We start from the raw sequence: 53,041 nt of genomic DNA, 5'->3' as shown, positions 1-53,041 counted from the left end.
GACGCCCGCCTGCATTTCGTCAGCGTCGAGAAGTACCCCCTGGGCCATGCCGACATGGCCAGGGCTATGCGCCTGTGGCCGGAGCTGGCTGCGTTCACCGAACCCTTTTTGCGCCAGTACGTCGCGGTGCACCAGGGCTTCCAGCAGTTCACCTTCGACCAGGGCCGAATCACCCTTACCCTGTTGATCGGCGATGTGCTGGAGCAGCTGCCGCAGCTGGACGCGCGTATCGACGTGTGGTTCCTCGACGGTTTTGCCCCGGCGAAGAACCCCGACATGTGGACACCCGAGCTGTTCACGCAACTGGCCAGGCTGTCCCATGCCGGCACCGCACTTGGCACCTTCACCACCACCGGCTGGGTTCGCCGCAGCTTGATCGAAGCCGGCTTCACCATGAAGAAGGTGCCTGGCATCGGCAAGAAGTGGGAGGTGATGAGCGGTGAGTACACCGGCCCGCCCAACGCCCCCATGTCGGCGCCCTGGTACGCGCGGCCAACTGCGCCTGAAGGCCCGCGCGAGGCCTTGGTGATCGGCGCAGGGCTCGCCGGCAGTGCCAGCGCTGCCAGCCTGGCCGCACGCGGCTGGCAGGTAACGGTACTGGAGCGCCACGACGCAGCGGCCCGCGAAGCCTCCGGTAACCCCCAGGGCGTGCTGTACCTCAAGCTGTCCGCGCACGGCACGGCTTTGTCGCAGATGATTCTGTCCGGTTTCGGCTATACACGGCGCCAGCTTGAACTACTGCAGCGCGGCCAGGACTGGGATGCGTGCGGGGTTTTGCAACTGGCCTTCGACAGCAAGGAAGCCGAACGCCAGGGCAGGCTCGCTGATGCCTTCGAGGGCAGCTTGCTGCGTGCCGTGCAGCGCAATGAAGCCGAAGCGATTGCCGGGGTCGGGCTGCCTGCCGGCGGGTTGTTCTACACCGAAGGCGGCTGGGTGCACCCACCGGCACTGTGCAAGGCTCAACTGCAGCACCCGAACATTCGCCTGCTGGCTCATCACGATGTGCTCGCACTGCGCAAGGCCGATGGCCTGTGGCAAGCCTGGGCCGGCGACCGGCTGCTGGCCAGCGCGCCAATGGTGGTGCTGGCCGGGGCAGCTGATGTGAAGCGTTTCGAGCCTTGTGCGCAGCTGCCGCTCAAGCGCATTCGCGGGCAGATCACCCGCCTGCCGGTGACTGACGCCAGCCGGGCGCTGGCTACCGTGGTCTGCGCCGAGGGCTATGTGGCACCGCCCAGGGGTGAGGAGCACACGCTGGGGGCCAGCTTTGACTTCCATAGTGATGACCTGACGCCGACCGTGGCCGAGCACCAGGGCAACCTGGCCATGCTGGATGAAATCTCCACCGACCTGGCCCGGCGCCTGGGTACCGCAGCGCTTGCCCCTGAGCAGTTGCAGGGGCGCGCAGCATTTCGCTGCACCAGCCCGGATTATTTGCCGATTGTGGGGCCGGTTGCCGACCCTGCAGCCTTTGCCGAGGCCTATGCCGTACTGGCCAAGGACGCGCGGCAGGTGCCCGAGGTGCCCTGCCCCTGGCTGGAGGGGCTGTATGTGAACAGCGGGCATGGGTCGCGGGGGCTGATCACGGCGCCGCTTTCGGGCGAGTTGATTGCGGCGTGGGTCAGTGGCGAGCCGTTGCCGCTGCCGCGGGCGGTGGCTGAGGCATGTCATCCGAACCGGTTTGGCTTGCGCAGGTTGATTCGGGGTAAATGAAAGGGGCTGCTGTGCAGCCCAATCGCCGGCAAGCCGGCCCACACGATCCGCAGCGCTGCTGAACCCTGTGGCAGCCGGCTTGCCGGCAATTGGCCGCATTACAAAGTGCTGCTTATAACGGATTGATCTAAAACTCTCACAAATCCACCAGGTCAGTTCCTTACAGGCGCCCTAATCCGGGGCGCTGATTCCCCAACGGAAAAACCGGTAAGGACCTATGTGCGGATTAGCAGGAGGATTGGGAAAGGGGGTTTTAAAGGGCTGCGGGGGCCATAAATCCCCCTGATTCCCCCATAAAAAACCTGTTTTGGTACAAAAAATGGTACGAGATATCCGCTCATCAAATCGTTCTTTACCCCACCTATACCAAGGCGCCGATGACAACTGGGCACGGCACTAAGTATTCCCAAAACGGCTGCGCGTCTGGGTGAGGTAGGCCCTGCCAATACCGGTTCGCGTGCCAGACCTTCCTGACCTCCGAGTACCTGGCGTCGAGCAACCCCATGTCAGCTCGAAATGCTCCTGGAGAGTTCAGCTGATAGATATTGCATGGGTAGTTCCCATATGTGCCAGCAAACAACCGAGCTGCATCAATGGTGTCAACTGCGAAGATGGATTGATATCTGGATGGCCTGTCTGGATATTTGGCTTGCCTTACTAACTCGAACAGCATTTCAGTATTCGCGTCAGTAACACTGTCGCCACTTGGCATGCTAGCAAGATACCGATCACCATGACGCGATATCCCTCCCGGACAAAACTCCTTGATTAGATCCGCAATTGCTTGTGGGTTTATGTCCTGGTGCTCGACGAGGCCACACTCCATTCCTGATGCCAAAGCGCCCAGGCGATCAACTGTGTACAGGTCCATCTGATTACTCCGATCCCAAAGCTGTCAATGGTAAACAGCGAGTTAGCCTTTGGCCATCATCGTGCATGATTTCGGCTATAGCCTACCCTTTCGGACTCCATCGTACTCCTGCTCGCATTGATGTCCGGCTATTCGGGCTTGGTCATACGCTTTCGCCAACTCTCGATTCGTGTCGACAGACCGCTCGAGCAATTCGGAGAGCACCATTGCGGCGCGGGTGGCTGCCTGGCCTCTGGTGACAGCGGCGGTATCCGTGCCGGGGCAACTGACGGCGGCGGCGAGCTTGGCGCTTTCATCGCGCAGCCGCTGACCAGCAGCATCGGCGCCATCAGCGCCAGCATCAGCAATCGTTCTTTCTTCCTGAGCATGGGCTCTTGCCTCCTCCTGCGCGGTGGCGCGTCGTTGTTCTTCCTGGCGGGCGCTGCGCTCTCCGATCACCTCGGCCAGGCGGTCGCCGCTGTCTCGTTCTGCTGATGCCTGGGCAGCTTCGGCCCGCTCCATTGACCGGCCGTGCTGGTACACACCCCAGTAGGAAGCGAGCAGCGCCAGCAGCAGCGCTGACCTGATGACCCAAGACTTCATGCCAGCGCCCTCCGCACCCCTTCATCGATGATCGCCGGCGGGTATGGGTTGCCGCCGTTCTCGTGGATGATGATGCTGACCACCATCCCGCGCAGTGTGGCCGGGTCTTTGATGTTGATCGGGTCGGTAGGGCGCACCCCCACGCGCTTGGCCACGGCCGAGGCATAGGCCTGGGTATCGTTTTCGTTGCTCGGCGCCCAGCGGTTGATCGTCTCCAGCACCGTGTCGATGCCCTTCCCGCCCACCCCGGGCATGCCGTCCTTGCCCCGGTAGTTGATCAGCAGCTTGCCCAGGGCGCGGATGCCATTCTCGGGGGTGTCGAATAGAGCGAAGCGCCCGCCCGGCTCCTTGCCGATCTGGCCCTGCCAGTCGTTGCGGGGGTTGAAATCGATGTTTCCGGGCTTGCGGTTGCGGACGCCGCGGGGTGTGGTCATAGGTTCTCTCCAGAAAAAAAGAAGCCCGCACGAGGCGGGCCTGGGTGAACGATGGATGAACGTCAGGCGGTAGGCGCTTCAGGCGCCGGCTCTGGCTCAGCCGGGTCCTTCGCGGTCACGGTCACCTCGGCGCTGTAGTCTTTCAGCACCTGGGCGGTGAAGACTTGGGCGGCCGGGAACTGGCTCAGGATCTCCCGTGCCCGGACATCGGCTTCTTCTTGAGTGGCGTATCGTGTGTTGTTGGCAACGTCGTAGGCATTGCTCATGTTTACGGCGACATATGGCATAGGTGTTTTCTCGCTCATTTCAATTATCTAAATGGGAATGGATAGTCAGTCGCTCGAATTACAAGCGCCTGGGGTTGCCGATCCGTTGGAATATCGAACCAGATCGTACTGTTGTTGCTGAATATCGTGGATGTCGTTGCAACTGCGGGACTGAAGAAGAATCGGACGCCTCCAGATGAGCCGCCACACCCTTCACTTGCGCCCAGTTGGGTGCTGCCACTGAAGTCCCTTCCATGGATAACTCCGGCACTTCGCGAGAAAGTTAGGCAGGCGGCAAGTTCTCCAGCAACTACAGGAACATAGGCAGCACCCTTTACCTGCGCAAAATCGCCGGTCGACCACTCTCGACCAGACGCCTCATTAGCGCCACCAACATAGGGCGTCCAGCGCTGATCAGTGTTTCCAGCAATAGGCGCGCTAATGGCCGGAGGGTTGACTGTTGCGATGATATTGAGAGGCGGCATACCAGTGGTAAAGCTGATCCGTCCGGTGGCGTCGTAGCACTCCATTCCGCTCCGCTCACCAACATCACGCATCAGGTCGAACACGAACGCCTTGGTGTTTGGCGTGCAGCCCTGGAAAAACAATGTTCGAACGTTACCGCTCACCGATTCACCACAGGGCTTTCCGTCACCCACCAAGAACACAATGGGTGATACCGCGTCGGTGATAGTGATGCCGCAGATAGGGTCGAGCAGCTGCAGGTAGGAGTAGCTGCCCTCCTCGTTCGGGGGCAGGTTCGCCGAGCGGATGAAGTACCGGCCCCACCTGTCCACCAGGTTCAGGTAGCCGCTCTTGAGCAGACCGTAGCTGATACGATCGATGTCAAATAAGAGAGTGCCGTCCTCCTTGAAAGCTTGGAATCCAACAGGCATCACGCCTCCTAGTAATACCCGTAGTAGATCCGGCAGTTGGCAGAGAACTGCCCAAACCACGTTGAGTGTTGATATTGCCAAGTCAAGGTGTTGCTCGAGACTGTTACCCCTGGCTTCTTACCCTTCCATTGCTGAGTATCAACCAGAGTTACAATGATATAGAAACGCTGCTTTCCGGCCGGTAGAGCGGGCAAAGCAATAGCGCCGTTGGCAGCATTGGTAACTACATCCCCTTGGTGCTGACTTATGGACATGCTCATATCTACAAGCAATCTACCGTCAGCACCGAATACCTGAAGGCCTGCATTAGATGCCATTTATTTCACCACACCCCCATCCGAACTCGGCGGACACCGTCAACTACAACGTCGATGCCATCATTATTGATCTTGGTATAGGTAAGTTGCCGACTCCAGTTACGCATGATGATTTCTCCCGAATTGAAGTTCAGCGTCATAAGAGGCTCACCAAATTGCGAATAGGTAGATGAAGCGATGGTTGTACCGACGATGGCATTCTGCACGGACAGCTTTGAAATTAGAGCATCGTTAATAAATACCTGTCCGTTCTGGATCGCGAATGGACTAATAAACCCGTTCCCTGCAGGATTAAGGACTGCGAACCGATCCGCCATTACCGCGAACGTCGATTGCAGCACTCCCCCGCTGTTCTCAACGCCCAGACCGAAGCCAGTAGCAACGTACTGTCCACCAGCGGTGACCTGGAGCTTCACCGAGTAGGACGCGTTGATCTTCCCGTTGAGCGTGGATTGGGCATTGGCTACCTGCTGGATCGACGCCGAGTTGTTACCAACCGAGGTCTGCAGGCCGGTGAGCTGTTGCGCCTGGGCGCTAAGATCATCGCCTTGCTGAGTCACGGTCGAGGTCAACGACTCCACTGCACGACTGGAGGCCGATGGCGCAACCCTGCCGACGGCAACCCAGTCCACATCGAAAGCGCCGCCACTTGTAGCTCCCATGTCCAAGCGAAGCCGAGTGATAGTGCTGTCCACCCAGTCCGTTCCGCCTGCTGCCAGGTTGGCCATGTCCCACTCGACCACTGCCGATTCTCCTACTGCCAAGTTCGGGTTAGCCGCGATTGCTCGATAGCTACCCGAGAACCCGTGACCAGCGGTCTGGTAGAACAACTGGCCATCCCAGTCCGTAACGGCACCGGCCCGACGGGTGATGCGCGCCCGCACGCGGCTGTAGAGACTGCCTGTGATAGACAACGTCGCCGCCGTACCGCTGTGCAGCTGCGGATCCGAACCGGTCGAAGTGATTTTGACGAACCCAGCCCCCTGCGCCAGCGTTGCGCCCGAAGCCACCCAGCCTTCGGTAGTGCTATCAAATTGCCACAAACAGTTGGGTGCTGGATCGAGACCGGAGGCCCCCAGCGCATCTTGGATTGCGCCAACGTTGTTGTTGAGCTCGGTGATGCTGCTGGACTGACTGGTGTTGACCCCCTCCGCTGCCGAAACACGGTTGGTCAGCGCGTCCACCGCCGAGGCCGAGGCCTTGGTGGCGAGTCCATTAGTCGTGCTATTGACCGAGTTCTCCAGCGATGTGGTCCGGTTAGAGACGCTAGTGATGCTGTTGCCCTGCTGGGTCACTGTAGAGCCAAGGCTATCTACCGCTGTCGAAACCGCCGAAGTAGTCGCCGCATTGACCTGACCGTTATCGCGCCAACCTGTAGCACGTGTGCCGTACTCGAATTGGGGTCTGGCCATTTCGACATGGCCTGATGTGACGGCACCAGTAGCACTATAAATCCTGAGATAAACGTAGCAACTAACGGCACCGGCCGGTGCAACGCCGCTGTATTGAACGCGTTCACCTCCGGGTGTGACGGTGAGCATCAACGAGTTCGGTGCGCTTATCGAAGAACCCGCAGCGTTGATCCATTGGAGGAAGAACCTAAACCCCAAACCGGCAGTACCGCGAAGATAAACAGACGCCGTCAAGGTCTGGCCTTCCGCTACTTTGGGTCTTCGATCTGGCGTTCCACCAGTGGGGCGCACGGATTTGTAGGGGCCGGCATTCCCCACGCCTGCAACCTCAACTCGGATTGCTTTCTCCCCGGAGTTGAGCCAAGAAGTGACTCTGGAATCCACACTCACGGCCGAACCTTCCATGGCCCAGCCATCGGCGATATCTGATCCGGAGCCGTTAGCATTGAAAGTGGGGTTGTAGAACAGGTTCTCACCACCAACATCGCCAATTGTGTTGTTCAATTCGGTGATGCTGCCCGAAACGCTAGTGAGGCCTTGCTCCGTGAGGCCTACCCGGCCGGTCAGTGCTGTGGTGGCAGTGGCGTTGGCCGCAATAGCGGATGCATTGACCTGCCCATTGTCGCGCCAGCCCGTCACAACAGGACTATGTTCGTATTGTGCTTTATCCAGGTCAACAAAACCGGCCGTGATGCTAGACCCCGGAGCAGATCTGATCCGGTAGAGAATGTCTACTCGCACCGAACCCGCAGGTGCGGCTAGTCCGGTGAGTACGATGCGGTTGTACGACTCGACGGGAGAGGTGCTGACGTTGACGGGGCCGTGAGTACCTATCGTCACCCCGGCCGCATCCTTGTACTGCATGTAGATCTGCACCATCAACCCCGAGCTTCCACGGATATAGATAGATGCAGTGCCTACGACCCCCTCATAGACGGGGGGGCGGAAGTCAGCAGGAGCCGACTCGGGCACGAAATCAACGTAGTGAGTGCCGGTACCGGCTATCAGCCCCGATACTTCCAGTCTTTGCCGTTTGCCGCCAGCTCCCAAGGCCGATGGCAGAAGCGACGGCACTACAGCGACGGCGGTTTGCGTGCGCCAGTACCACCCATCAGCGACGTTAGCGCTAGCAGCCGATGCTTTATCAAACGACGGGTTGTAAAGCAGGTTCTCACCGCCCGCCTGGCTGAGCGACGTGCTGATGCTGGTGATGGCCTGACCGGCCGCCGTAATGTCCTGACCTTGCTGGGTCACGGTGTTGGTCAGCGCCTGCACCGTCGAGGCATCAGCCTTGGTAGCGACCTGGCTCAGTGCGCTGGCGGCAGCAGCTGCTGCGTCCGTCGCTACCTTGTCGGTCACGGCCACCCAAGCGCTGCCGCTCCAGCGTTTGGGCGTGTTGGCATTGCCGGTCGTGTCGATCCAGAGATTCTGCGCCAGGCGGTCCGCGACTGCCGGCGCGGTCGACTGGTACAGCACCTTGCCCTTGGCGCCAGCAGCATCGGCAGCGGCTTGGGCGGCCTGCTGAGCTGCGGTCACGTTCTGGTTGGTGGTGTTGAGGCTGTTCTGTACGCCGGTGAGGGCCTGGCCTTGGCTGGAAAGGCCCTGCTCGTTCTGCGTGACACGGTTCGACAGGCTGCTTACCGTCGAGGCGTCAGCCTTCCCGTCGATGCTGGTCCGTAAGCCATCGATCTGCTGGGCCTGGGCATCAACCTCGCCGTTCAACTCTGTGATGCTGGTCTCCACGGTACCGACGCGCGCGGCGAGACCGTTTGCCGTCTGCACCGCCTGGCCAATGTCGGTCCAGTAGGTCGCGTTGGGCGGCGGATTGCCGGCCGGGACGTTAACCTTGGCCTGGTACAGCTTGCCGTCTTCGCCCAACGTACCTTGGCCAGCTGTGTAGGCCTGGTCGGGCTTGTACGGCATCGAGTCGGCCAGATCGGCGATGCTGTCGATCTGCTGCTGCAACTCGGACTGCACTTGCCCCAGCGAGTTGTTGACGTCGACGATCTGCTGGTTCAGGTCGCTGCGAACCTCACCCAGGCGCTCGTTGACGGAGCCCGGGCCCTCTTTGTCGATCAGGTCGATGCGGTCGGTGAGCTCCTGACCCAACTCGCTCTCGGTGATCCTACCCGCAATGACTTCCAGCATCTGGGTTGGATCACTGGATGTTGCAGCAGGCACGAACAGGAAATCACTCTTCCCGTACGCATTTGCCGACCGCACGTAGTAGAAGTACTCCTTGGCGAATGCCAGTCCAGTGTGGGTGAAGGTCAACCCTTGGCCCAAGTACACGGCGTCCGCGATCGGTGCCGAAGGGTTGGTGGTATAGAAGTATTCATAGGTACCGCCATTAAGGCTGCTCTGCCGGTTGGCTGGCACCAGCGTGATGGTGTCCACCGACGCATAGAAGGCGCAGCTTTCGGGCACCGGAGGACCACCCACGTTGACATTGATGGTCGCCTCGCCCGAACGTGTGCCAGGGCCGAAGGCAATGACGCTCATGGTGTAGACACCCGACGTCAGGCCATTGATGTTGCAGCTGGCGGCCTCACCGCCGACCTTAAGGGACTGCACGACCTCAGTGCCCTTGCGGATCGTCACCGTGTAGCTCAGCACCGTCTGCAGCGGTGGCGTCCAGCTGAGTACGCCCTGAATGACCTCGGCCACGCCGCTCGGCGCCCAGGCCAATCCGGTGACAGCGGCCAGGCCGCCGACCGGCAGGTTGATAAACCCCAGCGGGTCGTAGGGCTGGCCCACAGCATCATCAAAGATGGCTTGCTCGTACGGTTTGAGGGTCACCTTGCATGCATCGGCCGCCCCCATGGTCCATTCGGTGACCATGAACTCGCCAAGAATGTTCAGCGATGGCAGATCGACTTTGACTGCGCGCCCCGGACGGCAGTTGTAACCATTGAAGTTCAGCGGCACGGAGAGGGAGCCACCCGAGCGACGGCGGCGGAGGCTGATGTTTGCAAGCCGCTGCGCCAGGTAAGCATCTGTCACATAGGCAAACGACTGCGACTCAGCGAGCTCACCACCGTCTTTGGTGATCCAGTCCTGTATCGCGACCTCCGGGTAGTCGGTCTCTGCCCAGGCTTGGGCCGGGTCAACAAAAGTCCCGCGCATGGTGTTAATGGCATCGCTGTTGCTGACCTCGGTCGTACCCTCGACGGTACCGATCACCATGTCTTCGTTCACGGTGAAGTCGGCCGGCCCGTAGTAGGCGCCAACTTGGAGTGACCACCGGCCACCTACCCTGATCAGCGTCCCGGCACATGCCGACAGCAGGTTGTCCAGAACGGTATTTCGCTTCTCATCGGCGCCAATGACCGCGCCAGCGAAGTAGCGAGGCGAAATTTTACCATCCGGGCCAAACACGGGCTCATCACAGACGTTGGCAGAGCTGGCGAAAGAATCGAATATGATTTCGTCGTCAGGAATCGCACAACGGTTGCGCAGATACCATAGGATCAGCAGCGCGGTGTTGGCCGAATAGCCCACTGCCCCGTTGCGTGGGTCATACACGTCGCTGCGCCCGCGCACTACGAAGCGCACATCAGGAATGCCGGACGGGAACTTCTCTGCGTCATATTTGAACGACAGACGCACAAACGAAAGCCCGCGGCCGATCTGCTCCTGGCGCCAGTCTGGGCACTTGCTCAGCAAGAAAGCATTTACCTGGCCCGGATTGATGATGACTTCGGAGGTGGCATTCTCGCCCAGATCGGACAGCGGCCGCTCGTCCACGTAGATTTCGTCGACGCCTGCGATGGCGCCTTCGGAGAGGACGTAGACGATATGCAACCACTCCCCACCGGTCTGGTCACCTGGTTCTTCCTGAACCCAAGCAAGCACACCGCCCGTGCTGGCCCGGCCAAGAATGAAGCGCACCGGTGCCTTGGACGAGCGTACGGTCTGGGAGCTGGGCTCAGAGCTGCTGGCACCTGAGACCTTGGCTGCGCCGGTGAGGCCCGCGAAAATGCCCTGCACACCACCGAACACATCCTTGAATGCGCCAACCGGGTCGTAAAGCGCCTTGATGGGCGCGGTGACGAGCTTGACGACTGACTTGATCGAGCTTCCCACTATTCAACTCTCCAGGCCACCAAAGGCTCACAATCAACAGCTGCTGCGCCGGACTCAGTGGCCGCCCAATACCGACCACTCCAAAGAACCGCCACGCATTTCCCCGACTCGTTCTCGAAACTGACGATGTCGCCCCGCTGGGCGAACCGCGCGTCGACTCTCTCGAAGTAGGTGTCGAGCACTGCCTCGACTGATCCGTGCGTCGAAGCCATCACGCGCTTGGCTCCGATCTCTGTCTTGTACCGCCCCCGGTATTCCTGAGCCGGATCGACACCGCAAATTGCGGCCGCGCAGTCCGCGACAAACAGGCAGCAGTCAAATTCGCCCCACAAAAAAGGCCGCTCGATGGCGGCCTGAATGGTGTCGTGTAGCCTCGTGGGCCAGTCTCGATAGCGCATGACAGCTACTCGTAGGTGAAGGACGGTGCGTCTTTCTTGGCGCCCCAGAAAATCGGCCATTCGGCCATCTGCGCGACGGCGTAGAAAAAGCGGTCACCATCATGGCGTGCACGGTGGTTTTCATCGGTCCAGCGCTCTGTGCCAATCCGGTTCCACTCGGCCATTCGGTCAATGATGGTGACCGTGATCGAGCTGTCGCCCGTTGAGCCGCCATAGGACAGCTTGGCGGCGTCCATTCGGCCACTGAAGAGAATGTCGGCGGCATAATGTCCGGCCTCGTCGTAGACAACGAACATCAAGCGGGCCGACCGGCCTCGGCAGCCCGCAACCGATGTCTGGGAGAGGATGTAGCTGTCCAGGCCATTCAGCATCAGGTCGATGGAGAGGGAAGAACCTGATTCAACACTTTCGCTGGCGGCGCCCACCTCTCCGAACGTGCCCACGCCGTCATAGGCATAGCCGTTGATAACCAGCTGGCCGGTACCTGTGTGCGCCCTGACCATGCCGTCCGCGAAGTCCAGCTCGCAGGCGAACACCGGCGTGAAGTTGCCGGCAGCAATGATGCTCAGCACTGACTGGGAAAATGGGAATACAGCAGCCATTAGAAGGCCTCCCGGCATTCGAAGGAAAGTTCTGCCACAACAGGCCGGACTGAAAGCGTGTAGCTGTCCTCGGACAGGCGCATTATCGAGTAAGGGTTTCGGTACTCCACCGCTGTGCCAACCACCAGAGCAGAACGCAGTCGTCTGTTCAGGGGCAACACTGCCGTACCACCGGAGCTGGACACCACATCCTCGACCACCTCATGCATCACGCCACCAACGGTGATGTAGTCGCCCTGGCTGAAGACCTGGAGACCGCCCTGCAATCCACTCAGGGTGATGGTGGAGGCCATCGCAGCCCCGGTCTGTATAACCGGGGCACCGATATTGTCGGTCCGCTTGCGCGTGAAAGCAGGCAGCTTGAACGTACCGAAGCGCCCCTGCAGGCGCCCCATGAATGCAGTCATAACCCGGTCACGTTCACGGGTCAGTGGTGGCAGCGACAGTGAGCACTTCCAGTACGACCCCGGGTAACCCACGATCTGCTGGCTGTTGTTCAGCGAGGAACTGAAATCACGGTTGTTGTAGACCATGCCCCAGCTCATCTCAGCAGGGCACACCTGAGTTGGCCATTCGATTGCCATCGTTCCACCTTAAAGTTTCTTGCGGATGCTCTGCATGATCTGGCCGTTTCGGCCCACGTCCTGCAGGATCGCGGACATCGTTTGGCGCATGCCTTGTTGAATCATGGCAACCGTCTGAGGGCTCACATCGCCGTTGACATGGTAGACCTGGTGCACCGCCACAGGCTGGCCGGCGCCTTCCGGCTGACCTCCTCTGCTGGCCTTGTTCACCTCGTCGAGAGTTTTGTCCAGCTTTGCGCTGGTCGATGCCGTGGTGACCCGCTCGCCCTTTTGAAGCAACCAAGTACCTTCGCGAGGAACGCTGTCGATACCGTCGTGTGCCATGCCCACCAGAGCGGAACTTGCTACACCGGCCACCAGGGGTGCGGTCGCCATCGCTGCTGCAATTGCTGCACCCGGTGCCAATGCAGGTCCAACGATGGGTATCGCGGCGGTACTGGCAAAGGCTGCAAGTTGCGCCTGAAAGGACGTTGCCTGGGCGTTGGCGATCATTGTCGGCGCTGCGCTGGCCTGGGTCGTCTTGCCCACCATAAGTTGTACGGCTTGATAGACCAGCCACTGCGCGGCCATGTCCGCCAGCGCATCAACCATCGATCTGGCGAAACCACCAACCATATCCATCAGCGCATCACCGGCATCCTTCGAGCCCGTGGTCACATCAGAGAGGAACGAACTGAGCTCGCTCCTGGCGCTACCGAGGACAGACGTGGTGGCATCCGCCGCCATGGCTGAATAGTCGGTCGCGGCGTCCGCAAAGTTCTCCCAGGCGCTGGTGACGCCATCCATCCAGTTGCTCTGCGCCTCATCGAGCTGGCTGTAATAGTGGTTTTGCAGGTCCAGGCGCTCGGCGAGGGCATCGCTCAGCACCTGGGTTTCCTGGTCGTACAAGCCCTGGCTGATGTCGCCGCTGTTTCGCTGCAAGACCAACTCGCGCTGCTGGCGGTTGAAGTCCTCCTCGATCGCCAGTCGCTCCTTCAGCCGATCCTTGTACTTGTCGCCCCGGCCGGCGCCAGCAAGCTCTTGATCGAAGCCGTTCCTCGCTGTCAGGAAGTCTTCATCCACGTTGGAGCGGAAGGACGCCAGTTTCTTGGCATCCTCCTCGGCGTTCTTGACCTTCTTCAAGGCGTCCAGCTCAGCCGCCAGTCCTTCCAGGCGTTTACGCTGCTTGTCGTTGATGCCATCCAGCTTTCCGCTGGATATCTCGAAGGCAAGCTTCTCAACCTCGGTCGCGTCCTTGCGCTTGTCCGTCGAGGTGTTTATCAGCTCAATCTGCCGCTGGTAATTCTCTTCAGTTGCCTTGAACGCTTGGTTCAGCTTTTTCGTGGCGGCCTCAGCCGCCTTCTCTGCTGCTTTCTGCGCATCGGTTTGGCCGATAATCCCGGCGCTACCGCTTGCTGGCGGCTGTAGTTTTGGCAAATCGGCAGCGGCCTTCCTCGCCTCTTTGACGTACTGGCGGATTACGTCGCCGGACCAAGGCTTGTTGAAGGCTTCCGCAACCTCCGACATAACGCTACCAGCGGTCCTCGAGTTGATAATTGCATCGTTTGTCAGCTGCTCAGCGTTCTTCTTGAAGTCCTTGGACATGTCGCCGAAAGTGATGGCGCCAAGTAAGGTGTTCGCGGTTGCCCCAATGCTCTGCAAGTACGCCATCGTTGTGGAAAACCCGCTGACGATGGTCGCTGCGGCGATCTTGAATGCCCGCGCAATACCGTCGGCAAGACTCGCAGTGGTCGCAGTAACCTCGATGAAGTCATCCGCGAACTCATGAATTATTTTTCGAAGACCACCAGCCTCTTTGGAGGTGTCGGCCAGGTCCTTTGCCAGCTGCGCCAAGACAGGCATGAACTCGGCAGCCAGCGCGGTCTTCGCTGAGCTGGCGTACTGGCCTATAACGGTCAGTTCGGTGCTGAATTGCTGAGCAGCACCAATGGTCTGCTCATCCATGATCATGCCGGCAGCCTGCGCGGCATTACCCAGCTCCTTGAATTTCTTGCCGCCATCGGCCAGGAGCGGCAAAAGGGCCGTGGCCTCGTCGGCAATCGCCTCCATGAAAAAGGTCATTTGCGCCTGGCTGACGTTTGCTTTTTGAAGGCTGGTAACGTAGAGCTGCAGCGCATCCGCGCTGTTCAGCTTGCGGAACTGGTCCGCAGTCACGCCAACCTTAGGCGCTACCGTTTCGAAAAAGTTTTTCAGCTCTCCGCCGCCAGTAGCCAGGAAGTCGCCAACTTTGTCGTTTGTGTCCTTGAAAATATCAGACAGTTTTTCCTGGTTTAATCCGACCGAGGCTGCGGCAGCCGCAAAGCGCTGGAACTCAGTTGTTCCCACCCCAGCGAGCGCGGATAGGTTGGAAATCTCTTTCGCCGCTGACGCGGAACTCGTTACAAGCCCAGCGACAACGGCGGGAATGGCGGCGAAAGTAGCACCTACAGCAGTACCTAGACGCTCGGCCTGCTTCTTGATCTCGGCCATTTGTTTCTGCGTTTCGCGACCTGCTTTGTCCAGCGGACCAGTGAAACCGCCGATTTTCGCGATTAAGTCGAGTGTCAGTGTGCCAAGTGAACGGCTCGCCATACTTTCCTCCAGGCGAAAAAAAACCCGCCGAAGCGGGTTTGTTACGTGAAGGTCTAGCGGTTCAGAATCTTGGCTTTTTGAGCCTCAAACTCTTCTTCCGTTATGTGCCCTCGCTCTTTCAGAGCAGCCAATTTTTCGAGCTCATGGTATGGCTCTACTCCCACTCTTCCTGCAGGAGCGACGCCTCCGGCCGGCTTACTGATTGCCGATGCGGACCATATTAGAGCTCCCAGCCACCCAAGCCCGGTCCATCCAAGGAAGAGGTTCAGCAGCATAATCGAGACGCGATTCTGATGATGACGAATTGCGGCCACAATGGTTGGGATGAAATACAAAGCCACCACAAGCGCGAGCGTGACGAATGCTTTGGTTGACTCGGGCTCAACAACCATGGTTAGACACTCCCTGTTAATCGAGGGAAATCTACCATTACATTCCCATTCTCCCAAATCAAAGGCGAAACGGGTTATGTCCAAGAGGCAACCGCATCCATAAGCGATATCCCCGACTGCTGTGGGTGGTGTGGCATGAAGTCGTACAGATCAGCCTTCCCACCCCAACTGCGATTTACCTGAACGGCGATCAGCGCTGCGGACAACTCCTGTCGCCTGGCTATGTTGAGCGACCCATGCTTGTCTCGATAGTCGACCCAAGACAGCACCTCTGCGTACGAAAGCGTGGCCTTAGCCTCAGCGATAGAGGTGCCACCGATACCGTTCAGCACCAGCTCATGCCAAAGCTCATCAGCCGGGGTCAGCTCTTTGGGGGCGGGTTGTTCACAGCCTTGACGGCGTTGTACAGCGCCAGCCCCAGGCCTGGGTCAAGATTCACAGCGTCTTCGAATGGCAGCTCATCGGTGCCATCCTCCCCCAGCATCACGCTGGCAGAGAGATATCGGGCGGTCTTAAATCGCTCGGTCTCACCGCCGGCGAACATCGCCTCCATCACCCCGAAGGCGTGACGACGGATGTGCACCGTGAATTTGTCAGTGACGGTTTTGCCGTTCTTGTCGACATGCTTCCAGGCGACTTCCTTCGGCACCAGCGCGTCAGCAATGACGCCGCCTTTTTTCTTCAGCTGTTCCAGATTCATGGGTTTTCCTTGATGATCCAGTTCAGTTTGCCCGAACGCTGGATGGTGGCTGCTGTGCTCACCGATGCGTTACTCGCGAAGTCGAACGGGAAGTCCGCGACATACCCCGCGAACAAGCACCAGGTACGCGTTTTCGGCAGTTCGAAGTCATCGCCCGAGCTACTGACGGTGGGCGCAATGCCTTTTCCGTCAGACCAGCCGAGGGCCCAGAGGATGTCGGAATCGTCATCGTCCTGAGACAGCTGAAACATGCGCACATGACTGGCGTTGCGTGGATCCGCCAGGATTGTTGCAGTAGCTTGACCCGGGGTGCGAAGGCCCTTTTTGTACTTGCGATCAGTGTCAGCCAGGCAGGTGTCATCGATCTGATCCGCAGGCGCACCGCCGGGGTTGAATGCCGTAAGGCACTCCACCTCCATCACGGTCATTGGTCCGGTGCCGGCAGCAGGCGGCAGTAGCGCGTAGAGCTGGGCGCCCTGAGCATTCATCGACATGGGTTGTCTCCAGTCAGCAATAAAAAAGCCCGCACATGGCGGGCATCATGGATCTCGACACTTCAGCGTTGCATCCACCAGTCCACGTCGAAGCTGGCCCGGTAGTTCTTGGTAGCGGAGTCGCGGGTTTCGCCCCCCCAGCGGGTGACGTAGGCACGCAATTCAATTGCATCGCGAATCGCATCGCGCACCTGACGCACCGATTTACTGGTGGTCCCGTACACGTCGACCTGCAGGGTGAAGCCATCGGCATCTGGCCGGCCGGCCAGGTAGTTCTCTGGACTGCCGTTCACCAGCTGCCACACCGCATAGGGCTTGGCCACGCCTTCGGGCGCCTCGCCGAATGGGTACATGCGCAGGTCAACGCCACTTCCGAGCAGCGCCGTGACGCCGGGGTCTGCTGCGCAAACCAGTTCAATGGGTGGTGTCATGAGGATGCAGCCTTCTTCGCAGCGCGCCGGATAGCGCGGTCTATCGCCTTCTCGTACTCGGTGACGAAGGTGTTGGTGACTTCGCTGATGCTATTGGCCAGGGCCGGTCGCATGAACGGAGCTGCGGCCATTTTCTCGGTACCGAACTCGAACAGGCGCCAGTGAGGCGTCGGAGCGTTCTGGCTGAGATCGCCGCCATCCTTGAGTACGGCACCGTGCAGAACGCCGATGCGAAAGCCCAGGTCGCCTGTCTGCTTGAAAAGCTTGCCGTTCCAGCGCAGGGCGATGTTGTCTGCGATTGAGCGGCCAGTGGCCTTGTCATCGATGCGCTCGGCGCCTTCCTTGGCCTTCTGCACCACGACCTGGGCAGCCTTTCGAAGTGCGGCCCGGCCACCCTTGCGCCGAACGTCATAGCTGACCGACTCCAGCTTCCCCAGCAGGGTCTCCAAGCCGGTGATGCTGAACTCGACGCCATCAGCCATCTTTCACCCCCTTCTCGACCAAGATCGTCAGGTAGTAGAGGCCGGATTTGGCGTCGGCCAGCGGCGGGCCGACGATGCTGTACACCTCGCCCCGGTAACGGATGCGCATTGTGGGTAGGACGCCAGGCCGGTACCGGATAACCATCCGACTTGTGGCCTGCGCCTGGCCGGCCTGAGCTGAGATGAAGTCTCTGGTCGACAGGTCTTCGACCCTGGCTGGGCACCTCTCCCAGCGAGTGACCCATTCTGGCTCCCCGAACTCCAGGGTCACCGGGTCACGCACCGCTTTCAGCTCCTGAATGTCGATGCGGTGCCGGAGCTTGCCGGCCTGCATCACACACCCATCCGTATGCGATACGGCATCAGCAGGTGCTGCGACGCCACCGGAAGCTCGGTAGCAATGGTCCCGGTCACGACATCCTCGCGGTTGGCAAACAAATGGCCCAGCTTCAGCAGGCAAGCCGCCTGGATGGAAGGGTTGAGCACCATGCCGTAGGCGATGGCGTCGGCCTGGTCATACGCATCGGCCAAAGCCTGGCGCGCATGATCGAGCAATCGGCAGCGCAGCGTGTGGTCCTGCTCTGCCTCAGCCGCGGCCACCGCCGCAACATTCGCCTCCCTGGCTTGCTGCAGAGCTGCAGACACGCCAGCACGGGCTTCGTCGAGCGTCACTTGGTCCAAGTAGACGCGGCGGTTGAGGAACTGCATGGCCGCTTCCTCCGCCGCATCGAGCTGCGCCTGGACCAATACCTGGTCTTCAGGTTCGGCCAGCAGGTGGTGCATGGCCAGGTCGATGGCGATCACAGACATCAATCACTCCTTGGCTTTGGTGACCGTACCCTTGCCGCCCTTGTTGGCCGGCTCCGGCGCCTTCTTGTTCTCGGGCTCTGCGGCTTTCTTCACGTCGTACTCCTCGATGAGGCCGTTGCGCAGCAAGTCACGAGCACGAAGCTCGTCGACGGTGATTTCTTGGCTGCGCTTGACGTATGCGCCACCGTTGTTGAAACCCTTGATGGTTTTGACTTTGACGTCTGGCATGTTCGATCACGCCCGGTTTCCCGGGCGCGCTCCTGAGCTGCTTACGGGGTGGCTTCGAATTCACCGTGCACGAACGACTCGGGGCGATACACCGCCAACGCCAGGCGCTCTTCGGCGCGGATGGTGACCATGTTGGTGCGGAAGTTGTCACCGTCTTCGGTGGAGACCTCGACAGCCGCTTCCTCGCGGTCGAACACTTGGGCTGCGATGTTCATCGCGCCGACCAGGAACTCGCCTTCAGGGACGGCGTTGCTGTCCACCACAGGCAGCTTCCACAGGCGCTGGACGCCGCCTTCTTGGACGTTCACCCAGATGTAGGAGCCGTTGGCGTCCTTGGTCAGCTCGATGTCGGCCCAGTCCACCGGGTTGAGGGCGATGGCCGAAGCGCGGTACTCGGCAACGCGCACCTGCAAGATCGCGCGGCGCAGGGTGTCGATCTTGGTGTCGCCAGCCTTGCGCAGCGCCTCGTTGAACGCGGTAGCCTGTGGGATCAGGCCCAGAAGGTTCTGCCCGGTGCCGTCGCCGGCCAGCAACTGCTCTTCTTCTTTGTACTTCAGGCCGTAGATCGCTCGACCGTTGATGTAGCTCTGCAGGAGCGGGATGTCCGACAGCACCTGCTTGGAAGCACGGAACCAGTGGGCAATGGTGATGACGTTGGTGGTTTTCAGGCCGAAGGACAGATCGGACTGCGCCTTCGCGGCGCCCTCACCCGCCTGGGGCGCGGCCATGTTCTGGAAGCCGGTTTCCTGCACGAACTCGACCGCGTTCGAGCCGGTGCGCCCTGGCATGATCAGATCACGAATGGTGAACTCACGCTCGGGACCCACGACGATGCCTGGCACGCGGGTCGGCTGGATGCCCACGCCGACGCCTCCGGTGCCGTTGGTAGCGCTGGTGATGTTGGTCACGGCCTTCCGGCCCACACGAACGATGCCGCGACCGCGAGTTTGCAGCGACTTGAAGTCGTCGCATTCGGTCAGCTCCTCGCCAGCCGACTTGAAATCGACCGGATCATTGGCGGAGAAGCGGCGGGCCAACTTCTGCTCGATCTCCTGCAGACGGTCCTGCAGGCCCAGGCCGTCCTTCACCAGGCCGTCAAGAATGGTCTTGGTGTCAGCCAGGATGGTGCCGTGCGACTTGATCTCTTCAGTGGCCTTGGCGGCGAACGCCTTGATCTCTTTGTCGCGCTCATCGAGCAGGTCGTTGACCGCTTTCAGTTGCAGCTTGTCTTCGGCGTGCTCTTTGCGCTGGAACTGGCGGTGTTCGGAGCGAGCCTGGTTGCTCATGGCGTTATGCATGATGAATCCTCAAAACGATGGGAGAGAAAGTGCCGGGCGCGACTTCAACGCCTCGACGATTTCGATTGCTGCCAGGTCGCCCTCGGACTCGCTCCGGAGCAGGTGCTGCAGGCCACGGTTGGCAATCACCGCGGACTGAGTTTTCGAGAAGCCTGCCTCGCGCAGGAGCAACTCAAATTCGGGCATCGAAGGCAGGCCGCCGTGGGCCAGCTTCGATTTGATGGTGTCGGTACGCGCATCGTCGTTGGCCGGCACGGTGACGATCGAGATCTCGATCAAGTCGAGCTTCGTCAAGGTTCGGATACCGGTCTTTTGGTCGAAGCTCGATTCTCGGATGTAGTAACCGATGGACAAACCGGTGATCGAGCGGGTTTGCATGCCGCGGTAAGCGATTCGAGCGTATGGGGCATCCGGCAGCCACAGTTCGCCGTCGCCAAACAAGCCGTGATCGTCTTCTTTCAGGCTTTCAATATCCCAACTGCCAATCGGCTCTCGGGTCATGTGCTGCCAGAGCACAGGAAAGGTACGGCCCTTGGCCTTGGTATCTTCGATCGATTCGAGAAATGCGCCAGGAGCAACCACTTCCTTGTAGCTGTCGACCACGCCGAACACCGAGCCGTAGCCAGAAAACCGGCCGTCGTCGCCGACAGCCTTCACGTCATAGTCGAAAGAGCGGTACTTGACCGCCGCTGCTCGGTCCTTGTGATCTGCCTTGGTACCGGGCGCAGACCACCAGCTGCTGGGTGCAGATGTCATTCTGATTTACCTCTTGGCTGGTCGTTGAGCCAGTCGAGCAGTGCCGCCTTGGCCTGATTGGCGCCACCGGGGTCTTCGCCCAGCTTGTCGATCGGCAGCATGTTGGATTGCACGGTGAGCCTTGCCGCGTTGCCTCCCTCCGGGGGCATGTTCTCTTTGAGCCGGCACTCGTCCCGGGTGTAGATCCCGTTCTGGGTCATGGAGCTGTAGAAAGCCGCACGCGCCGCGCTATCCATGCGAAGCAGCCCTTCCGGGTTGAACTTCACGTAGAAGCGCCGCCGCTCATCTGGGCGCAGCAGTCGCCGGTTGGCGCACATCTCGATGCGTTTGATCCAGGGCAACAGGGTGAAGGACAGGAAGCCGATCATCTGCTGCTCCATGCCAGTACCCCAGCTGGTGGAGTTCTGCGTGTGTCCGACCATCCAGGGCGGCACGCGGAACCAGCGGCAAATTTCCTCGACGTTGAACGCCCTGGTCTGCAGCATTTGGGCATCCTCGGGCGTCATGGATACCTGCTGGTACTTCATGCCCGCCTCGAGAACCATGGTCTTGCCGTGGTTCGTCGCGCCGGAGAACTGCTTGATCATGTCCTCGCGGATATCCTTCCGCTGGTCCGGCTTGAGGATCTGGTCGGTGGACAGCACTCCGCCAAGCTTCATGCCGTTGGCGAACATCTTCGCCGCCGACTCATCAGCGGCCATGGCCGAGCCAAGTACCTGCCGCCCGTAGGCCAGCGGCGACAGGCCGCAAAGCGGGTCCACCCCGAAGGCTCGGACGTGAACCATCTGATCCTCGGTCAGCGTGTGAGGCTTACCGAAGTTGTCGGTATAGCGGTACTCGATGGAGCCGTCCGCCAGACGCCGCGGGGGCGACATGTTCTGCGGTAGCAGGAACTCCAAGCTCGTCAACGTCCGGCCGCTCTGGTGGGGCTCGCAGAATGCGTTCCCCTGCAGGAGCAGGCTGGCCATTACGTTCTCCCAGAACTCCACCGGAGTTTGGTCAGCGTTCGGCTGTTGGCTGATGACGAAGTTGACCGGGTGAGAGCTGGCCACCACTGGCGCACCCTTCTTGTCCTCGTACAAGGCGATCGGCAGCGTGGCGATGGTTTCAGCGATCAAGCGCACGCAGGCCCATACCGTAGAGAGCTGGAGCGCCGTTTGCTGGCTGACCACCTTCCCCGATGCCGAGTCGGTGCCGTAGAAGGTGTTCCAGAAAGCGGAGTCGGTTAGGCCGATCTTGCGGCCAGCCCAGCCAGCCAAACTCGATGCCACTCCCGGCTCCGCCGACTTCACCAGGGCCTGGCCGAGGATCTGCGTGAGTGATTTAGCCACCGATCAACCCCTTGCGAATGAAACCCGCGGCGACCAGTAGCGAACCGGCAGTGGCCAGCAGCGCATAACCCAGGCCGGCCAGCACGTATACGCCCGCGACGCCCAGCAGCAAGCCGCCGGCGGCAAGCACCAGAAAGATGATCAGGCCAGTTTTCATAGGTAGTCCCGTTAACCAACCACGATCGGGCTGGCAAGAAAGTCATCGAAGTGGCCGGAGTCGTCGATACCGAGCTTGATGGCCACGGCGCAGCCGGTGATCAGGCTCACCATGCCGTCGATCTTGTTCTCCGGGCGCTCCTTGTTGGGGTAGATGTTGTCCTTCACGTCCAGCTTCGCCACTACGTTCGAGGCCATCCAGGTCAGAACTGGGCAGTCACCGTGGGCCAGCTTTCGCTGCAGCACCAGGGCTTCAACCTCTTTCATAGGTTCGCTCAGGTTCTGCACCGTCTGACGCAGCTCCACCATCGGCAATCCTTCAGCGTCCATTTCCTGGGCTAGCTGCGTTGCCTGCCACGGGTCGTAGGCGTAGGCCCGGATTTCGAAGCGACCGGCAAACTCGCGCATGTCCTCCTTGATGACTTCGAAGTCGGTGACCTCTCCGTCAGTTAGGGTCAGCAGACCGAGAGCATCGAACTCACGGTACCGCGCGGTGTTACTGTCCAGCTCCTCGAGCACTCGCGCTTCGGGCAGGTAATACCTGGCATGGATATGCCAAAACGGGTCGTCGCCATGAGGCGGGAAGATCAGCAGGTTCGCAGCAATGTCGATCTTGCTCGCCAGGTCGAGACTGCCGTAGCACGGACGGCCCTCCAGTTCTGCAAGGCTCTTCCTGACCGGGGCCTCTTTCCAGCGCAGCATGTTGAGCCAGGCATTCTTGGCGCCTACCCACTCGTTCAGGTGCTTGGTGCGGAAGGTGGCCTGCTTGGTTGCCGACTGCATCGCGTCACGCTGGCGGGCCAGCAGGAAGTCCTCGCCGACCGAAATGCCGAAGTTCGGATTCGCCTTGCGCAGCGCGATCTCGCTGGTCCAGTCATCGCCATGGTCAATGGTGTAGAGCGCGGGCCAGAGATCCGGACGCTCAATGACACCTTCCAGCATCCGCTCGGAGTCGCGGATCAGCTGGTGGCACGGGCCGCCGATGCTGGAGCCCGCCGTGGTAATGACCAACATGATGGGCTGCTCGCGAGCGCCCATGCCGGTTTCCATGGTGTCGTAGAGCGTCGAATCTTGGTGTTCGTGGTACTCGTCCACCACCGAGCAGGACGGCGAAGAGCCGTCGCCAGGCTTGCCAATGACCGGTTCGAAGCGCGACCCATCAGCCAAGACGACCATGTTGGAAGCGTTCACGTCGACGCCGTAGTGCTCTCGCAAGTCGTCGGTACGCTCGACCATCAGCTTGGCCGGCCTGAATACCTCCCAGGCCTGCTTCTCCGTGGTCGCGCCAGAGTAGACCTCGGCGCCGAATTCTCCGTCGGCGACGAACATGTACAGACCCACGCCGCCGCCGATGATCGATTTGCCGTTCTTCCTGGGTACGAACACCAGGATCGTCCGGTAACGCCGGGTGCCATCCTTCTTGCGGACCCAGCCGAACGGCACGCAGACCGAGAAGAGCTGCCAGGGCTCCAGCTTGATCAGCTGCTTCTTTCCGCCCCATTTACCCTTGGTGTGCGGCAAAAGCTGCAGGAACTTGGCGACTTTCTCCGCCTTGGCGGGATCGAATTTGTACGGAAAGTCCTTGCGCTTTGAGGCAGTCAGGTCGTCAAGGTGACGCTGGGCCAGCAGCTGGATCCATTTGCAGACGAGGATCTTTCCGGCGACGACATCCTTGGCGTACTTTTCGGCCGCCTTCATCAGCGGAAATTTCACCTTGGCCATTACAGCTCCGCGAATGCATTGCCCTTCGGCGCGTCTTTTTTACCCCCGCCCACCTTGGACCGGTCAGCCGGCGTCATGCCGAACTTGCCGAGCATGGCCTCCAGGCGCACTAGCTTGGCAGCAGGGAAATCGAGTGGGTCGTTGCGGAACTGGGCCAGTAGGTTGGCGGCCAGTTCCAGGCTGAGTCGGTCGGAGTTGGTCAGCACGTCCCGCGGGGCGTACTTCGCAATCTCCTTCCAGGCGTGGAGCACTGCTCCGTTGATGTGAGCCGGCGGTGCGGTCAGCTCACCCACCGGTTCGGCATCCTCGCGGCGTCGCTGGGGGTCTTTCTTGAACGCACCGGTCAGCTCAAGCACGTTGGTCGGCTTGCGCGGTCGGGCCATTTTGAAAACCTGAATTTTGCGGAAGTGGAAAAAAAGCTGAGGGCGCGGTGTCCGAGCGAAAGGCCCTGAACTTTTGACCCTCCCCCTCCCCGGAAACGAGATTTCGTCTCATTTGCGCCGTTTTCGATCATTTTTTGATCGCTTTCGACTCCAGCTGCGTCTTCGCCTTATGGCAGTCGCGGTTGATCGCCCGCAGGTTGTGATCATCGTCGGTGCCGCCATGGGCCAAGGCCACGATATGGTCAACCTCATGCGCTTCGCGGATGCGACCAAGCCGGTTGCAGTCATCACACCGACAGAGGTACTGGTCTCGCTTCAAGATTCGCTCACGCTTACGTCTCCAGGGACGACCACCACGACCTGAGCCCTTCCGGGTGGCCCAGGCCTTGGCCTGCTCAGCAGCTAGGTCGGCATGCCCATCACAGTAACCATTGGCATTACGGTGCAGAGATCGGCAACCCTGAGCTCGGCATGGGCGCTGCGGCCTCAGCGGCATCGTGTGCCATCCAGGTAGGTATCTGGCTCGGCATCAGGGTCAGCATCGTCGCCGTCAGCCAGCGCCTCTATCAGCGCCAAGCTCTGCGTGGCGATCTGCTCCAGGAGTGCGGTCTGCTTCTGCTGCTCGGCCAGCACGTCGCTGAAACTCGGTTGCAGCTGAGCTGTGATGCCCGCTTCAAGAACAATCAGCTCACAGTTCAGTCGATCCGCCGTTCCCGCCAGGTGCTGAGTCAGTCGCTCCCGCACCTCGGCTTTGATCGGGAACGGAACGTTGATCACCAGAAGGTCGCCCTTCTTCGGGCTCAGCTTCTTGATTTGTTGGGAATAGGCTTGCTGCTCGCTCATACGCCACCTTCATCCACTTGTTGATCCATTCGCGCCGGGCGGCGCATCCACTACAGGCCATTGCTCACCTCCTGTACCAGGTCAGCTGGTAGCACCGCGCATCGGCGGGTATCTCGGCGATGGGCCAGCGCAAGCAGCCCATGTACTTTCGCTCTGGCCGGGTGCGGCTCACACGCAGCGTCTGCACCAAATAGGCAGATCCGGCAGCAGTGGTTATGAAATCACTGACTGCAATGCCGTCGGCACCGTCGACATACAGCCTGCATGGTGTATAGGGTTGCTTGGCCATGTTCGATAAGCTCTCTCGCGCAATGAAATCGGCGCATCCGCGGGGTCGTCGGAACGACATTCCGCCCGGATGGTCGTAGCGGAAAGATCTGGAGAAACCGTGATGAAAGAAATCGAAGAGCTTATAGACAGGTGCGTTTTGCTAACCGAGAAGCTTGAAGGCCTACTGGAGGAGCATCCCGAGGCGTCCGGATCAGTTGTTTATCAAACTGCCGTTCGTGTCCTCACCATGGAGGTTAATCAGCTTCAGCAAGATGTAATTACCAAGGCAGCGCGCGGAGTCATCCACGAAAGGGATCAGCTTCAACCGGTCTTCGGTCGAGTGCTTCACTAATCTGGCGGAACGCATGATCAGCGTGCTCGCGCCACGAAACGGCGCATGTCTGATTTGTGGCGCGGCTACTGCGATACCCGGTTCAGCGCCTCATCAGCCTTGTCGGCTGCCTGGGTCGCGGTAGTGGCTGCCTTCGACGCCTTGGTCGCGGCGCTCTCGGCCTTTCTGGTCAGCTCGTCCAGACGCTTGTCACGTTCAGCCATTGCGGCGTCGTAGGCCTTCCGGATCTCGTCGACCTGGTGCGACTGAGTGCTGGCCATCGACCAATAAGCAGACTGCCAACCCAGAACTGCACCGCCTGCAATGAGCACCACAGCGATGACCCACACCTCTGCCCGTCGCCACCAGCGTCGAGCGATGAATTCCAAAGCGCATTTGTCCATCAGGCTGTACCTCCAAGCTGTGCACGCAGCCGGGAAATCTCTGCGCTCTGCGTGGTCACCTTCTCAGTGAGCTGGCCCACCTGACACGTGAGCGCTTCGATCTTTCCTTCCATCCGTCCAACTGCTGCTGCCAACTCGTTGCGCTCCTTGGCGAACTGATCGGCGCGGGCCTCGGCCAGCTTTCGGGCCTCTCGCTCGGAATCGAGCAGTTCATTAAGCCGGCGGACAGTGCCGATATCGGCATTGTCCATAGCGCGATCAGCAGCGTCCTTGGACAGGAAGCGGCGCACCCATAGCAATGCGCCCGTGACAACGATGCCACTACCGCCCAGCCAGGTGGCTGTGCCTGGGCCCAGGTCGGTCGGGTCCATTTGCTTGCTCCGTACGTGAGAATTGTGCTCCGGCGTTAAACCGGCCGGATGCTTGCCCCCGGAATCCCTAGGGGTTAAAAGGAATGTTGGCCGATCTGGCTTCGCTAGAAGGAACTAGTAAATGCCCGTCAGTAACATCTATGTGGTCGCTTATCACCTCTATGGAGAAGCTCGCGAATTCATCGTCCGCGCCGAGAGGATGGATAACGCTGAGGCCTGGCACTGGGCTGCCTGCGAAGCCGGCGTTGGAGTCATCCCTAAGTTCACTGCTTCGGATATCAGAAAAGTCTCTCGGCCTGCTGCTGAGCGCTTCGGCATAACTGACGTCCAATGGCGGAGGTCCGGCAACCTATGAAATACCGCATCGACTACAACCTCAAAGGCCATACCAGATTCTGGATATGCGATTGGTCTAGCACGCCGAACGAAGACAATGTGCTGACCGCTCTCCTCCGTCTGCATGCCCCCGCTGACCCCTTGTCTGAGGCGCGCGCGCCGTGCCGCTTATCAAATGATGATCTCCGCATTGCGGTCGCAGATTTGGGTATCTCGGATGTACGCATTGAGGGGGATGATTAGCTATGCCGGGGCACCCAGGCCGACGCTGGCCAGTACGCCGGTCACTGCGAGGGCGCCGGTACTTGGCTCGGCCATAGGTGGTGCTCCAGAAACAAAATGACCGTCGAACTGGCGAGCCCTTGGATACGTGAAAAGATGGCCCCGTGCTATCGTCGAGTTTCCACACAAGACGTTTCACGGAGCGAAAAACGATGAAGGTAACCCTCAAGTGCGCCAAGTGCGGCAGTGACAAGTTCGAGGTTCCGGCTAGGCCGAACGACAACTCGAAGGTCACCTGCGGCAAATGCGGTGCTGTCGAGACTTACGGGAAGCTCATGAAGGCTGTGGGCGACAAGGTCACGAAAGACCTGCAGCGGCAGCTCGGGAAAATGTTCAAGTGACCTGAGCGTTTCAGCCAGAGGGCGCAGGAAGTCAGCGGCGCCCTCAACCTCAACGTCGAGCTGTAGCTTTTCCATGCATCCTCCAGATACGAAAAAGCCCCAGCTGGTGCGAGGCTTGGAATGGGTGCGGAGGGCCGGTGCTTACCCGGCTTGTTGGTCTGGCTCGCTGGGTCACGTACCCCAGACTCTCATCGCGTAGCCGATCAGGGAGCGCACGGCTTTGATCGACGCCACTACCGACTTAGCCCAGCTGCCTGAGCGTGTCATCCGCATAAAAAAGCCCACACAGGGCGGGCAAGGGGAGCAACGCAGAAAATGGTTAAATCTGGTGACTGTAGAAGAGAGAGTACGACTCAATGCCGTCGTTCGGCTGCTTGATACCAGCGTTGGAGTAGTGAATCGCTCGGATGCCTACTTTCTGTGTCTCGCCAATCTTGAGACCCGCACCAATACGGTCTTCGAAGTTGAAAGCAGAGCCAAAATCCTGATCGCCTGCCGAAGTGCCTGAGAACACGGCCACGCCGATACCCGCCTCGATGAAGGGCTTCACATTCCCACTGCCGAACTCATAGACGAACACAGGAGCGAAGGACAGCGAGTGAGCCCCACCTGAAGCATCGCCTGCTTCCCAGTAGGTGTAGCCAGCATCCCAATAACCGGTGAGACGGCCAGTACTGGATTCAAACCAGCTTTTGTCCCAGTTAAAGCCAATGCCGACGCGCGCTGTAAGACCACCTTGGCCTGTCGCGCCAAGCGCTCCGGATAGCTCAGCCGCTCCGGCGGACGCAGCGAAAAGGGAAAGCGCCACAACGGCGAGAACGTTTTTCATACTCACGGTCTTCCATATTATTGAGTAGCAACCTATCAGAATCATAGCGCTATCAAATCGTTCCATCATACAAGAAAAATGCTTTTTCTGGAGGGCTACCTGAATCGAAGCCCCTCAAAAACACAAAACCCCGACACGATGGCCGGGGTTTGTCTGTGTCGCGTAACGTTGCAAGCTGGACACGCTGCTATGAAAACAGGTGTTTATCCGCCCGCATAGATCTTTTTACGCAGCTTCTCGAATTTCTTCGAGGGCGCAGTCGATCCATGCAACGCCGGCCTTGATGATCTCCCGGGCCTTGCGCTCGGACATGCCTGCTTCCCTTCCGACTCGCATGGCTGGGTGCTTTGAGCCGTAGTAGGCCCAGACGAAGTCACCCATTTGCTGGTTGCGCTTCGTCAGCCTGGCCACCGCTCCGTCGATGATCAGGGCCAGGTCGTCTGTGATGACATGCTGCCGAGCACCGCCCTCGCTGGGTACGTTGTCGCGCATGAGCGCATAGAGTGGTGACACGTAGCGTGGCACCCCCATCTCACTCATTCGCCACCAGCCCCACTGCTCGAGCATGTATTCGGTGTCGCCCAGCGCCTTGTCCACGTAGGTTCGTTTCTTCATGCAGCCCTCCGGGGCGTTGGATCGTTGTCCAGGCCGAACAGCTCGCGCAGCAGCTTGTCGGCGTGCTTGTTCTTGGCGTTGCCTTCGGTGATCCAGCCCTTGGCGAACTGCTCGAATCCCACGTTGGCGCGCGCGGCGTGCCAGTCAGCCACGATGTCCATCAGGGCTGCTGATGCGATACGGCCGTTGTTCTGCTCCAGCAGCATGCGGTTACCAACCTTCAGGAACTTGCATTCCACAGCGGTCAGGCTCTTGCGCGGCAGGGCCACAGTAACGTTGCTCATCGAGAAACCCCTTGGGCCGCACGGGCCTCGGCAATTCGCACATACCCCAGGAACTGGTCAGCCGGCATCGACTCCTTGATCACATCGAGGATCACCCGGTCCATGATCTGCTGGGATTGCTGCTTGGCCTCCTTACGCAACTGTCCACAGCGGTACAGGGCACGGGTACGGTCATGGTTGATGTGCTTGAGCGCTGCCTTCGCCCGGTTGTACCAGGCTCGGTCGTATGGCGTGCCCTGGATGGCCCGCTCGACGGCCTGCGCCAGCGACAGCTCCAGGCGGATAGCGTCAGCCACCAGCTGCTCATGCAGGGTCTCGCAGGCCTCCAGAGTGTCGGGCAACTCACGGGGCCCAACCAGGCGCTGGTGCGGTTCTGCAAGCTTCGGGGTATTGCCAGTGGCAACAGGCTGCCCGGCACCAGCACGCTTGGTCACCGCCACCGACACGACCGGGGTTGCAGGTTTGCCAGCGCCAGCGCGTGTCCACAGATCAGAAAGTTTCATGGTGCTTGCTCCCCTTACGGTGTTTGGAGAAATTCACGACGCGGCCCATCTCGACCTCATCGTCAGGCGGGAGGCGGTTGCCGGCGAAGTTGACGAAGCGGGCGTACTGCCCTTGGCGCTGGACTAGGCACGAGCCCTGCGGGGCCTGGCGCCCCTTGTCGAGGATCAGCTCGGTGACGCCCTGCTCGCCCGCTTCCGACTCTGGGTCGTGGTGGACCAGGATCACGGCGTCGGCGTCCTGTTCGATCTGGCCGGAGTCGCGCAGGTCGCTGGCTTGTGGCTTCTTGCCGGGGCGGCTCGCCGGGTTTCGGTTGAGCTGCGCCAGCACCAGCACCGGAACGCTCAGTTCCTTGGCCAAGTTCTTCAGGGCAATGGATATCTTGGCCACAGCGTCGGTACGGCTCTGGTTCTTGCCTTCGGTGCCCACCAGGCCCAGGTAGTCGATCATCAGGATGTCGAGGCCCTGTTCGCGTTGAAGCCGCCTGGCATCTGACCGGATAGCGCTAATGGTCAAGCCGGGCGTGTCGTTCAGGTACAGCTGAGCAGACTCGATCTTGCTGCCAGCGGTCCCGATGCGCTGCCATTCGTCCTCGTCCAGGCTCTTGACCTCCTCCATGCGGCGCAGATCAACGCCGCCCTGCGAGGCGATCGTCCGGACGGTCAACTCCTTCTCGTCCATTTCCAGACTGAAGATCAGACCCACGCCCGCGCCGCGGATGGCCACATGGTTGACGATCTGCAGGCCGAGCATGGTCTTACCGCTGCCTGGGCGGCCGGCGATCACCACCATGCTCTTGGGGCGCAGGAAGCCGATCAGCTTGTCCAGGTCGACCAGGCCGGTCGAGAGCTTCGGTGGAGCGCGGTCATCCAGCACTTCCTGCATCCCATCGAACACCTTGGGCAACACCTCGGCCATGCGCTTGTACCCGGCCTTGCCCGAGCCCTGCAGGTCACGCAAGTCAGCGATGGACTGCTGGGCCTGCGCGATGATCTCGTCCGGCACCAGGCCGCTTGCTACGGCAGCCTTCGCAGAATGGCCAATGTCGACCACCTGGCGGATCACCGCCCACTGCTTGACCTGCTTGGCGTAGGCCGTGACGTTGGCTACCGAGGGCACGTTCCGGCAAAGCTCCGCCGCGAAGGACAAGGTGTTTTTGCCGCTTGGCAGGACGCGCTGCACATCCCCGACCGTTACCGCATCGACCGGCAGGCCGCGCTCCAGGCAATCACGGATCACATCGAACAGGGCTGCGTGGTCGTCGTAGAGGAAGTCGCCGCTGGTCATCTGGCTCGTGATGTCATCCACCAGCGCAGTATTGCCATCGAGAGACGCCAGCATGATAGCCCCCAGGACGCCGTGCTCGGCCTCTGGGTAGCCCATTACCAGTTCGTTGCTCATGCTTCACCTCGCGCCGAGGCCCAGGTGAACAGGACGGCAGGCCCGCCAGCATCGGTCAGGCGGTCGACAGCGCGATCACCCAGGCACTTGCGGAGGCCGGCCAGGCCCAGGTTGGAGATCACGATGGTCGGCATGAGATTCCGGTACCGCGAGTCGATCACCTCAAACAGCACCTGCCGCTCGAAGTCGCTGCCGTGCTGGACGCCAACCTCATCGATCACCAGTAGGTCAGGCGCCAGGAGGGCGGCGTATACATCGCGCTCCGTCTGCTCGGACTTTTTGTCGAAGGTCATCTTGATGTCGCGGATGATCTCGATCGCCATGGTGTAGCGCGCTGACGCTCCATAGCTGCGGATCACCTGCTGGGCAATGGCGCAGCCTAGGTGTGTCTTACCCGTGCCTACGTCACCCAGCAACATCATCGAGCGGCCCAGTTCCCAGTTGCGCTCGAAGCCATGCACGTAGTCGCGGCACTCAGTCAGCGCCACGGCCTGTCCTTCGGTTTCGGCGCGGTAGGTGTCCAAGGTCGCCGCCCGGAAGCGCAGCGGGATATCAGACGCCATCAGACTGACGTTCATCTCCCAGGCACGCCGGATAGCGTGCGCCGGCTTGCGGACTGCTTCGTCGGCAGAATGCAGGGCGTCAAACTGACAGCGCGTGCAGCCCTGCCAGAAGTGATCGCCCGAAAATGACTCGATCAGTTCGTCAGTGAAATCGCCGTGTACGCGGCACTGGTCAGGTTTGAATTCAAGTGTTTTTGGTGTGGTCATGATCTTGCTACCCGGTAAGTCCCGTTTGGCTGGCGAACCAGGCCTTCGGTGTGGTCAATCTTGTCGAGGTCGGTGTGGTGCGATTGGCCTGCCCCTCTGGTGCCGGAGGTCCAGGCCTCTTTTTTCAGTCGGTCCACAATCCAAGAGGTCTTGAAACCCTGCCATGCAGCGGTCATTGCCTCGGCCAGGGCCTTGTCCGGGCTGATCCCTGCGGCCCGGCATCCCTCAAGCTCTGAGAGAACGTTGTTCCAGATCGTCAGATTCAGAGGCCCCTTCTTCTTCCGGAACTGGAAGTAATCGCGGGCGGTTTGCTCACTCAGATCAGCGGGTGCCAGTTCGAGCATCTGCTCAACCGTGAACCCATCACCTCCCCTCTTACGGTTCTTTGATGGTTCACCTTTGGGTTCTATTACGGTTCTGGGGGCATCTGGTGCCGGGGTGTCCGGCATCTGGTGCCGGGGGGTGGGGCACGTCGTGCCGGGGTGTCCGGCATCTAGTGCAGGGGGGCATTTAATGCCGGGGGCATAAGATGCCGGGGTTACGATGTAGTAGGTCGACCGCCCGGCACGCTCTTTCGCCACCAGCAAGCCGACGCTTTCCAGCCAACGGATCGCGTTGCGCACGGCACGCTCTTTGAGGCAGGTGCGCTCGCAGATCCTGGCAATGGAAGGCCAGCAAACGCCGTCATCGTTGGCATTGTCGGCCAAGGAGATCAGCACCGACTTCTGGGCAGCGCTCATTTCAAGCGGCCAGCAGGCGGTCATCAGGATGGTGCTCACAGTTGCAGCTCCTCACAAACGCGGCGCACGAAGGCGTCGTAGGGCTCGACGAACAGACAGCCATGACCCTCCAGCTCGGCACGTAGCCGCTTGCTGAACTCGTAGAGCTGCCAGCGGGCCGATTCGGGCTGACCCTGCATTGCCCCGTAGGCTGGCCAGCCCGTTGGGATGATCGTCGCGCCAGCGCGCTGCGGGAGCGCCTGGGGAGGGGTAGACGGGTTCATTGGAGGGTCTCCCCGCTCAGTGTGGCGCGCTTCACAACTGCCGGGGCCGGACGCTTCAATTGGTCGCCGGTGTTGTCCATCAGGTTTCGCACAGCCGTGTCGAGACGCCGCTTGACGTTGTACCGATGCTGCTTGGCCTGGCTCATACGCTCATAGCTTTGGGCGGTCGCGCGGATGACCCCGTCGTAGGCAGGATCGGAATAATCGATGCCGTGGCGGTTCGGGTACGGCTCGCCATGAACACGGAAGTAGCGAAACACCTCGCCCTTGTAGTCTTCTCGCAGGCAGGTGACCGTGTAATGGGCGTGGCGGTGTTCAACGGCCAGCTCGGCAATGCGCTCGATCAGTTGCTGCTTGGTTGGTTTCTTCATGGCTGCTGTCTCGGATGAATCTTGAAGCGTCCCTGCGGGATCTCTGGATGGGTTGCGCGTTCAGCGGTCTCGTAGGTGCATTCCGATACGAACCGGTCGAACCGCTGGGTGACGGCTGGCTTGGGCCAGATGGCGAAGGGCTGCCCGCCTTCATCAGCGTGGCGACTGCGGACAAAGGCGTACGGCAGCGGCGCACAGGAAACCTCCCGCATCACAGCATTCACCACCCAGGCCGGCAGGCCGTGACGGCGATTGATGCGGTCGCGGATCGTGGTGATGGTTTCGAAGCCGCTGGGCACGGAGTCGAGATAGCGCACCTGTTCCAGCTTGGTGGTGCGGTCCTCGACGCGCTCCAGCGCCACTTGCTGCTCGGCCTGCTGGCGCTCGAGCGTGACCATCGTCTGCGCTTGCGCCAGCAGTTGCTCAGCTGGTGTCATCGGTCGCTGATAGCTGCCCGTCTTGCGGATCGATGGGATTACCTCCCCCGCCACCCACATTTGCAAAGGAAGTGCGCCAGGCTTGTCTGATCTGCCCAGGAAGAAGTAGAGCCCCTGCTCGCTCAGCACTGCCATTTGCTGGTTGCCTGAGGGGGTCAGAACGGATCTGACCCCCCGCCATTGCTCCGGCACATGGGCGATAGTGCTGGTGCCAGCCCACGAATAGCCGAGATCATCAGCAATGTCCTTGGCCACAAACCAAGGTTCATTGGCATGATCCTTTACGACGCGGATTTCATGGCCATTGAAATTGAAGGGGATCAGATTCATTCCGCACCCCCTGCGCCACGTTTTGCAGCGGCAGGTTTTTGTGGCGCGGTGGTCCTTCCAGCGTCGATTTCAGTGAAGCTGGCATCCATCCTCTTCATCCAGTCGTCGGCATGGTTCACCCATTCCTCGCAGAGCTCATCACCCATCAGCGCGAGCTTCGTGGGCAGGCTCGATTCCTCTGCAATCTTGCTGATGGAACGGAACAGAGTACGGGCATCTTCCAAGCGCGCCTGGAGGCAGAGAATGTCGTTGTATGCCTCGTCGGCTATGGTGCGGACGGTTTTCATTGGCTATCCCCCGCTGCATTCATCAGCTGAAGCAACTGGTCCTGCGCCTGGTCGGCCAACATGAACAAGGCCTCGTGGAGGACTGATTCGCTGAGGTGATCAAGCTGGGGCGAGAACCCTGCCGACGCATCACCTTTGAGGCTGTCGTTTTCCATCAAAATGGAAGCGAACCCCTCGATAACACGCAGACGGGCCATGACCTTCTCGCCCAGGTCGCTGGTTGTCGTGCTCATTGGGTCACCTCCGCGCCACGAACTGGAGAGGTTGGGTTTTGTGGTGCGCGGTCTTCAGCGTCGCGGATCGGTACTTCCATAGAATCGATCATGGCCTCGACCTGCATGGTCAAGGTGCGGATTGCGTAGAGCTCGCAAGCTTGCTCATCTGCCTGATCAATGAGGTTGCCGAGCAAGATGTTGACGCCCGACAAGATGCTCCCTGCAGCGACAAGAGCAACGCTGCAGGGAGCACCAGCTTCAACTTGGTACGAGACACCAGAGACAGCGAAACGCTGGATGCGCGTGACAAGTGCGGTCATTGGGCACCGCCTTGCTCGGCGGCATGAGGGAGTGCTTTGTGATAAGCGAACTCGTGATGGCCATAGAGCTCTTGCGTGCAGAACTCAAGTGCGCTCAACAAAGCCTCACGGTCGCGGCCAGCCAGCATTTCGCCAAGTTGGGCCTGGTCTTCCAGCAACACACGGGCTATACCGTAAGCGCCATGTGCGGCACGGAAGCGGCTGCGAAGATCACTCAGGTTAGGCTTGGATGGTTGCGCCTCACTTGGGGTTTTGCTATTTTCGGGGCGTGACATATCGTTCTCCTCGAACGAAGATTCAAAAAGTCCCTTGCCGGGGACGGTGTTAAAAGAGCCAGCCTCGCGAGCTGGCTTTTTGCTGTCTGGGGTTTACCCAGGCCGCAAAAGGGTGCCGGGCCAATCCGTGATATCGTTCTGACTCCACTCGAAACGAAGGCCACGGAGGCCCGGCAAATGAAGATAAGTCGTACATTGCAGCGCGAGCTGCTGGAGCATCTTAGGGACTGCTATCCGAACGAATCGGACGAGGTCACGAGCCTTGGGAATGAAGAGGATTGCCAGAGCAATCTCTACTACCTGAGGGAGCACGGGCTGGTTACCCTTCTCGACAGTCAGTATCTCGGTGGCACCAGGGCGATTCACCACGCCACCATCACAGCCAGGGGTATCGATTTCCTTGAAGACGATGGCGGTCTTGGAGCGATCCTTGGGACGGTAACGGTCAAGCTTCACGAGGACACCCTCCGCCAGTTGATTGAAGCGAAAGTCCAGGCATCGAACCTTCCCGAGGAGCAGAAAAGCGGCATTCTGAAAGCTCTGCGCGAAGCTCCCGGCGAGACCACAAAACAGCTGATAACGAAACTAGTGGACCTGGGCATGGAGAATGCGCCGAAAGCAATTCCACTAATTCAAACGTTGCTACAGGGCGGCCAGCCCTGAACTCAGTGGCGCTTTCCCGCCGTACTAGGCGGGCGTAGCCGATCAGCGCGCCGCTACCCCAAAGCTCAACGAACACTTCGTCCAGGTCGTACTCCGCCTGGACGAATAGCTCGGTCGACAACGCCGATTGGCGCGCAGCTAACGCCAGCAATGCACGCGGCTTCATTGGGTGGCCTGCGCGGTACTGGATGGATGAACAGAGGGATTTCCCGACTGATGCACGGTAGTGGTCGGGCGTATCGTTTCGTTCAAGGTTGGGGAGACTTCAGCTAGAGACGGCCGCAACTCAATCGCCGAGAAGGCCCCACAAGTTTTACGTTGAGCCAAAAAAGCAGTCTCGGCAGACATCGCGTGCTTGCCTCGGACCCAGCCCGAAACGGTACTTTGGTTGACCTTGAGGGCAGCAGCTGTCAGATCCTGACCACCAAAGTGCTCCACAAGGCGCTGATAGATTTCGAGCATGGCATGCTCCATATGTGAATGCCCATACATTAGATTATAGGAATACCATTTTGCAAGCATATGGGGATGCCGGTGATAATCCAGAGATGGAATACAAAGACCGCATTAAGGCTGCGCGGAAGCACGCACGCCTCACGCAGGCCGAGCTGGCCGCTATGACCGGAATCAACCAAGCGTCGATTTCAGACCTTGAGCGCGGGCGATCTCAGCGCTCTTCATACAACTCGACCATTGCTCGGGCTTGCGGAGTTTCTGCAATCTGGCTTGAGGCTGGCATAGGGACCATGCTCCAGAATGATGATGTCCCAGGCTTCGATGCTCCAGGCTTCGACTCCAACGTTGCCCCTGCTTTGGCTCCAACCAGGTACTTCTCGTACCCAGAGATATCGTGGGTACAGGCAGGGAGCCCAAGTGAAGCAATGAGTGTTGCCAATATCGCGGCATGTCCGAGCCATCACTCGGACGTGTGGGCTGGTGAAAATGGTTTTTGGCTGAAGGTGATCGGATCGTCGATGACCAGTCAGTCAGGTATTTCCTTCCCCGAAGGCGTGCTGATACTGGTGGCGCCGGACATTGAGCCACGACCAGGTCAATACGTAGTCGCTAGGATGATTGACTCCAACGAGGCAACCTTCAAACAGCTTGTACGAGACGCCGGGGACTTTTACCTAACACCACTTAACCCAGCCTTTCCAGCCAAAAAAATGGACGACACCTGGGAGATCGTTGGGACCGTCGTGGACGGAAAAATGCCAAAATCAGCTTTTCTCCTCTAGCCGTCCGGCGATATCCCTAACCGCCTTCATGGCGGTTTTTTTGGCTTCGCATAAATTTATGTGAATGCCTATAGACACCGATTATGTGTTGCCCTATATTTACTCCATCGACTTTTTGCATGGAGCAAGCCTACATGACCACTCAAACCATCACCGCCAGCGGCTGGACCGGTTTTCTCGGCATGGGGCTCGCTCCGCGCGAACTTGAGGCGACTCTGTATGCAGCCAGCGATCTGACGCAAAAAGAGATTGCACGCCTGATGGGTATCAGCCCAAAGACCGTTGAAAAGCGCATCGAGGACGCCCGATTCAAGCTGGGCGCCAAGACTATGCGCGGCCTGGTGCTCGAAGCGTTCAAGCGCCAGATCATCAGCCCAGCTGCCACCGCCCTGGCCCTGCTGATGGCCATCCACGGAATGATCGGCGATGACCAGATGCTTCGCGTCCGCCGTGGCGGCAACAGCGGAGAGCGAAAGATTGAAACCCGTTTAGCAACCCGGCGCGCTGAATGCGCCTTGGCGGTGGCGTGACGCTGCCAGCCTGACCTGATCCAACCCTGACTTTTGCGAAAGCCAACAAACGCGGCGGGCCACCGGCTTGCCTGAAAAAGGAGTTTGACCATGTTGATTTTGACGCGCCGCGTAGGCGAAACCATCCGCATCAACAACGACATCGCTGTCCACATTCTCGGTGTAAAGGGTATGCAAACCCGGGTCGGGGTCGAGGCCCCAGCCGGCGTGTCTGTGCATCGCCAGGAAATCTTCGAGCGCATTCGTGCCCAGGGCGACGATCTTCCGTCCACTGCGCCAAGCTCCGAGGCCGTGTCAGTCGATCCTCGCGACCTGTTCATTGCCGTCAATCCGATCGGCGCCAGCGAGGCCGAACTGGAAAAAGGCCCGGTGAGCGGCTTCGTCGACGACCGCACCCACGGCGACTACCTGATTTTCCTGGCTGGCCTGCAGGCCGGAACTGGGGGTTCGTATGTTGACGCCTGATCGCATCAGCCTGGTTCTCAAGGCGCCAGAAGGAGGAAGCTTAGGTCAGGTCCAGCCTTTCGCTCTGCTCGGGGCCCGCGTCTCTATCGGTCGTGGCCTGGCGGTAATCGCCGGCACCAGCCTAGGTGACCTGCAAAGCGATATTGAGCTGCTGGAAGAGGCTCTGGCCGTGGACAAGCACCTGGCTCTGGCTGCTCCGGAGATGGCAAACCTGCTCAAGCGAATTGATGTGAAAGTAGGTGGCTTAATGGCCGTCGCCGGGCACGGAATGACACCTAGCGAGGAAATGTGGCGAGAAGCTGAGGATACTTTGGCTGAGATTGAGCTGGTGCTGAACCTGTCACAGGGCCGGCCCGCAGCGCCCTCACATCTGATAGACGGGACACCGAATGAGGAATTTAGTGAAGAAGCGGAAAAAAATGCTCCTCCATTAGTTTCGGCTCCAGATTTCGACATCGATGAGCACGTCCGCATGGCTGCCGATGCCCGCCGGTATCGCTGGCTGCGTAATCGCGAGCGCATCGAAGATCCTGACGAGGACCTGCTGGTGGTTCGCGGCGACAACTGGTTCTCCGCCGAAGAGCTGGATCAGGAGATCGACACCGCCCTGCGCCTGGAGGCCTTGCAGCAGCAGGTGGTGCAGGAGCAGCAGCCATGAACCAGGCCGGCCTCCTTCTGCTGCTGTGGGATGCCCTGCAGCACCGTGAAACCACCTTTGGCCAAGTCATCGACCTTTCCACGGCCTGCGGCTTGGACGGGCGACGGGTGCTGGCCGATCACTTTCGGGGGTTCCCATGCGAATGAAACCTGAGCATGCCCGCCGGCTGCTTGAGCTGGCCAACCGTGGCAACGTCGAGCCGTTGATTTCCCTGATTATCGCTCGACGCGCTGCTCGCCATATGTGCGCCGAGCGTGAGCACGACCATGCCTACTACGCCGAGCAGATCAAGGTGGCTAGCACGGGCCTGCCGTTCACCGCAAGCAAGGTGAAAGAGCTAGAGGCGCAACGTGAAGCTCGTCGCAAGAGTCGTCGGAATAATTTCCTGGTGATCGCGGACTGGCTCCTGCGTGCCGACGACTACCTGACCATCGTGCACGGCCTCGACACCATCCTCGATGTCCTGTCGGTCAATCCAGTGCATAGAGCTGAGGCTGCCGAGTATGCCGCCGAAGCCAGGGGCACGCTTTCTGGGGTGGCGTTCGTGGCCGGGCTGGAGGACAGCGCCAGCACGAAGTCTGGGCGAAAAGAGCCTGACTTCAAGAACGGCCCGCTATTCAACGCCTGCATGCGCCAGTTCGAGCAGATGCTGCTGGACAACCCAGGCGCCCTGCCCGATCCGTTTGCACCTGGCGGACCGTTCTACGGCATCCCTACCTACACCCAAATGCCCGACGGCTCCATGGTGAGGAATTCGCCAACGGTGACGGTGCATGACGCCGAGGGCAGTCGAGTAGTTACGGGCAAACCGAGGATTGCAAAATGACCAAGCGTCGTTCAATCAACCCCGCCGCCCTCCCCGCCGTTGGCCAGCCGCTTGGTGGTGGCTTCTTCGCCGGGCGCCTGTTCTTCGACGGCGCCGAGCACGCGGTTATCGATGCAGGCCGGGACTTTGAAGTCGCCGCACACTGGTGGCAGGAGGAAGGCCCGCGCCCACGCATCCGTGGCGCCACGTCCCGCTTCGACGGAATGGCCAACACCCAAGCCATGGCCGCCGAGGGCAGCGCTATTGCCCGCAAGGTTCTGGGCATGAACATCCGTGGCACTTGGGGCTGGCACATCCCTTCCATCGAGGAGCTGCAGGTGCTGCGCTGCAATCTCTTGCAGCTTCCAGAATGGGGTCACGACGGATCGTACACAGTCAGGGGCGCGGCCCAGGCGTTTGGCCTTAGCGAGTATTGGACCAGCAGTCAGAAGTCGAACGCGGCTACTGCGTGGTACCTGCACATGTTGCCCTGGTGCGTGCCTGACACGAACTGGGTGAGCAAGTGCAAGGGCATCCGCCCGGTTCGCACCCTGCTGATCAGCCAGGAGGCTTTCGTGCACGCGCCATCGACAGACACGCCACTCACCGAGGCGGATCTGCGCGGCCTGGCCAACCAGCAAGCGGTGGTCACCGTGCTCGAGCGGTTCGTGAACGAGGATGCCGGGAGGTTCTATGGTCGGACCGACGTATTGGTGGCCGAACTGGCGGCGCTCGCGGCGGCTGTCGTGACAGATCGGCGTGACAACTAAAACCTGACGCGTCAGGAGGAATAGCGATGGCAGCAGCAGAGAATCTGCCCGAAGACCATGTGCACGACAAGGTCACCGAAAAACGGATGGGCGAGTTGGTGGGGTGTACAGCGAAGGCGCTTCAACGCAAGCGCGAGAAAGGCATCATCCCCAACTGGGTGTGGATGAAGATCAACGGCAGGATTATGTACAGCAAAAGGAGATATGACGAATGGATCGAAAGCCTGTGGACCTGCCGGCCGGAGTCGAGCTTGTCGGGCGCTCAATCCGAATTCGCTTCACCTGGAACAAGAAGCGGTGCTGCGAGACGCTCCCCCTCCCTCAGACCCCGAAAGGGATCGCAGCAGCAGCGAGTCTACGTGCTCAAGTAAAGGGGCTGGACAAGCTCGGCGCCCTGACCGCAGAAAAGTATGCCGAGCTTTTCCCCAATACCCGCAGCGTGGTGGTGCATGAGCAAACTACGCCGATCTTCTTCGATTACGCGCAGGACTGGCTCAACAGCTTGCAAATCGTGGAGGGTACTCGGAAGAACTACCGCTCTGCTCTGCAGGTGTATTGGGTTCCTTACCTGGCCGATAAGCCGATCGACACCATCACGTCAGTGCTCCTGCGCAAGATCATGAACGATATCAAGTGGACTTCCCCGGTACGCCGCAAGGGCGTGGTCGGCCTGCTGGTGTCGATCTTCCAGCAGGCGGTGACGGACGAGTTGATTGTTCGAAACCCGGCCCTGTCTATCCCAGGCGCCAAAGTGCCGAAGCGTGAGGTCGACCCTTTCACCAAAGAGGAAGCGGATTCGATCATTGCTCATCTGTACGAAACGACGAGCGGCATGACGGCAATTTACGCCGCCTATTTCGAGTTCTGTTTCTACACCGGCATGCGGCCGGGCGAGGTGATGGCTCTGCGCTGGAGCGAGATCGACAGGCGCGTAAAGACTGCCAACGTTTGCCGCATTCAGATCCGTGGAGTGATCCAGGATCGCACCAAAACGAAGCGTTCCCGAAAAGTTTTATTGAACGATCGCGCCCTGCATGCGCTCGAAAAAGCCAGACCGCTCACCGAGGCCCGTTCAGATTACGTGTTCGCGCCCAGTGGGACAGGTGACCGCTCGGAGATGTTCATTCGCTCTGAGACGAGTCAAAAACGCTACTGGCTGGCAGCCCTGCGGAAGCTTGGCATCAGGCGCCGCAGGATGTACGACACGCGCCACACGTACGCGACCATGTGCCTGATGGCCGGCATGAACCCGGCATTCATCGCCGCGCAACTCGGGCATAGCGTGCAGGTGCTGCTTTCTACATACGCGAAGTGGATCAACTCGCCGAATGATTGGGCTGAGCTTGATAAGCTGAAATCGCTGGAAAGTGGTACAAAAATGGTACGAGCTAAAAGCCAGTAACGCCAAGAGTGCCGAAACTCAAAGGGTTTACGTTACATGTGCGGATTAGCAGGAGAGTTGCGTTTCACCCCCATCGACCAAGCCCCTCGCCCGGCGGACCTCGCCGCGGTAGAGCGCATGACCCATCACCTGGCGCCCCGTGGCCCCGACGCCTGGGGCTTCCATAGCCTGGGCCCGATCGCCCTGGGCCATCGTCGGCTGAAAATCATGGACCTGTCCGACGGCTCGGCTCAGCCCATGGTCGACAACACCCTGGGCCTGTCTTTGGCCTTCAACGGTGCCATCTACAACTTCCCCGAACTGCGCCAGGAGCTTCAGGACCTGGGCTACACCTTCTGGTCCGACGGCGACACCGAGGTGCTGCTCAAGGGCTACCACGCCTGGGGCGCGGCCTTGCTGCCCAAGCTCAACGGCATGTTCGCCCTGGCCATCTGGGAGCGCGACAACCAGCGCCTGTTCCTGGCCCGTGACCGCCTTGGCGTCAAGCCGCTGTACCTGTCGCGCAATGGCGAGCGCCTGCGCTTTGCCTCAACCCTGCCAGCGCTGCTAAAAGGTGGCGACATCGACCCGATGATCGACCCGGTAGCGCTCAACCACTACCTCAACTTCCACGCTGTGGTGCCGGCGCCACGCACCTTGCTGGCCAATGTGCAGAAGCTCGAACCCGGCACCTGGATGCGCGTCGACCGCCACGGTGAAGTCGAGCGCCAAACCTGGTGGCAGCTGCATTACGGCCCTAATCCGGACGAGCGCGACCTCGATCTGGAAGGCTGGACCACCCGTGTGCTCGATGCCACCCGTGATGCCGTCGGCATCCGCCAACGCGCCGCCGTGGACGTGGGTGTACTGCTGTCCGGCGGCGTCGATTCCAGCCTGTTGGTCGGCTTGCTGCGGGAAGTGGGCGTAGATGACCTGTCGACGTTCTCCATCGGCTTCGAGGATGCCGGCGGCGAGCGCGGCGACGAGTTCCAATACTCCGACCTGATCGCCAAGCATTACGGCACCCGCCATCACAAGCTGCGCATCGCCGAAAGCGAAATCATCGAGCAACTGCCGGCCGCGTTCCGTGCCATGAGCGAACCGATGGTCAGCCACGACTGCATCGCCTTCTACCTGCTGTCACGCGAGGTGGCCAAGCACTGCAAGGGCGTGCAGAGCGGCCAGGGTGCCGACGAGCTGTTTGCCGGCTACCACTGGTACCCGCAGGTGGACGGCGCCGAGGATGCCTTTGGCGCCTACCGAGATGCGTTCTTCGACCGCAGCCATGCCGAGTACCGCGACACCGTGCAAGCCCCGTGGCTGCTGGAGACCGACGTGGCCGGCGACTTCGTGCGCGAACACTTCGCCCGCCCGGGCGCGCCCGACGCGGTGGACAAGGCGCTGCGCCTGGATAGCACGGTGATGCTGGTCGACGACCCGGTAAAACGGGTCGACAACATGACCATGGCCTGGGGCCTGGAAGCCCGTACGCCGTTCCTGGACTACCGCCTGGTCGAGCTGTCGGCACGCATCCCGGCGCGCTTCAAGCTGCCCGATGGCGGCAAGCATGTGCTCAAGCAAGCCGCACGCCGGGTGATCCCCCATGAGGTGATCGACCGCAAGAAAGGCTACTTCCCGGTACCCGGCCTCAAGCACCTGCAAGGCGCCACCCTGGACTGGGTACGCGAACTGCTCACCGACCCCAGCCAGGACCGCGGGCTGTTCAACCCGACCATGGTAGACCGCCTGCTGAGCAACCCGCATGGCCAACTGACCCCGCTGCGCGGCTCCAAGCTGTGGCAGCTGGCGGCGCTGAACCTGTGGCTCAGCGAACAAGGAATCTGACCGATGAAAGCCCATGAAACCGCTTACGGTCAGCGCCTGCTGCGTGGCCAGGCGCCGTCCTACGAGCGCCTGCAGGCGCGCCTGGCCGGCGATGGCAGCGAGCCCCACGACCAGCCGCGTGCGCTGCACTGCGGCTGGGGTCGGCTGCTGATAGGCCACACCTACCCGGACCCGGCCAGCCTGGCCGAGGCGCTGCAGCAGGAACGTCCCGGCGAGCGCGACATCGCGCTGTATGTGGCGGCCCCTCAACAGCTGCTGGCGCAGGCACCGCAGCAGCTGTTCCTCGACCCGTCCGACACGCTGCGGCTGTGGTTCACCGACTACCGCCAGGCGCAACGGGTGTTTCGCGGTTTCCGCATCCGCCGCGCACAAAGCGCCAGCGACTGGCAGGCGATCAACACCCTTTACCAGGCACGCGGCATGCTCCCGGTGCAGCCTGACCTGCTGACGCCACGCCACCAGGGCGGGCCGGTGTACTGGCTGGCCGAGGATGAAGATAGCGGTGCGGTGATCGGCAGCGTCATGGGCCTGAACCACAGCAAGGCGTTCGATGACCCCGAGCACGGCAGCAGCCTGTGGTGCCTGGCCGTGGACCCGCATTGCACACGCCCTGGCGTGGGTGAGGTGCTGGTGCGCCACCTGGTCGAGCACTTCATGAGCCGCGGTCTGGCCTACCTGGACCTATCGGTGCTGCACGACAACCGCCAGGCCAAGCGGCTGTACGAGAAGCTCGGTTTCCGCAACCTGCCGACCTTCGCGGTCAAACGCAAGAACGGCATCAACCAGCAGTTGTTTCTGGGCCCCGGCCCTGAAGCGGGGCTGAACCCGTATGCGCGGATCATCGTCGATGAGGCCTACCGCCGTGGCATCGAGGTGCAGGTGGACGACGCCGCAGGCGGGCTGTTCACCCTCAGCCTCGGCGGGCGTCGGGTGCGTTGCCGCGAGTCGCTGAGCGACCTGACCAGCGCGGTCAGCATGACCCTCTGCCAGGACAAGCGCCTGACCCAGCAAACCTTGCACAATGCCGGCCTGCTGGTGCCGGTGCAGCAACTGGCCGGCAATGCCGACGACAACCTGGCGTTCCTCGACGATCACGGCGCGGTGGTGGTCAAACCGGTCGATGGTGAGCAGGGCCAAGGCGTGGCGGTGAACCTGACCACTTACGAGGAAGTCAGCCAAGCCATAGAACACGCCCGCCGTTTCGACAGCCGTGTGCTGCTGGAGAGTTTCCACCCTGGCCATGACCTGCGCATCGTGGTGATCGGCTTCGAGGTGGTTGCAGCGGCAGTTCGGCACCCGGCACAGGTGGTCGGCGACGGCAAACACAGCGTCCTTCAGTTGATCGAAGCCCAGAGCCGCCGCCGCCAGGCCGCTACGGGCGGTGAAAGCCGCATTCCGCTGGACGACGAGACCGAGCGCACCTTGCGTGATGCCGGTTTCGACTACACCAGCGTACTGCCTGCGGGTCAGCGCCTGGCCGTGCGCCGGACCGCCAACCTGCACACCGGCGGCACGCTGGAGGATGTTACCGAGCGCCTGCACCCGGTGCTGGCCGACGCCGCCGTGCGCGCTGCACGGGCGCTGGAAATTCCAGTGGTGGGCCTGGACCTGATGGTGCGTGATGCCGAACAGCCGGACTACGTGATCATCGAGGCCAATGAACGCGCCGGCTTGGCCAACCATGAACCGCAGCCAACGGCAGAGCGCTTTGTCGACCTGCTGTTCCCGCATAGCCGGGCGTTGGCGTGAATCCATGACGGCCCTATCGCCGGCTTGCCGGCGATAGGGCCCGCCAGAGCATAGCTTTACCCGAGGAGTACCCATGTCTGAACGATACCCCGAGCCGGACCTTGACTACCTCAAGCGCGTCCTGCTGGAGATGCTCGCCATCCCCAGCCCGACCGGCTTCACTGACACCATCGTGCGCTATGTCGCCGAACGCCTGGACGAACTGGGCATTCCCTTCGAGCTGACCCGCCGCGGCACCATCCGCGCCACCCTCAAGGGCCGGCAAAGCTCGCCCGACCGCGCCGTCTCGGCCCACCTGGACACCATCGGCGCCAGCGTGCGCCAATTGCAGGACAACGGCCGCCTGGCTTTGGCCCCGGTGGGGTGCTGGTCGAGCCGCTTCGCCGAGGGCAGCCGGGTCAGTGTATTCACCGATACCGGCGTGTTCCGCGGCAGCGTGCTGCCGCTGATGGCCAGCGGGCATGCTTTCAATACCGCCATCGACCAGATGCCCGTCAGTTGGGAACACGTCGAAGTGCGCCTGGACGCCTACTGTGCCACCCGCGCCGACTGCGAGTCCTTAGGGATTGCCATCGGCGACTTCGTGGCATTCGACCCGCTGCCGGAGTTCACCGACAGCGGCCATATCAGTGCCCGCCATCTGGACGACAAAGCCGGCGTGGCAGCGCTGCTGGCTGCCCTCAAGGCAGTCGTGGAAAGTGGCCGCCAGCCGATGATCGACTGCCACCCGCTGTTCACCATCACCGAGGAAACCGGCTCAGGCTCTGCCGCTGCCCTGCCTTGGGACGTCAGCGAGTTCGTCGGCATCGACATCGCCCCGGTAGCACCTGGCCAGGCATCGAGCGAACACGCTGTCAGCGTGGCCATGCAGGACTCGTCGGGGCCCTACGACTACCACCTGTCGCGCCACTTGCTGAAACTGGCCGGCGACCAGGACCTGCCGGTGCGCCGTGACGTGTTCCGCTATTACTTCAGCGATGCCCATTCGGCGGTCACCGCCGGGCACGACATCCGCACGGCGCTGGTGGCATTCGGTTGCGATGCCACCCATGGTTACGAGCGCACCCACATCGACAGCCTGGCCGCGCTCAGCCGCCTGTTGTCGGGTTACCTGCTCAGCCCGCCGGTGTTCGCAAGCGATTCCAACCCGGCCAATGCCTCACTGGAGCGCTTCAGCCACCAGCTGGAGCACGATGCGCAGATGGAGAGCGATACCCGGGTGCCTGCGGTCGACAGCCTGGTGGGGAACAAGGAGTGAGCCGCAGCGGCCCGGTTTGGCGTAGCATGGGCGCATTCCTTTACCAAACTGAATGCCGCCCATGCTGATCCCCTACGAACACTTGCAAGCCGAAACCCTGACGCGCCTGATCGAGGACTTCGTCACCCGCGACGGCACCGACAATGGCGACGACACGCCGCTGGAAACTCGTGTGCTGCGGGTGCGGCAGGCGCTGGCCAAGGGCCAGGCGTTCATCCTGTTCGACCCGGAAAGCCAACAGTGCCAGCTGCTGGCCAAGCATGATGTGCCGCGCGAACTGCTCGACTGATCAGTACCGGCCTATTCGCGGGGCAACCCCGCGAATAGGCCGGTAAATTCAACCTCAGGCCGAATTGCCCTTGCGCTTCTCCCCCGCCTTTATCCGCTTGTATACCTCTGCCCGGTGCACCGACACTTCACGCGGCGCACTGACGCCAAAACGCACCATGCCGTTGCGTGTTTCCACCACTTTGATCTGAATATCGTCACCAATGTTGATGACTTCGCCGACCTCACGTCCAATGACCAACATGTTCCGGTCCTCCGGCAACAGGGAAAACCGGAGATTGCATGGGGATATCCGGTGACTCAACGGGCCCGCAGCAATTCAGAACAAGCCTACATCGGCAGGTAATTCGCCCTACAGACGGTACTACAATCCGCGCGCTTGGGCCTTGCTACGCATTTTCACCGCCATCTCTGCCATCTCGTCATACAGCCGCTGCGGCGCCTGCTGCTTGAGCTGCCAGGCCTGGCGCCCGGCCTCGTGGGGCAGGATCAGGAACTCACCGGCGTTGACCTGCTGGTGGATGTAGTCGGCAATGTCCGCCGCACTGATCGGCGAGCCCTCCAGCAGTTTGCCCACCTGGGCCTTCATGGCCGGGTTAGGCCCACGGAAAGAGTCGAGCAGGTTGGTCTGGAAGAACGACGGGCACACCACGTGCACTGCCACTTCCAGCTGGCGCAGCTCTACCAGCAGGCTCTCCGACAGTGCCAGCACACCGGCCTTGGCAACGTTGTAGTTGCTCATGCCCGGCCCCTGCATCAGGGCCGCCATCGACGCCACATTGATGATGCGCCCCTTGCTGCGCTCGAGCAGCGGCAGGAAGGCCTTGCAGCCTTTGACCACACCCATCAGGTTGACCGCGATCTGCCAGTCCCAGTCTTCCAGCGACAGCTCGGCGAAGAAGCCGCCCGAGGCGACACCGGCGTTGTTGACGATCACGTCGATACCGCCGAACTTCTCTTCGCAGGCCTGGGCCAGGGCGGTCAGCTGGCTGTAGTCGCGCACGTCGCAGCGCTGAATGAAACCTTCGCCACCGGCACTGCGCACCCGCTCAAGGGTTTCGCGCAGGCCTGGCTCGTTGACATCGGCCAGCGCCAGGCGCCAGCCCTCGCGCGCCCAGCGCAGGGCAATCTCGCGGCCGAGACCGGAACCGGCGCCAGTGATCATGATGCGTTTGTGCATGGTGGCAGGCCTTGTACTGATGGGTGGTGAGCCCAGTCTAATCAAGGCGTTGACGTCAGGGAGGGTTCATCAGGGTAGTGAATGGGTGGGCATGACCACGCGGTCAGTGCCAAGCAAATGGAATCTTTGCCAAGCGGCGCCGGTCCGAATTAACAAGAGGCCAGCTGTTCGAGGCCCTTGACCCCTAACCACGCAAGGACTCCGTCATGACCACGATCCTCATCATCATCCTGATCCTGCTGTTGATTGGTGGCTTACCGGTCTTCCCACACTCGCGCAGCTGGGGCTATGGCCCATCCGGCATCATTGGCGTGGTGCTGGTGATTCTGCTGGTGTTGTTGTTGCTCGGCATGATCTAGCGCTGGCAAACAAAAAAACCGCGCTGCAGCAACAGCTGCAGCGCGGTTTTTCATTGGGGCGTCAATCAGTGCGAAACGGCGCCTGAAGCCCCCAGGCCGGTTTGCGAGCGGACGAACTGCGGGAAGAACAGCGCACGTTCGCTTTCAGCCGCCTTGGACTTGTCGGTGACCGAGAAGAACCAGATACCGACGAAGGCAATCAGCATCGAGAACAGTGCCGGGTACTCGTAAGGGTAAATCGGCTTCTCGTGGCCGAGGATCTGCACCCAGATGGTCGGGCCAAGGATCATCAGTGTCACTGCACTCACCAGGCCCAGCCAGCCGCCGATCATGGCGCCGCGGGTGGTCAGCTTCTTCCAGTACATCGAAAGCAGCAGTACCGGGAAGTTGCAGCTGGCGGCAATGGAGAACGCCAGGCCGACCATGAAGGCGATGTTCTGCTTCTCAAACAGAATCCCCAGGCCGATCGCCAGCACGCCAAGGGCGATGGTGGTGATCTTCGAGACGCGGATCTCGTCCTTGTCGTTGGCCTTGCCTTTGCGCCACACGCTGGCGTACAGGTCATGGGATACCGCCGAGGCACCGGCCAGGGTCAGGCCGGCAACCACCGCCAGGATGGTGGCGAACGCCACCGCCGAGATGAAGCCGAGGAAGATGCTGCCACCCACGGCATCAGCCAAATGCACCGCGGCCATGTTGTTGCCGCCCAGCAGGGCGCCGGCGGCGTCCTTGAAGTCCGGGTTGGTGCTGACCAGCAGGATCGCGCCAAAACCGATGATGAAGGTCAGGATATAGAAGTAGCCGATGAAACCGGTGGCGTAGAGCACGCTCTTGCGCGCTTCCTTGGCGTCGCTGACGGTGAAGAAGCGCATCAGGATATGCGGCAGGCCGGCAGTACCGAACATCAGCGCCAGGCCCAGCGAGAAGGCAGAGATCGGGTCCTTGACCAGGCCGCCCGGGCTCATGATCGCCTCGCCCTTGCTGTGCACCTTGATCGCTTCGGAGAACAGGGTGTTGAAGTCGAAGCCCACGTGTTTCATGACCATCAGTGCCATGAAGCTGGCGCCGGACAGCAGCAGTACGGCCTTGATGATCTGTACCCAGGTGGTGGCCAGCATGCCGCCGAACAGCACGTACAGGCACATCAGGACGCCCACCAGGATAACCGCCACATGGTAGTCCAGGCCGAACAGCAGTTCGATCAGCTTGCCGGCGCCGACCATCTGCGCGATCAGGTAGAACGCCACCACCACCAGCGAACCGGAGGCCGACAGGGTACGGATTTCCTTTTGCCCCAGGCGGTAGGACGCCACGTCGGCAAAGGTGTATTTGCCCAGGTTGCGCAGGCGTTCGGCGATCAGGAACAGAATGATCGGCCAGCCGACCAAAAAGCCGATCGAGTAGATCAGGCCGTCGTAGCCGGAGGTGAACACCAGCGCGGAAATACCCAGGAACGACGCTGCCGACATGTAGTCGCCGGCAATCGCCAGGCCGTTCTGAAAGCCGGTGATCTTGCCGCCGGCAGCGTAGTAGTCGGCTGCCGACTTGTTACGCTTGGAGGCCCAGTAGGTGATGCCCAAGGTAAAGGCGACGAAGGCCACGAACATGGCGATCGCTGCAACGTTCAGCGGTTGTTTCTGCACCTCGCCGGTCAGGGCATCGGCTGCCCACACAGCGGGTGCGAAAACGCCGCAGGCCAGTACGGCCAAGGCTTTGGTGTGGCGAATCATTGTTGCGCCTCCTTGAGGATGGCCTTGTTCAGCTCATCGAACTCGCCGTTGGCGCGGCGCACGTAGATGGCGGTCAGGACGAATGCCGAAATGATCAGGCCGACGCCCAGGGGGATGCCCCAGGTAATCGACGACTCAGGGCTGAGCTTGGCGCCCAGCAGATGAGGACCGTAGGCGATCAGGAGGATGAAGGCGCAGTACAAGCCGAGCATGATCGCCGAGAGAATCCAGGCGAACCGTTCGCGTTTGCTGACCAGCTCCTTGAAGCGGGGGCTGTTTTGTATCGAGAGGTAAATGCTGTCGTTCATTGTTTTTGTCCTAGCAGCACAGATAGGGGATGGAACCCACACCGTCACTTTATGCTGCCTTTGAACGCCAACCAGACGACCTTAGTCTTAGATGCAACGGTGTTTTACAGAATAAGTAACAAAGCGGGGCCGCTGTACGGCCCTTTCGCGACACGAGGCCGCTCCTACAGGAATCGCATAACGCCTGTAGGAGCGGCCTCGTGTCGCGAAAGGGCTGCACAGCAGCCCCGCTTCGGAAAGTTTGAATTCGTTACTTGCCAGTCCACTCCTTGACTCGGTCCGGGTGCTTGGCCACCCAGTCCTTGGCCGCCGCTTCAGGCTTGGCGCCTTCCTGAATCGCCAGCATCACCTCGCCGATCTCATCCTTGGACTGCCAACTGAACTTCTTCAGGAACTCGGCCACTTCCGGCGCCTTGGTCGCCAGCTCCTTGCTGCCGATGCTGTTGACCGTCTCGGCGGCACCGTAGACACCTTTGGGGTCTTCGAGGAACTTCAGCTTCCACTTGGCGAACATCCAGTGCGGCACCCAGCCGGTCACGGCAATGGACTGCTGCTTGGCGTAGGCGCGGCCCAGTTCGGCGGTCATCGCCGCGCCGGAGCTTGCCTGCAGCTTGTAGCCGGTAAGTTCGTAGTCTTTGATGGCCTGGTCGGTCTTGAGCATTACCCCGGAGCCTGCGTCGATGCCGACGATCTTCTGCTTGAAGCTTTCATCGGTCTTGAGGTCGGTAATGCTGTTGGCCTTGACGTACTCCGGAACGATCAGGCCGATCTTGGCATCCTTGAAGTTGGCGCCGTAATCGACCACGTTGTCCTTGTTCTTGGTCCAGTACTCACCATGGGTCACCGGCAACCAGGCCGAGAGCATGGCGTCGAGTTTGCCGGTGGCCACACCCTGCCACATGATGCCGGTGGCCACGGCCTGCAGCTTCACGTCGTAGCCGAGTTTCTGCTTGATCACTTCGGCGGCCACGTTGGTGGTCGCCACGCTGTCGGCCCAGCCATCCACGTAACCGATGCTCACTTCTTTGGCCATGGCCTGAGCAGCGCTCATGGCCAGTACCAGGGCGGTGCCCGCCCCCAGGAGTCGTCGCATTTTTTTCAAAGTTGCCATCAAAGCATCCCCTCGTCAGGTCTCGGAGATTGCATCATGTTCCTGCAACGGAGCCCAACCTGCTCCAAGTGCGACCTGTAACCAAATCCTTTGCGACAGCACTGTGCCATTAGCGGCATCTGCCTGCGCCGTTCTGCGCGATCCTTGCATGCCAAAGGATTGGCGCCGGGCTACTATCTAACGCTTTGCGCCTGACGATGGACCGCCTGATGCCCAGCCCTGCCCGCCTGCTGCTACCGCTGTACCTGTTCGCCTGCCTGTTTGCCCTCTCAGGGCTTGGGGCGCTCTGGTACACGCTCGGCAAGCCGATCCTGCTACCGGACGCTGCCAGCCCCACGCACAAATTACAGTGTGCCTCCTACACCCCGTTCGACAAGGACCAGTCGCCTTTCGACCAGCCTTTTCGCTTGCGCCCGGCGCGCATGGACGCTGACCTGGCGCTGTTGGCAGAACGTTTTCAGTGCATCCGCACCTATTCCATGACCGGCATGGAGGCGATTCCGGCACTGGCGCGCAAGCATGGCCTGAAGGTGATGCTCGGGGCATGGGTCAATGCCAACCCGGTCGATACCGACAAGGAAGTGGATTTGCTGATCGCCGCCGCCAACGCCAACCCGGACGTGGTCAGTGCGGTGATCGTGGGCAACGAGGCGCTGCTGCGCAAGGAAGTGACCGGCGAGCGCCTGGCCGCGCTGATCGGCAAAGTGAAAAGCCAGGTCAATGTACCGGTGACCTATGCCGATGTCTGGGAGTTCTGGCTGCAGCACCCGCAGGTGGCGCCAGCGGTGGACTTCCTGACGATCCACCTGTTGCCCTACTGGGAGGACGACCCGCGCGGTATCGAAGATGCCCTGGCGCATGTCGCTGATGTGCGTCGGGTGTTCGGTACGCGCTTTGCGCCCAAGGATATCTTCATTGGCGAGACCGGCTGGCCCAGCGAAGGCCGCCAGCGCGAAACCGCTGTGCCCAGCCGGGCCAACGAAGCACGCTTCATCCGCGGCTTCGTCGCCATGGCCGAGGCCAATGGCTGGCACTACAACCTGATCGAAGCCTTCGACCAGCCGTGGAAGCGCGTCAGCGAAGGCGCGGTGGGCGGCTACTGGGGCCTGTACGATGCCGACCGGCAGGACAAAGGCGTACTCGAGGGCCCTGTGAGCAACCTGCACCACTGGCCCCAGTGGTTGTTGGCAAGCGCGGTGTTGATGGTAGTAATGCTGGTGTTCGCAGGGCGCCCTGGCACCGCAACCGGGGCGTTGCTGTTGCCGTTGCTGGCGGCGTTTGGCGCTGGCTGCCTGGGGCTGTGGGGTGAATTGATGCGTATCCACGCAAGGTTTGCCGGGGAATGGCTGTGGGCAGCGTTGCTGGCGGGGCTGAATCTGCTGGTGCTGGCCCATGCACTGCTGGCGCTGGCGCGCCGGGCTGGCTGGCGGGAGCGTTTGTTTGCCTGGCTCGAGGCGCGCGCTGGGTGGTTATTGGTGGCGGCAGGCTTTGCGGCGGCAGTGAGCATGCTGGCGATGGTGTTCGACCCGCGTTATCGCAGTTTCCCTACGGCAGCGCTGGCGTTGCCGGCGCTGGTTTACCTGCTGCGCCCGGTGGTGGCAGCACGGGCAGAGGTGGCGTTGCTGGCGTTTATCGTCGGGGCCGGTGTGATGCCGCAGCTGTACCGGGAAGGGCTGGAGAATCAGCAGGCCTGGGGTTGGGCGGTGGTCTGTGTGCTGATGGCAGCGGCGTTGTGGCGGAGTTTGCGGGTGCGCAAGGCTTGATACCGAGGTGCCGGCGAATGGGCTGCATGGCAGCCCCTGTCAGCCGCGACGCGCTTGCCGTACCAGCCGTAACCCCGCCAGCACCACCGCAAACACCGCAATGCTGGCGGTATACAGCACCAGCGCCGGGATGCTGAACACCAGCGCCAACACCGCCAGCCACCAACCGCTGCGCCCGCCAAGCACCTGCGCCAGCAACGCCAGCGCAAGCC

67 protein-coding genes and 1 pseudogene (2 of these 68 only partly in view) are annotated in these 53,041 nt (G+C 60.8%); 19 read left to right on the top strand and 49 right to left on the bottom strand.

The genetic code is table 11. The features are described 5' to 3' along the window. Positions 1–1,710: the 3' portion of a bifunctional tRNA (5-methylaminomethyl-2-thiouridine)(34)-methyltransferase MnmD/FAD-dependent 5-carboxymethylaminomethyl-2-thiouridine(34) oxidoreductase MnmC gene (gene mnmC / locus JET17_RS06875; protein ID WP_012313271.1), read on the top strand. It extends 264 nt beyond the left edge of the window; the window shows 1,710 of its 1,974 coding nt (coding positions 265–1,974); its start codon lies off the left edge, out of view; it ends in the stop codon at positions 1,708–1,710. A 946-nt stretch (positions 1,711–2,656) separates the two neighbouring features. Here the strand turns inward: mnmC and JET17_RS06870 are convergent. From JET17_RS06870 to JET17_RS27195, 26 genes are all read right to left on the bottom strand, one after another. After that, positions 2,657–3,163 (bottom strand): DUF2514 domain-containing protein, encoded by a 507-nt coding sequence (locus JET17_RS06870; RefSeq protein ID WP_012313269.1) that lies wholly within the window; start codon positions 3,161–3,163, stop codon positions 2,657–2,659. Beyond that, complete coding sequence (locus tag JET17_RS06865; RefSeq protein WP_012313268.1) at positions 3,160–3,597, bottom strand: hypothetical protein; 438 nt, start codon at positions 3,595–3,597, stop codon at positions 3,160–3,162. Before JET17_RS06865 ends, JET17_RS06870 begins: the two co-directional genes overlap by 4 nt. Positions 3,598–3,659: 62 nt before the next feature. Further along, positions 3,660–3,884 carry a hypothetical protein gene (locus tag JET17_RS06860; protein WP_042111237.1) on the bottom strand — a complete coding sequence of 75 codons (225 nt, stop codon included), beginning with the start codon at positions 3,882–3,884 and terminating at the stop codon, positions 3,660–3,662. Positions 3,885–3,907: 23 nt separating this feature from the next. Beyond that, a complete protein-coding gene (locus JET17_RS06855; RefSeq protein WP_042111235.1) occupies positions 3,908–4,759 on the bottom strand; it encodes a hypothetical protein in 852 nt (283 codons plus the stop codon). A 322-nt stretch (positions 4,760–5,081) separates the two neighbouring features. After that, complete coding sequence (locus JET17_RS06850; protein WP_420094547.1) at positions 5,082–10,478, bottom strand: phage tail tip fiber protein; 5,397 nt, start codon at positions 10,476–10,478, stop codon at positions 5,082–5,084. A gap of 95 nt (positions 10,479–10,573) precedes the next feature. After that, positions 10,574–10,972: a DUF6950 family protein gene (locus tag JET17_RS06845; protein WP_012313264.1), complete on the bottom strand. Its 399-nt coding sequence runs from the start codon at positions 10,970–10,972 to the stop codon at positions 10,574–10,576. A gap of 5 nt (positions 10,973–10,977) precedes the next feature. Beyond that, positions 10,978–11,574: a hypothetical protein gene (locus JET17_RS06840; protein WP_012313263.1), complete on the bottom strand. Its 597-nt coding sequence runs from the start codon at positions 11,572–11,574 to the stop codon at positions 10,978–10,980. Beyond that, the gene (locus JET17_RS06835) at positions 11,574–12,158 is read right to left on the bottom strand and encodes a hypothetical protein (RefSeq protein ID WP_012313262.1); all 585 of its coding nucleotides are present in this window, start codon (positions 12,156–12,158) and stop codon (positions 11,574–11,576) included. Before JET17_RS06835 ends, JET17_RS06840 begins: the two co-directional genes overlap by 1 nt. A 9-nt stretch (positions 12,159–12,167) precedes the next feature. Further along, positions 12,168–14,729: a phage tail tape measure protein gene (locus JET17_RS06830; RefSeq protein WP_012313261.1), complete on the bottom strand. Its 2,562-nt coding sequence runs from the start codon at positions 14,727–14,729 to the stop codon at positions 12,168–12,170. Positions 14,730–14,782: 53 nt separating this feature from the next. Further along, the gene (locus tag JET17_RS06825; RefSeq protein ID WP_012313260.1) at positions 14,783–15,121 is read right to left on the bottom strand and encodes a superinfection immunity protein; all 339 of its coding nucleotides are present in this window, start codon (positions 15,119–15,121) and stop codon (positions 14,783–14,785) included. A 74-nt stretch (positions 15,122–15,195) separates the two neighbouring features. Continuing rightward, positions 15,196–15,453 (bottom strand): phage tail assembly protein T, encoded by a 258-nt coding sequence (locus JET17_RS27560; RefSeq protein WP_012313259.1) that lies wholly within the window; start codon positions 15,451–15,453, stop codon positions 15,196–15,198. A 29-nt stretch (positions 15,454–15,482) separates the two neighbouring features. Further along, complete coding sequence (locus JET17_RS06820; protein ID WP_012313258.1) at positions 15,483–15,821, bottom strand: phage tail assembly chaperone family protein, TAC; 339 nt, start codon at positions 15,819–15,821, stop codon at positions 15,483–15,485. Then, complete coding sequence (locus JET17_RS06815) at positions 15,818–16,315, bottom strand: phage tail tube protein (protein WP_012313257.1); 498 nt, start codon at positions 16,313–16,315, stop codon at positions 15,818–15,820. Before JET17_RS06815 ends, JET17_RS06820 begins: the two co-directional genes overlap by 4 nt. A gap of 62 nt (positions 16,316–16,377) precedes the next feature. Continuing rightward, positions 16,378–16,746, bottom strand: coding sequence for a DUF3168 domain-containing protein (locus JET17_RS06810; protein ID WP_012313256.1), 369 nt, complete (start codon positions 16,744–16,746; stop codon positions 16,378–16,380). After that, positions 16,743–17,228, bottom strand: coding sequence for an HK97-gp10 family putative phage morphogenesis protein (locus JET17_RS06805; RefSeq protein WP_012313255.1), 486 nt, complete (start codon positions 17,226–17,228; stop codon positions 16,743–16,745). The genes JET17_RS06810 and JET17_RS06805 overlap by 4 nt, the downstream gene beginning before the upstream one ends. Next, positions 17,221–17,562 (bottom strand): phage head closure protein, encoded by a 342-nt coding sequence (locus JET17_RS06800; RefSeq protein ID WP_012313254.1) that lies wholly within the window; start codon positions 17,560–17,562, stop codon positions 17,221–17,223. Before JET17_RS06800 ends, JET17_RS06805 begins: the two co-directional genes overlap by 8 nt. Then, a complete protein-coding gene (locus JET17_RS06795) occupies positions 17,562–18,038 on the bottom strand; it encodes a head-tail connector protein (RefSeq protein ID WP_012313253.1) in 477 nt (158 codons plus the stop codon). Before JET17_RS06795 ends, JET17_RS06800 begins: the two co-directional genes overlap by 1 nt. Positions 18,039–18,041: 3 nt before the next feature. Next, positions 18,042–18,266 carry a hypothetical protein gene (locus tag JET17_RS06790; protein ID WP_012313252.1) on the bottom strand — a complete coding sequence of 75 codons (225 nt, stop codon included), beginning with the start codon at positions 18,264–18,266 and terminating at the stop codon, positions 18,042–18,044. A gap of 41 nt (positions 18,267–18,307) precedes the next feature. After that, the gene (locus JET17_RS06785) at positions 18,308–19,564 is read right to left on the bottom strand and encodes a phage major capsid protein (RefSeq protein ID WP_012313251.1); all 1,257 of its coding nucleotides are present in this window, start codon (positions 19,562–19,564) and stop codon (positions 18,308–18,310) included. 9 nt (positions 19,565–19,573) lie between these two features. Continuing rightward, positions 19,574–20,320, bottom strand: a complete 747-nt coding sequence (locus JET17_RS06780; protein WP_012313250.1) for an HK97 family phage prohead protease — start codon at positions 20,318–20,320, stop codon at positions 19,574–19,576. Continuing rightward, a complete protein-coding gene (locus tag JET17_RS06775; protein ID WP_012313249.1) occupies positions 20,317–21,651 on the bottom strand; it encodes a phage portal protein in 1,335 nt (444 codons plus the stop codon). Before JET17_RS06775 ends, JET17_RS06780 begins: the two co-directional genes overlap by 4 nt. Beyond that, the gene (locus JET17_RS06770) at positions 21,644–21,808 is read right to left on the bottom strand and encodes a hypothetical protein (RefSeq protein ID WP_012313248.1); all 165 of its coding nucleotides are present in this window, start codon (positions 21,806–21,808) and stop codon (positions 21,644–21,646) included. The genes JET17_RS06775 and JET17_RS06770 overlap by 8 nt, the downstream gene beginning before the upstream one ends. Positions 21,809–21,819: 11 nt before the next feature. Next, positions 21,820–23,529, bottom strand: a complete 1,710-nt coding sequence (locus JET17_RS06765) for a terminase large subunit (RefSeq protein ID WP_012313247.1) — start codon at positions 23,527–23,529, stop codon at positions 21,820–21,822. Next, positions 23,529–23,912 carry a phage terminase small subunit gene (locus JET17_RS06760; protein ID WP_010952646.1) on the bottom strand — a complete coding sequence of 128 codons (384 nt, stop codon included), beginning with the start codon at positions 23,910–23,912 and terminating at the stop codon, positions 23,529–23,531. Before JET17_RS06760 ends, JET17_RS06765 begins: the two co-directional genes overlap by 1 nt. 127 nt (positions 23,913–24,039) lie before the next feature. Then, positions 24,040–24,408, bottom strand: coding sequence for an HNH endonuclease (locus tag JET17_RS06755; RefSeq protein WP_012313246.1), 369 nt, complete (start codon positions 24,406–24,408; stop codon positions 24,040–24,042). Then, positions 24,399–24,755 carry a hypothetical protein gene (locus JET17_RS27195; protein WP_012313245.1) on the bottom strand — a complete coding sequence of 119 codons (357 nt, stop codon included), beginning with the start codon at positions 24,753–24,755 and terminating at the stop codon, positions 24,399–24,401. Before JET17_RS27195 ends, JET17_RS06755 begins: the two co-directional genes overlap by 10 nt. A gap of 391 nt (positions 24,756–25,146) precedes the next feature. On the opposite strand from JET17_RS27195, the gene JET17_RS06745 reads away from it, so the two are divergent. Then, a complete protein-coding gene (locus JET17_RS06745) occupies positions 25,147–25,377 on the top strand; it encodes a hypothetical protein (protein WP_042111232.1) in 231 nt (76 codons plus the stop codon). A gap of 65 nt (positions 25,378–25,442) precedes the next feature. Here the strand turns inward: JET17_RS06745 and JET17_RS06740 are convergent, their stop codons facing one another. Beyond that, on the bottom strand, positions 25,443–25,760 hold the full coding sequence (locus JET17_RS06740) for a hypothetical protein (protein ID WP_012313242.1): 318 nt from the start codon (positions 25,758–25,760) through the stop codon (positions 25,443–25,445). After that, a complete protein-coding gene (locus JET17_RS06735; RefSeq protein WP_009685286.1) occupies positions 25,760–26,131 on the bottom strand; it encodes a chemotaxis protein in 372 nt (123 codons plus the stop codon). Before JET17_RS06735 ends, JET17_RS06740 begins: the two co-directional genes overlap by 1 nt. 121 nt (positions 26,132–26,252) lie before the next feature. On the opposite strand from JET17_RS06735, the gene JET17_RS06730 reads away from it, so the two are divergent. Together JET17_RS06730 and JET17_RS06725 are read left to right on the top strand one after the other, a co-directional pair. Continuing rightward, entirely contained in the window at positions 26,253–26,486 is a 234-nt protein-coding gene (locus JET17_RS06730; protein WP_012313241.1) for a DUF6555 family protein, read from the top strand. A gap of 415 nt (positions 26,487–26,901) precedes the next feature. Continuing rightward, positions 26,902–27,090: an ECs_2282 family putative zinc-binding protein gene (locus JET17_RS06725; protein ID WP_012313239.1), complete on the top strand. Its 189-nt coding sequence runs from the start codon at positions 26,902–26,904 to the stop codon at positions 27,088–27,090. Positions 27,091–27,409: 319 nt separating this feature from the next. Here JET17_RS06725 and JET17_RS06720 read toward each other — a convergent pair whose 3' ends face one another. The 14 genes from JET17_RS06720 to JET17_RS06655 all read right to left on the bottom strand — a co-directional run bounded on the left by JET17_RS06720 (position 27,410) and on the right by JET17_RS06655 (position 34,728). After that, positions 27,410–27,919, bottom strand: a complete 510-nt coding sequence (locus JET17_RS06720; protein ID WP_012313238.1) for an acyloxyacyl hydrolase — start codon at positions 27,917–27,919, stop codon at positions 27,410–27,412. A gap of 225 nt (positions 27,920–28,144) precedes the next feature. Then, positions 28,145–28,534, bottom strand: coding sequence for an antiterminator Q family protein (locus JET17_RS06715; RefSeq protein ID WP_012313237.1), 390 nt, complete (start codon positions 28,532–28,534; stop codon positions 28,145–28,147). Further along, entirely contained in the window at positions 28,531–28,818 is a 288-nt protein-coding gene (locus JET17_RS06710) for a hypothetical protein (RefSeq protein ID WP_012313236.1), read from the bottom strand. Before JET17_RS06710 ends, JET17_RS06715 begins: the two co-directional genes overlap by 4 nt. After that, positions 28,815–29,321: a hypothetical protein gene (locus JET17_RS06705; protein ID WP_012313235.1), complete on the bottom strand. Its 507-nt coding sequence runs from the start codon at positions 29,319–29,321 to the stop codon at positions 28,815–28,817. Before JET17_RS06705 ends, JET17_RS06710 begins: the two co-directional genes overlap by 4 nt. Further along, complete coding sequence (locus JET17_RS06700) at positions 29,308–30,720, bottom strand: replicative DNA helicase (RefSeq protein ID WP_012313234.1); 1,413 nt, start codon at positions 30,718–30,720, stop codon at positions 29,308–29,310. The genes JET17_RS06705 and JET17_RS06700 overlap by 14 nt, the downstream gene beginning before the upstream one ends. Then, a complete protein-coding gene (locus JET17_RS06695; protein WP_012313233.1) occupies positions 30,717–31,490 on the bottom strand; it encodes an ATP-binding protein in 774 nt (257 codons plus the stop codon). The genes JET17_RS06700 and JET17_RS06695 overlap by 4 nt, the downstream gene beginning before the upstream one ends. Next, on the bottom strand, positions 31,487–32,269 hold the full coding sequence (locus JET17_RS06690; protein ID WP_150105116.1) for a helix-turn-helix domain-containing protein: 783 nt from the start codon (positions 32,267–32,269) through the stop codon (positions 31,487–31,489). The genes JET17_RS06695 and JET17_RS06690 overlap by 4 nt, the downstream gene beginning before the upstream one ends. Next, entirely contained in the window at positions 32,266–32,493 is a 228-nt protein-coding gene (locus tag JET17_RS06685; protein WP_012313231.1) for a hypothetical protein, read from the bottom strand. The genes JET17_RS06690 and JET17_RS06685 overlap by 4 nt, the downstream gene beginning before the upstream one ends. Beyond that, positions 32,490–32,864, bottom strand: a complete 375-nt coding sequence (locus JET17_RS06680; protein WP_012313230.1) for a hypothetical protein — start codon at positions 32,862–32,864, stop codon at positions 32,490–32,492. Before JET17_RS06680 ends, JET17_RS06685 begins: the two co-directional genes overlap by 4 nt. Then, the gene (locus JET17_RS06675; RefSeq protein WP_012313229.1) at positions 32,861–33,631 is read right to left on the bottom strand and encodes a Bro-N domain-containing protein; all 771 of its coding nucleotides are present in this window, start codon (positions 33,629–33,631) and stop codon (positions 32,861–32,863) included. The genes JET17_RS06680 and JET17_RS06675 overlap by 4 nt, the downstream gene beginning before the upstream one ends. Continuing rightward, a complete protein-coding gene (locus JET17_RS06670) occupies positions 33,628–33,918 on the bottom strand; it encodes a hypothetical protein (protein ID WP_012313228.1) in 291 nt (96 codons plus the stop codon). The genes JET17_RS06675 and JET17_RS06670 overlap by 4 nt, the downstream gene beginning before the upstream one ends. Continuing rightward, positions 33,915–34,151 carry a hypothetical protein gene (locus tag JET17_RS06665; protein ID WP_012313227.1) on the bottom strand — a complete coding sequence of 79 codons (237 nt, stop codon included), beginning with the start codon at positions 34,149–34,151 and terminating at the stop codon, positions 33,915–33,917. Before JET17_RS06665 ends, JET17_RS06670 begins: the two co-directional genes overlap by 4 nt. Next, on the bottom strand, positions 34,148–34,453 hold the full coding sequence (locus tag JET17_RS06660; protein WP_012313226.1) for a hypothetical protein: 306 nt from the start codon (positions 34,451–34,453) through the stop codon (positions 34,148–34,150). Before JET17_RS06660 ends, JET17_RS06665 begins: the two co-directional genes overlap by 4 nt. Next, positions 34,450–34,728 (bottom strand): hypothetical protein, encoded by a 279-nt coding sequence (locus tag JET17_RS06655; RefSeq protein ID WP_012313225.1) that lies wholly within the window; start codon positions 34,726–34,728, stop codon positions 34,450–34,452. Before JET17_RS06655 ends, JET17_RS06660 begins: the two co-directional genes overlap by 4 nt. Positions 34,729–34,905: 177 nt before the next feature. On the opposite strand from JET17_RS06655, the gene JET17_RS06650 reads away from it, so the two are divergent. Continuing rightward, the gene (locus tag JET17_RS06650) at positions 34,906–35,391 is read left to right on the top strand and encodes a hypothetical protein (protein WP_012313224.1); all 486 of its coding nucleotides are present in this window, start codon (positions 34,906–34,908) and stop codon (positions 35,389–35,391) included. Between the two features lie 162 nt (positions 35,392–35,553). Here JET17_RS06650 and JET17_RS27705 read toward each other — a convergent pair whose 3' ends face one another. After that, positions 35,554–35,853 carry a YdaS family helix-turn-helix protein gene (locus JET17_RS27705; RefSeq protein WP_042111230.1) on the bottom strand — a complete coding sequence of 100 codons (300 nt, stop codon included), beginning with the start codon at positions 35,851–35,853 and terminating at the stop codon, positions 35,554–35,556. 86 nt (positions 35,854–35,939) lie between these two features. Here JET17_RS27705 and JET17_RS06640 point away from each other — a divergent pair, with 86 nt between their 5' ends. From JET17_RS06640 to JET17_RS06585, 12 genes and pseudogenes are all read left to right on the top strand, one after another. After that, positions 35,940–36,629 carry a LexA family protein gene (locus tag JET17_RS06640; RefSeq protein WP_012313222.1) on the top strand — a complete coding sequence of 230 codons (690 nt, stop codon included), beginning with the start codon at positions 35,940–35,942 and terminating at the stop codon, positions 36,627–36,629. Between the two features lie 134 nt (positions 36,630–36,763). Continuing rightward, positions 36,764–37,159, top strand: coding sequence for a response regulator transcription factor (locus JET17_RS06635; RefSeq protein WP_012313221.1), 396 nt, complete (start codon positions 36,764–36,766; stop codon positions 37,157–37,159). A gap of 90 nt (positions 37,160–37,249) precedes the next feature. Next, positions 37,250–37,408, top strand: a pseudogene (gene csrA / locus JET17_RS27185) (carbon storage regulator CsrA); the annotation flags it as partial. Positions 37,409–37,610: 202 nt separating this feature from the next. Continuing rightward, positions 37,611–38,282, top strand: coding sequence for a hypothetical protein (locus JET17_RS27180; protein WP_012313219.1), 672 nt, complete (start codon positions 37,611–37,613; stop codon positions 38,280–38,282). Beyond that, the gene (locus JET17_RS06620; protein ID WP_012313218.1) at positions 38,279–38,428 is read left to right on the top strand and encodes a hypothetical protein; all 150 of its coding nucleotides are present in this window, start codon (positions 38,279–38,281) and stop codon (positions 38,426–38,428) included. Before JET17_RS27180 ends, JET17_RS06620 begins: the two co-directional genes overlap by 4 nt. After that, a complete protein-coding gene (locus JET17_RS06615) occupies positions 38,419–39,108 on the top strand; it encodes a hypothetical protein (protein ID WP_012313217.1) in 690 nt (229 codons plus the stop codon). Before JET17_RS06620 ends, JET17_RS06615 begins: the two co-directional genes overlap by 10 nt. Next, positions 39,105–39,857 (top strand): hypothetical protein, encoded by a 753-nt coding sequence (locus JET17_RS06610; protein ID WP_012313216.1) that lies wholly within the window; start codon positions 39,105–39,107, stop codon positions 39,855–39,857. Before JET17_RS06615 ends, JET17_RS06610 begins: the two co-directional genes overlap by 4 nt. Before the next feature lie 211 nt (positions 39,858–40,068). Beyond that, positions 40,069–41,259: a site-specific integrase gene (locus JET17_RS06605; RefSeq protein ID WP_012313215.1), complete on the top strand. Its 1,191-nt coding sequence runs from the start codon at positions 40,069–40,071 to the stop codon at positions 41,257–41,259. Positions 41,260–41,295: 36 nt separating this feature from the next. After that, the gene (locus tag JET17_RS06600; protein ID WP_012313214.1) at positions 41,296–43,083 is read left to right on the top strand and encodes an N-acetylglutaminylglutamine amidotransferase; all 1,788 of its coding nucleotides are present in this window, start codon (positions 41,296–41,298) and stop codon (positions 43,081–43,083) included. Between the two features lie 3 nt (positions 43,084–43,086). Beyond that, positions 43,087–44,832 (top strand): N-acetylglutaminylglutamine synthetase, encoded by a 1,746-nt coding sequence (gene ngg / locus JET17_RS06595; RefSeq protein WP_012313213.1) that lies wholly within the window; start codon positions 43,087–43,089, stop codon positions 44,830–44,832. A 73-nt stretch (positions 44,833–44,905) separates the two neighbouring features. Beyond that, entirely contained in the window at positions 44,906–46,090 is a 1,185-nt protein-coding gene (locus JET17_RS06590; protein ID WP_012313212.1) for an osmoprotectant NAGGN system M42 family peptidase, read from the top strand. A 61-nt stretch (positions 46,091–46,151) separates the two neighbouring features. Beyond that, complete coding sequence (locus tag JET17_RS06585; RefSeq protein WP_039603187.1) at positions 46,152–46,379, top strand: YheU family protein; 228 nt, start codon at positions 46,152–46,154, stop codon at positions 46,377–46,379. A gap of 54 nt (positions 46,380–46,433) precedes the next feature. Here JET17_RS06585 and csrA (JET17_RS06580) read toward each other — a convergent pair whose 3' ends face one another. Further along, on the bottom strand, positions 46,434–46,622 hold the full coding sequence (gene csrA / locus JET17_RS06580) for a carbon storage regulator CsrA (protein ID WP_012313210.1): 189 nt from the start codon (positions 46,620–46,622) through the stop codon (positions 46,434–46,436). Positions 46,623–46,742: 120 nt separating this feature from the next. After that, positions 46,743–47,558, bottom strand: coding sequence for an SDR family oxidoreductase (locus tag JET17_RS06575; RefSeq protein WP_012313209.1), 816 nt, complete (start codon positions 47,556–47,558; stop codon positions 46,743–46,745). Positions 47,559–47,764: 206 nt separating this feature from the next. Between JET17_RS06575 and JET17_RS06570 the strand changes: the two genes are divergently transcribed. Further along, positions 47,765–47,917, top strand: a complete 153-nt coding sequence (locus JET17_RS06570) for a DUF3309 family protein (RefSeq protein ID WP_003252624.1) — start codon at positions 47,765–47,767, stop codon at positions 47,915–47,917. Between the two features lie 65 nt (positions 47,918–47,982). On the opposite strand, the gene JET17_RS06565 is transcribed toward JET17_RS06570, so the two are convergent. The 3 genes from JET17_RS06565 to JET17_RS06555 all read right to left on the bottom strand — a co-directional run bounded on the left by JET17_RS06565 (position 47,983) and on the right by JET17_RS06555 (position 51,066). After that, positions 47,983–49,647, bottom strand: a complete 1,665-nt coding sequence (locus tag JET17_RS06565) for a cation acetate symporter (RefSeq protein WP_012313208.1) — start codon at positions 49,645–49,647, stop codon at positions 47,983–47,985. Then, on the bottom strand, positions 49,644–49,955 hold the full coding sequence (locus JET17_RS06560) for a DUF485 domain-containing protein (RefSeq protein WP_012313207.1): 312 nt from the start codon (positions 49,953–49,955) through the stop codon (positions 49,644–49,646). The genes JET17_RS06565 and JET17_RS06560 overlap by 4 nt, the downstream gene beginning before the upstream one ends. Before the next feature lie 250 nt (positions 49,956–50,205). Then, positions 50,206–51,066, bottom strand: coding sequence for a glycine betaine ABC transporter substrate-binding protein (locus JET17_RS06555; RefSeq protein WP_012313206.1), 861 nt, complete (start codon positions 51,064–51,066; stop codon positions 50,206–50,208). A 197-nt stretch (positions 51,067–51,263) separates the two neighbouring features. Here JET17_RS06555 and JET17_RS06550 point away from each other — a divergent pair, with 197 nt between their 5' ends. Then, positions 51,264–52,829, top strand: a complete 1,566-nt coding sequence (locus tag JET17_RS06550) for a beta-1,6-glucan synthase (RefSeq protein WP_012313205.1) — start codon at positions 51,264–51,266, stop codon at positions 52,827–52,829. Between the two features lie 39 nt (positions 52,830–52,868). Here JET17_RS06550 and JET17_RS06545 read toward each other — a convergent pair whose 3' ends face one another. Beyond that, positions 52,869–53,041: the 3' portion of a hypothetical protein gene (locus tag JET17_RS06545; RefSeq protein ID WP_012313204.1), read on the bottom strand. The gene runs 196 nt beyond the window's last position; 173 of the gene's 369 nt are visible here — the last part of the coding sequence; its start codon lies beyond the right edge, outside the window — the gene reads right to left on this strand; the stop codon is at positions 52,869–52,871.

This window comes from Pseudomonas putida (assembly GCF_016406145.1).
Classification (GTDB): domain Bacteria; phylum Pseudomonadota; class Gammaproteobacteria; order Pseudomonadales; family Pseudomonadaceae; genus Aquipseudomonas; species Aquipseudomonas putida_E.
The sequence above is the reverse complement of the archived record's forward strand: the minus strand, read 5'-3'. Positions and strand labels throughout refer to the sequence as shown.

Bases quoted from the DNA above. Each gene is read 5' to 3' on its own strand.
- JET17_RS27705 (WP_042111230.1), bottom strand. From the start codon at position 35,853: ATGCTCGAAATCTATCAGCGCCTTGTGGAGCACTTTGGTGGTCAGGAT.
- JET17_RS06610 (WP_012313216.1), top strand. From the start codon at position 39,105: ATGACCAAGCGTCGTTCAATCAACCCCGCCGCCCTCCCCGCCGTTGGC.
- JET17_RS06720 (WP_012313238.1), bottom strand. From the start codon at position 27,919: ATGAAAAACGTTCTCGCCGTTGTGGCGCTTTCCCTTTTCGCTGCGTCC.
- JET17_RS06780 (WP_012313250.1), bottom strand. From the start codon at position 20,320: ATGACATCTGCACCCAGCAGCTGGTGGTCTGCGCCCGGTACCAAGGCA.
- JET17_RS06855 (WP_042111235.1), bottom strand. From the start codon at position 4,759: ATGCCTGTTGGATTCCAAGCTTTCAAGGAGGACGGCACTCTCTTATTT.
- JET17_RS06685 (WP_012313231.1), bottom strand. From the start codon at position 32,493: ATGAACCCGTCTACCCCTCCCCAGGCGCTCCCGCAGCGCGCTGGCGCG.
- JET17_RS06715 (WP_012313237.1), bottom strand. From the start codon at position 28,534: ATGAAGAAACGAACCTACGTGGACAAGGCGCTGGGCGACACCGAATAC.
- JET17_RS06555 (WP_012313206.1), bottom strand. From the start codon at position 51,066: ATGGCAACTTTGAAAAAAATGCGACGACTCCTGGGGGCGGGCACCGCC.
- JET17_RS06650 (WP_012313224.1), top strand. From the start codon at position 34,906: ATGAAGATAAGTCGTACATTGCAGCGCGAGCTGCTGGAGCATCTTAGG.
- csrA (WP_012313210.1), bottom strand. From the start codon at position 46,622: ATGTTGGTCATTGGACGTGAGGTCGGCGAAGTCATCAACATTGGTGAC.
- ngg (WP_012313213.1), top strand. From the start codon at position 43,087: ATGAAAGCCCATGAAACCGCTTACGGTCAGCGCCTGCTGCGTGGCCAG.
- JET17_RS06795 (WP_012313253.1), bottom strand. From the start codon at position 18,038: ATGTCTGTGATCGCCATCGACCTGGCCATGCACCACCTGCTGGCCGAA.
- JET17_RS06865 (WP_012313268.1), bottom strand. From the start codon at position 3,597: ATGACCACACCCCGCGGCGTCCGCAACCGCAAGCCCGGAAACATCGAT.
- JET17_RS06815 (WP_012313257.1), bottom strand. From the start codon at position 16,315: ATGTCGATGAATGCTCAGGGCGCCCAGCTCTACGCGCTACTGCCGCCT.
- JET17_RS06705 (WP_012313235.1), bottom strand. From the start codon at position 29,321: ATGAAACTTTCTGATCTGTGGACACGCGCTGGCGCTGGCAAACCTGCA.
- JET17_RS06735 (WP_009685286.1), bottom strand. From the start codon at position 26,131: ATGGACCCGACCGACCTGGGCCCAGGCACAGCCACCTGGCTGGGCGGT.
- JET17_RS06785 (WP_012313251.1), bottom strand. From the start codon at position 19,564: ATGCATAACGCCATGAGCAACCAGGCTCGCTCCGAACACCGCCAGTTC.
- JET17_RS06770 (WP_012313248.1), bottom strand. From the start codon at position 21,808: ATGAAAACTGGCCTGATCATCTTTCTGGTGCTTGCCGCCGGCGGCTTG.
- JET17_RS06640 (WP_012313222.1), top strand. From the start codon at position 35,940: ATGGAATACAAAGACCGCATTAAGGCTGCGCGGAAGCACGCACGCCTC.
- JET17_RS06670 (WP_012313228.1), bottom strand. From the start codon at position 33,918: ATGAAAACCGTCCGCACCATAGCCGACGAGGCATACAACGACATTCTC.
- JET17_RS06675 (WP_012313229.1), bottom strand. From the start codon at position 33,631: ATGAATCTGATCCCCTTCAATTTCAATGGCCATGAAATCCGCGTCGTA.
- JET17_RS06825 (WP_012313260.1), bottom strand. From the start codon at position 15,121: ATGGTTGTTGAGCCCGAGTCAACCAAAGCATTCGTCACGCTCGCGCTT.
- JET17_RS06575 (WP_012313209.1), bottom strand. From the start codon at position 47,558: ATGCACAAACGCATCATGATCACTGGCGCCGGTTCCGGTCTCGGCCGC.
- JET17_RS06730 (WP_012313241.1), top strand. From the start codon at position 26,253: ATGCCCGTCAGTAACATCTATGTGGTCGCTTATCACCTCTATGGAGAA.
- JET17_RS06570 (WP_003252624.1), top strand. From the start codon at position 47,765: ATGACCACGATCCTCATCATCATCCTGATCCTGCTGTTGATTGGTGGC.
- JET17_RS06550 (WP_012313205.1), top strand. From the start codon at position 51,264: ATGGACCGCCTGATGCCCAGCCCTGCCCGCCTGCTGCTACCGCTGTAC.
- JET17_RS06765 (WP_012313247.1), bottom strand. From the start codon at position 23,529: ATGGCCAAGGTGAAATTTCCGCTGATGAAGGCGGCCGAAAAGTACGCC.
- JET17_RS06810 (WP_012313256.1), bottom strand. From the start codon at position 16,746: ATGACACCACCCATTGAACTGGTTTGCGCAGCAGACCCCGGCGTCACG.
- JET17_RS06605 (WP_012313215.1), top strand. From the start codon at position 40,069: ATGGATCGAAAGCCTGTGGACCTGCCGGCCGGAGTCGAGCTTGTCGGG.
- JET17_RS06710 (WP_012313236.1), bottom strand. From the start codon at position 28,818: ATGAGCAACGTTACTGTGGCCCTGCCGCGCAAGAGCCTGACCGCTGTG.
- JET17_RS06585 (WP_039603187.1), top strand. From the start codon at position 46,152: ATGCTGATCCCCTACGAACACTTGCAAGCCGAAACCCTGACGCGCCTG.
- JET17_RS06835 (WP_012313262.1), bottom strand. From the start codon at position 12,158: ATGGCAATCGAATGGCCAACTCAGGTGTGCCCTGCTGAGATGAGCTGG.
- JET17_RS06820 (WP_012313258.1), bottom strand. From the start codon at position 15,821: ATGAATCTGGAACAGCTGAAGAAAAAAGGCGGCGTCATTGCTGACGCG.
- JET17_RS06725 (WP_012313239.1), top strand. From the start codon at position 26,902: ATGAAGGTAACCCTCAAGTGCGCCAAGTGCGGCAGTGACAAGTTCGAG.
- JET17_RS06665 (WP_012313227.1), bottom strand. From the start codon at position 34,151: ATGAGCACGACAACCAGCGACCTGGGCGAGAAGGTCATGGCCCGTCTG.
- JET17_RS06565 (WP_012313208.1), bottom strand. From the start codon at position 49,647: ATGATTCGCCACACCAAAGCCTTGGCCGTACTGGCCTGCGGCGTTTTC.
- JET17_RS06805 (WP_012313255.1), bottom strand. From the start codon at position 17,228: ATGGCTGATGGCGTCGAGTTCAGCATCACCGGCTTGGAGACCCTGCTG.
- JET17_RS06870 (WP_012313269.1), bottom strand. From the start codon at position 3,163: ATGAAGTCTTGGGTCATCAGGTCAGCGCTGCTGCTGGCGCTGCTCGCT.
- JET17_RS06800 (WP_012313254.1), bottom strand. From the start codon at position 17,562: ATGCAGGCCGGCAAGCTCCGGCACCGCATCGACATTCAGGAGCTGAAA.
- JET17_RS06615 (WP_012313217.1), top strand. From the start codon at position 38,419: ATGCGAATGAAACCTGAGCATGCCCGCCGGCTGCTTGAGCTGGCCAAC.
- JET17_RS06635 (WP_012313221.1), top strand. From the start codon at position 36,764: ATGACCACTCAAACCATCACCGCCAGCGGCTGGACCGGTTTTCTCGGC.
- JET17_RS06755 (WP_012313246.1), bottom strand. From the start codon at position 24,408: ATGCCGCTGAGGCCGCAGCGCCCATGCCGAGCTCAGGGTTGCCGATCT.
- JET17_RS27195 (WP_012313245.1), bottom strand. From the start codon at position 24,755: ATGAGCGAGCAGCAAGCCTATTCCCAACAAATCAAGAAGCTGAGCCCG.
- JET17_RS27180 (WP_012313219.1), top strand. From the start codon at position 37,611: ATGTTGACGCCTGATCGCATCAGCCTGGTTCTCAAGGCGCCAGAAGGA.
- JET17_RS06745 (WP_042111232.1), top strand. From the start codon at position 25,147: ATGAAAGAAATCGAAGAGCTTATAGACAGGTGCGTTTTGCTAACCGAG.
- JET17_RS06600 (WP_012313214.1), top strand. From the start codon at position 41,296: ATGTGCGGATTAGCAGGAGAGTTGCGTTTCACCCCCATCGACCAAGCC.
- JET17_RS06655 (WP_012313225.1), bottom strand. From the start codon at position 34,728: ATGTCACGCCCCGAAAATAGCAAAACCCCAAGTGAGGCGCAACCATCC.
- JET17_RS06790 (WP_012313252.1), bottom strand. From the start codon at position 18,266: ATGCCAGACGTCAAAGTCAAAACCATCAAGGGTTTCAACAACGGTGGC.
- JET17_RS06660 (WP_012313226.1), bottom strand. From the start codon at position 34,453: ATGACCGCACTTGTCACGCGCATCCAGCGTTTCGCTGTCTCTGGTGTC.
- JET17_RS06740 (WP_012313242.1), bottom strand. From the start codon at position 25,760: ATGGACAAATGCGCTTTGGAATTCATCGCTCGACGCTGGTGGCGACGG.
- JET17_RS06845 (WP_012313264.1), bottom strand. From the start codon at position 10,972: ATGCGCTATCGAGACTGGCCCACGAGGCTACACGACACCATTCAGGCC.
- JET17_RS06860 (WP_042111237.1), bottom strand. From the start codon at position 3,884: ATGCCATATGTCGCCGTAAACATGAGCAATGCCTACGACGTTGCCAAC.
- JET17_RS06620 (WP_012313218.1), top strand. From the start codon at position 38,279: ATGAACCAGGCCGGCCTCCTTCTGCTGCTGTGGGATGCCCTGCAGCAC.
- JET17_RS06700 (WP_012313234.1), bottom strand. From the start codon at position 30,720: ATGAGCAACGAACTGGTAATGGGCTACCCAGAGGCCGAGCACGGCGTC.
- JET17_RS06590 (WP_012313212.1), top strand. From the start codon at position 44,906: ATGTCTGAACGATACCCCGAGCCGGACCTTGACTACCTCAAGCGCGTC.
- JET17_RS06840 (WP_012313263.1), bottom strand. From the start codon at position 11,574: ATGGCTGCTGTATTCCCATTTTCCCAGTCAGTGCTGAGCATCATTGCT.
- JET17_RS06680 (WP_012313230.1), bottom strand. From the start codon at position 32,864: ATGAAGAAACCAACCAAGCAGCAACTGATCGAGCGCATTGCCGAGCTG.
- JET17_RS06695 (WP_012313233.1), bottom strand. From the start codon at position 31,490: ATGACCACACCAAAAACACTTGAATTCAAACCTGACCAGTGCCGCGTA.
- JET17_RS06760 (WP_010952646.1), bottom strand. From the start codon at position 23,912: ATGGCCCGACCGCGCAAGCCGACCAACGTGCTTGAGCTGACCGGTGCG.
- JET17_RS06560 (WP_012313207.1), bottom strand. From the start codon at position 49,955: ATGAACGACAGCATTTACCTCTCGATACAAAACAGCCCCCGCTTCAAG.
- JET17_RS06830 (WP_012313261.1), bottom strand. From the start codon at position 14,729: ATGGCGAGCCGTTCACTTGGCACACTGACACTCGACTTAATCGCGAAA.